This window comes from Aquibacillus saliphilus (assembly GCF_020404745.1).
In the GTDB taxonomy this organism is placed as follows: domain Bacteria; phylum Bacillota; class Bacilli; order Bacillales; family Amphibacillaceae; genus Aquibacillus; species Aquibacillus saliphilus.
In genome coordinates this window covers 57,672-115,342 of sequence record NZ_JAIZAP010000013.1, presented here as the reverse complement: position 1 = coordinate 115,342, position 57,671 = coordinate 57,672, and the positions used below count along the sequence as shown (strand labels likewise).

Below are 57,671 nucleotides of genomic sequence, written 5' to 3'. Positions count from 1 at the left end.
ATTCTGTCCATATACTTCTTAGTCAAATGAAGAGAAGTTTCTTCACCTTTTTCTAGAGCCTGCCTGATTTCTTCAAGCGTTCTATAATTTTCACTCAAACTTTTTCCTCCTCAAAGCGTTAAGCTATAACAATTAATTTGATTGTAAAAAGGTCATGAATAGAAATTAAATCTTTTTAATGCCTGTTAACGGGTACAAAAAATATGTCAACATTGTTATTGACAAAAGCACTTTTAGATAGTCTTGCTATAACAACTGGAAACGCTTTATTCTAAAGATAAGATATTTATTAATAGTACCATAAATTAAAAAGGAGGATTTACATGGCACAAAAAGGATTTCGTGCAAAAGTACAACAGTTTGGTAGTTACTTAAGTGGTATGATTATGCCTAATATTGCTGCATTTATCGCGTGGGGACTTATAACCGCATTATTTATTCCAACAGGCTGGTATCCTAATGAAGGTCTAGCAGAAATGGTCGATCCGATGATCATTTACCTGTTGCCATTATTAATTGGTTTTACAGGTGGTAGGTTAGTATATGATATTCGTGGTGGTGTCGTTGGTGCTACAGCCACAATGGGGGTTATCGTAGGCGCAGATATCCCAATGTTCCTTGGTGCAATGTTAATGGGACCCCTTGGTGGTTACCTCATTAAAAAGATTGATGATGCTTTGTTACCAAAGATTCGTTCTGGATTCGAAATGCTTTATAATAACTTCTCTGCAGGTATTTTAGGAGCAATTCTAGCAGGTATTGCTTACGGAGTTATTGGACCAATTGTTCAAGGTCTAAATAATGCTTTAGGAGCAGGGGTAGAAGTTATTGTAAATGCTGGATTATTACCATTAGCAAGTATATTTATTGAGCCAGCTAAGGTATTATTCTTAAACAATGTAATTAACCACGGGATTTTAAGCCCACTCGGCGTAGAACAGGCCGCTGAGGCAGGAAAGTCGATCTTATTCTTATTAGAAACTAACCCTGGACCAGGTCTAGGTATTTTACTAGCATTTATGGTATTTGGAAAAGGAATGTCAAAAAGCTCTGCATACGGTGCATCGATCATTCACTTTTTCGGCGGGATACATGAAATTTACTTCCCATACATTTTAATGAAGCCAGCACTAATTTTAGCTGCTATCGGTGGTGGTGCAAGTGGTGTACTAACTTTCACAATCTTTAATACAGGATTATCTGCTACACCATCACCAGGAAGTATCTTTGCTTTACTCGCGATGACACCAAAAGGGAATCATATTGGCATGTTACTAGGGGTTATTGTTGCAACAGCAGTATCTTTCCTAATTGCTTCGCTCATTTTAAAAACAAGCAAAGTAGAAGAGGAAGAAGAAGGTTTATCCGCAGCAACTGGTAAGATGGAAAACTTAAAAGGAAAGAAAAGCTCTGTCTCAGGTTCATTAAGCAACGCTGAAGTTGCTACACCAGAGGAAGTATCTGAGGATAATGTAGATAAAGTTGTCTTTGCATGTGATGCAGGAATGGGCTCGAGTGCAATGGGCGCATCATTATTACGAGATAAGTTTAAAAAAGCTGGTATTAACATTGATGTTACAAACACTGCAATTAATCAGCTTCCAAGTGATGCGGATATTATCATCACACATAAAGATTTAACGGATCGTGCCAAAGCAAAAGTACCAACTGCTCATCATATTTCAGTTGAAAATTTCTTGAACAGTCCAAGGTATCAAGAATTAGTAGAAAGATTAAAGAAATAGTATAAACAAACCCTCCAGTGACTAGTATGTACTGGAGGGTTTTATTTACTGTGTAGGAAATTATAAAATGATTGCCATGTGGAATCAATAATAGGATTGTCCACGTCCTGCTCCGGCACCTACACTTTTGTTCTTAAATAATGTCAACAAGTAATTGGACTAATTTAGTAGTGATACACATTGTTTTTATCGGTCATTAACAGTTATTATCAAAGTAGAAGTAATTAGATGTTGTCACCATCTATTAATCAGAGTCACTGTGGGAGGTGGGTTATCTGTACATTTCTGGTAGGGAACGAAAGATTCTAGAATTTTTATTAAGTCAACAAGGAGAGGCAACCATTAGGCAACTTGCGGACAATCTAGATGTTAGTTCTAGAACGGTACACCGAGATTTAAAAAGTGTTGAGGACCTTCTTAAACAATACAATTTAAGGATAAGCAAGAAATCTGGTGTCGGTATTCATATAACAGGTGACACGGCAGATAAAGAGTTGCTAGAAAGAGCGTTATTTAATGTTCAACACACAGACTACACCCCAGAAGAAAGACATGCGATTATTACTTCAACTTTATTAGAAAGTAATCAACCAATTAAATTATTTACACTTGCAAATGAGCTCCATGTGACAATTGCGACAATTAGTAATGACTTAGATAAAATTGGTGAGAAATTAACAGATTACCAATTAGAGCTTATCCGTAAAAGAGGTTATGGGGTTAAGGTCGAAGGAAAAGAAGAGAATAAACGAGCAGCATTAAGCTATCTAATATCACAGCATATGGACGAATTTGATTTCATTTCTCTTTTACGAGAAAATATCGAAAAAAAATCCAATCAACAGTTGGATACTATTTCTAATCGACTGCTTGGTCTGGTTGATCGAAGTAAATTGTTAACAATTGAGAAAAGTGTAGAGAGATTGAGGTCAGAACTACCATATGAATTAGCTGATAGTGGATATATTGGTCTTGTTGTCCATTTAGCTCTTGCAATTGAAAGGCTTCAACATGGAGAAAATATACAATTTGATTCGAATTATCTTCATGATATCGAGGATACAAACGAATACGAAATAGCTGAAAAAATGATTAAAGACTTAGAAAAAGCTTTTCAAATGAAAATCCCAGATGATGAAATTGGTTATATCACCATGCACTTAATGGGCGCAAAAATACGATATGATCATGATTACTTATTGGAAGAATCGTCATTAGATATAGCCTATAAGGCGAAAGAGTTAATAAGTTTTATAAGTAATCAATTTGATGAAGAATTAACGAATAATTCACGATTGTTAAGTGACTTAGTTGCTCATCTTAAACCGACTATTTATCGGTTAAAAAAACAGATGAATATTAAAAATCCGTTGTTAAAAGAAATCAAAGAAGATTATCAGGATCTGTTTACTATTATTGACTTAGGAGTAAAAGAAGTATTTACTGATACAGATTTTCCAGACGAAGAAATAGGTTATCTTGTCCTACATTTTGCATCAGCGCTACTTACTGTCGAGGACAATCTAGAGGTGAATGCGTTAGTTGTATGTTCAAGTGGAATAGGGACTTCAAAAATGTTAGCATCACGTTTAAACCATCAAATACCTGAAGTAACCCAAGTAACTACTAAATCACTTTTTGAACTAGAAAAAATGGATTTATCTGATTACAACCTAATTATTTCAACGATTCCATTAAGAGATATGACTAATGAATATATTCTAGCGTCTCCTATTCTTACCCAATCTGAAATTCATAAAATCAAACGGTATGTAAGGCGCTTGAAGGTTAGTAAAGGTGCTGGGCAAAAACCAGTAGCTAAAAAAGACGAAGTGAAATCGAGAGAAAATATTTTAAATAGGCTACAAATGATGCAACGCTATTCTAAAGTAACACTAGATTTATTACTTGGACTTCGGGTATACCAATTAAAAGGGAAGAAATCAATTGAACAAGTATTGGAAAGCGCTAGTGCTAAGCTGAAGGAAGAACAAGTGATTGAGGATAATGAGTCTGTTGTGGAAGATCTTATTAAGCGTCAACAATTAGGAGGTCTCGGTATTCCTAATACATCACTGGCACTATACCACACGCGTAATGAATCAATCAGAAGACCTATATTTTCTATCTATGCTCTAGATCACGCAATTACGGTAGGTTCAATGGATAATAATAAAAAGATAGATGTAGATAGTGTTCTACTTATGCTTGCGCCAAGTAGTGCTACAGAGGAGAGTTTAGATATCCTAAGTTATATCAGTGGACTGATTATCAGTGGCCAGGAAAGCATAAGTGTTTTTCAATCAAAAGATGAATCTAGAATTAATCAATTTTTATCACATCAATTAAATGAATATATTAATCAAAAGTTATAAGAAGGAGTGTTTTAGGGTTATGGCAAAACAAATTTTAACAAAAGAAAATATTAGTTTAGAAGTGTCGTTAGATAATAAAGAGGAAGCTATCCGTTACACTGGAGACATCCTTGTGAAAAATGGCTATGTGGAACGGTCTTATGTTGATAAAATGTTAGAACGTGAGCAAGTGACCTCTACTTTTATCGGTAATAATGTAGCCATTCCTCATGGTACTGAGGATGCGAAAATTGCTGTAAAGGAGACAGGGTTATCTGTGGTGACGGCTCCAGAGGGGATAGATTTTGGGAACGGCAATATTGTGAAAATTTTAATAGGTATTGCTGGTAAAGGAGACGAGCACTTAGAAATTTTGTCTAAAATTGCTCTAGTATGTGCTGATGAAGATAATATTGAAAAAATAGTAAATGCAAAGTCAGCGGAAGATATTATAGATATGTTTAATGAGGTGAATTAAATGTTTGCAGTTCATTTCGGGGCAGGCAATATTGGCAGAGGTTTTATTGGAGCCTTATTATATAAGTCAGGATATACTACCCAGTTTGTCGATGTAAATAAAAATATTATTGATGAGTTGAACGAAAAACGACAATATAAAGTCGTGTTAGCTGATCAGTTTAAAGAAGAATTCCTAGTTGAAAATGTATCTGGAATAAATAGTGTTGATAATCCTGAAAAAGTTATTGAGGCAATTGTTAAAGCCGATATTATTACCACCGCTGTAGGACCTAATATTTTACCAATTATAGCTGAGATAATAGCAAAGGGTTTAAGTCAAAGGAAATCAGTCACAGATCAACCATTAACTATTATTGCTTGCGAGAATATGATAGGGGGTAGCTCCCTTCTAAAAGAAAAGGTTTTAGAACATGTAACAGATCAAGAGAAAGCAGAATTTGTAAAGTTATACGGTTTTCCGGACTCAGCAGTCGATCGAATTGTTCCAAACCAAGTAAACGAGGATCCGTTAACTGTATCTGTTGAACCATATTATGAGTGGGTTGTAGAAGATACAGATGTAAAAGGAAGTAAACCACCAATTGATGGAATCACCTATGTAAATGATTTAGCGCCTTATATTGAACGAAAATTATTTACCGTGAACACAGGTCATGCAGTTGTAGCATATCTTGGACGTCACTTTGGTTACAAAACAATTAAGGAAGCGATGGATTCTGACCGAATAAAAGGATGGACTAAGGCTGCACTTAGTGAATCAGGTGAGGCTTTAATTCAGATGTATCATTTTGATAGGGAAAATCACGAGAATTATATAACTAAGATTCTTAATAGATTTGTAAACCCATATATCTCTGATGAGGTAACACGAGTTGGACGTGGACCGATCCGCAAACTTGGTGGAAATGATCGCTTAATTCGACCAGCAAGTCTTTATTTAGAAAAAGTAGATAAAGAGCCTATTTATTTAGCGAAAGCAATTGCTGCCGCACTTCTTTACCGGTTTGATGAAGACGAAGAAGCAGTTTCACTTCAACAAACAATTAAGAATAAGGGTTATCAACAAACACTGCAAACAATATCTGGATTGAGTTTGGATCATCCTTTAATGCCGATTATTATCAATCAATTAAAGGAATTAAAAAAGTAACAATTAAAACCGCCAAGTTACCGTAACAGGTACTTGGCGGTTTTAGGTTATTGGGTAGCTGTCACTTCTCGTTTTAAAACATACTTTTCTTTGTCAGGTTTGGCTACAATATTCTTTTCTACAATGCGGTTTTTAAAGTAACTTATCACCAACGATGTAATTGCAATTGAGAAAACTGAGGCTATTCCTTTAGTTAGTCCTACTGCGTATAAGCTTGTCAGTACTACTGAAAAGTCAAAGATGAACGTCGTTAAACCAGGATTAAAATTATATCTTTTGTGCAGAAATAATGCGAGTATATTTGCTCCCCCAAGTGAAGAGCCATTTGCAAAAAGAAAAGATAGTCCAATACCAATTAATAAACCGCTAATGATTGTACCAATCCAAATTGGAATCGAAAAAGTTGGTATCAGGTAGTTAAAACTAGTGAAAACAGATAATAAACTTACTGAGCAGGTAGTCGAAATCGTGAACTTCCAACCCATTCTGATAACTGAGAAGATATAAAATGGAATATTTATTAGGAAGAATATAATAGAAAAGGGTGATGAGAAAAGGTAGGAGAGGTTTAGAGCAAGTCCTGCTGTTCCTCCTGTAACTATTTGCGAGCGATTAAGGATTATTACTCCGATACTTACTAAGATAATTCCAAATAATATGGATACTATTTTCTTCATGGCAGACTCCTATAGACGTGACTTTTTTTAAAGCTTTTTTCTGAAAGATAGGGGATGTGGTCCAATAGTCCCGCCGAAATTGTTGTTGCTTCTGACACAAAATCTATAGACTCCGACGTAACTACTGAGTTGATTTCCATTTATATTCTTTATAAGATGAGTGCTATGTCAGCGCTGCGGCAATACACTTCGCTTTCCGCGGGTGGCTGATGAGCCTCCTCGTGCTGCGCACTCCGGGGTCTCATCTATGCCTTTCCTCCCGCAGGAGTCTTCGTGTATTGCCTCCGCTTAGGAAAGCTTTCTGTACAAATGGCAAGAGTCTCACGAAATGTTGATTTTACGGCATATAGATACTCATTAATCAGAAAACCACTACTCAGCGTAGGCAGAATACGAAGACTCCTCGAAAATTAAAATCGATTTTCTTCGTGCGAGGCAATGCTTTCGAAGTATCTCTTGTCCTGTGGGACTAGCGAAAGGTTTTCGATGGGACGAGTAATCGCAGTCCCACGTGGCCGAAGACCCCGGAAGAATCGTTCTTTGATTCTGAGGAGGCTAAGGCCGTGCCCACGGAAAGCGAAGTATTCTGCAGAAGCGACCGTATCGCACTCAATTTATTTAGAGTGGAAGAAAGCAAAAGTTGCGTCGCATTTTCTATCAACTACGAAGCTTTAAAAGCCAAAATACTTAGGAAAGAGTCTTTTTTTAAAAAAAAGTGTATGACATCCCTATTTTTATATCTATTTTCTATTTTAGAGGTAACTAACGGTGTTATATATGCAATAATGAATAAGTTAGCTGAAAAACAGGGTATAATTGAAGGTAATTTCAAATAATAATTAACAAAGTGAAAAGAGAGTGAATTCATGGATCAAATTGATATGAAATTGCTGAAAATATTACAAAAGGATGCACGAATGACGATTAGTGAACTTTCGAAGCAATTAGCTCTAAGCCGTCCAAGTGTGTCAGAGCGAATTCACCGGTTGGAAGATAAGGGAGTCATTGAAGAGTTTAGTGCGAGAATTTCCCTGCCTGCTGTTGGAAGAGAAATTCTGCTAATTATTCAAGTAAGTGGTTTAAAGGTTTCGCCACAGGAGTTTGAGAAAGTAATTAAACAAAAACAGGATATCATAGAGTGTCACCGTGTTACGGGTGATGTAAGTTATTTCTTAAAAGCAGCAGTTACCAGTATGAACAGTATGCGATTGCTAATTGATAACTTGATGCCTTATGGGACTATAAATACCTCTACAGTGTTAACATCTCCGGTCTCTTATCGTTATGTTTTTCCTGAGATTAACGATATTGAATGAAATCAAAATAAATGGCAAATATTACAATTTTATGTTAAACTATATAGTAATTAAATAATTATCTAGAGTGGACGAGAGCACTGGCTCATAGACTCCACAGCAACCTGTTTTTGATTGAACAAGGTGCTTCTACCAGCAAAGCATTTAGCTTTGAATGATAAGGAACGGAAAACGGGAATCCTTTTGCATTTAAAAGCAAAGGGATTTTTTGTGTTTTATATCCTTCTTTTAAACTATATTCATTCAAAGCAATAGAAATAAGAGGGAGTGTTTGTTAATGAATGCAAATGGAATGGCGAGAGGTTATATGGCTAAAAATATGAATGAGGAAAGATTCCTAAGCCATGTAACAGATTGTGTGAGACGAAAATTAATTGAATCAAATTTTAATCCTGAAATAATTGTAAATTGGGAAACACAATCTGGGTGTCTGATTGTGTTTCATGTAAGTTCGAAGATCTTTTCTTTAAAGTTAACTAGGGATCAGGTTAGTAATTTGAAAAATAATGGACCGTATTTGTTAGATCGGATGATATGGAACCAATTAATTGAACGCGGAATTAACATAGAACAGGATCATTATTTAACAAATGTGTTTATGTAATTTGTTTTTGTCTTAAACAAAGAATAAACTAATCCCGAATTGAAGAGCTTATAAACAAGAGATATGTTTTTGCCTAAGGGGGCCTCTTCAAATGTGGAATGCCATCTTATGGGGTACACTTGCTGCGTCAGCTACCTTACTCGGCGCGTTAATAGTTCTACAGTTTTCTATCCCAAAAAGAATAATCGGTTTTATTATGGCTCTTGGAACGGGTGCATTGATTGGAGCGACAACGTATGAGTTACTAGAAGGAGCCCTTGAAATTAGCGGGTTTTTAGAAATAGCAATTGGTTTCTTAGGAGGAGCTTTGGTATTTACTATCTTAGACATTTTAGTTTCACGTAAAGGTGGCCGCCAAAGAAAGAAATCTGAAAAAGATAATGATCAGAATTCTTCCGGTTCCGAGGAATCAAGCCTGGGGTTATTTATAGGCACTGTCATGGATACTTTACCCGAATCAGCTATGATTGGAATGAGTTTGATTGGTGGGGGATCAGTTAGTTTAGCTTTAGTCATTTCGATATTTATTAGTAATCTACCTGAAGGATTATCGAGCACAGTAGGACTGCAAAAACATGGATTTTCAAAAAAGAAAATAATCATACTGTGGTTATTTGTTGTGTTTTTCTCGGCACTATCGTCATTAGGTGGAGTCATGCTTGAATCAGCATCAGATAGTATAAAGGCAATAATGAGTGCTTTCGCTGGAGGTGCAATTATTTCAATGGTGGCTTCAACGATGATGCCAGAAGCATATAAGGAGGGTGGACCAAGTGTCGGTTTCATAACTGCAATTGGGATATTTATCTCTCTATGGCTTCATCACCTATAAGTAGTAAAGCTAACGGGTTACTCACATGTGGATAACCCGTTTTATTTTCTAGGAAGGTGAAAATCTATTTGACTGTGTATAACTCGTTATCAGTGATAGCCACAATTCCAGCGTCTTCCCCTCGAATTCAATTCTTTTTGTCTCAGTAGACAATCTAGATATGTAAAAATGGCAAGGAAATTAAAAATTTAATATAATTTATAAGGGAATTAGTCCTATTTTGTACTAGTCATAATGGAGAAGATTTTACAGACAGGCTGTCAAAAATGTCTTAGATAAAATGAACATTTACTTAAGCCAATAACAATGTGAATCCATCTGCCAAAAAGGTATCAATAGTTATGAACAATTTATCCACAGCGGAGGACAACTAACTCCAGTTTAGAATAAATGATAAGACTACAAATTAGTTTGATTTTGACTTGTAGTCTTTTTATGTGTTAATAAATTGACTTTTTTTGGTTTTACTTCAGTTAAATGCCTTCTTAAATTGTGAATATCTTTAACCTTTCAGCGGACATTAATAGTTATCAACAATAATAAAGAGGTGAAGGAAATGTTAAGATTAAGTTTTGCAATTTTGATTGCATCTATCCTATTTTTGTCCGCATGTAATACAACTAATCAGGGCATGAATGACCAACAAGATGAAGGTTTGACTGAACAAAATAGTAACGACTTTAATGCTGATCCAATAATCTTCAGCCCTAATTCTCCTGGTGGCCAACAAGATAATGTAACTAATAGAACAGAACAAAATAGGTTCAACTTTATGACAAGGTCTGAACAAGGTCAAATAAGCTTGCAAGGACCAAATAGAGGGCAACAAAACACACAACAAGATACAGAACAAAACAAGCAACAAAACACACAAGGAAATGACGGGATAAGGACATCGCCGCCAGAAGATAATACAGAAAACAACACCGGTGACACTAATGCAGCTGATAACAATGCTGGTGCAAATGATGGCGAAATAAGTGAAGTAGAAAAGGAAGTAGTTCGACTGACTAACGAACAACGTCAGCAAAACGGGTTATCAAATTTGTCTGCTGATACAGAACTAACCAATGTGGCGCAGAAAAAATCAGACGATATGGCTGCTAATAATTATTTTTCACATACCTCACCGACATATGGATCACCATTTGACATGTTAAAAGAGTTTGGTATTGATTATACAACTGCAGCAGAGAATATAGCCTCCGGGCAGCAATCGGCAGAAGAGGTTGTTAATGGCTGGATGAATAGTCCAGGGCACAAAAAGAATATTCTTAATAAAGATGTAACACATATTGGTGTCGGACATGCAACGAATGGTAATTACTGGACGCAGCTTTTTATAAAAAAATAACAGGATTTTCATTTCTTATTTACTAAATCCCGAATAAGTGACTCAGCCGCTTATTCGGGATTTTTAGGTGTGCCCCATCTGCGCCTCTATTCCTTTTTTTCTACCTCATGGTCACTTGTCTCATTTTCACTTACTTCTTTAATGTCAAAGTTACAGCAGTTATCGTCGTTTTTTTCATTTTTACTTGTTAATTTTTTTATAAATTCAATCATGCTATCACCTCCTTTTCTTTCTATTTACGGTAAATTAAATAAAGTAAAATAGAAATCCAGATATAGTAGACATTGCAATAACTGATATGACAAATAAAATGACTAATTCCGTTTTAAATAGTGATTTCAGCACCACTACCTCTGGTAAGCTTGCTCCGGCTGAACTTATCATCATAGCCATTACTGGCCCAAGTGCCATCCCTTTTAAGATGAGCATCTGTGAAATAGGAATCATGCTCGATAAGCGGATATATAGCGGAAGACCAACGATAGCAGCTAAAGGAATCAACCACCAGTCCTCTTTACCGAATGTAGTAGCTATCCAATCGGTTGGAACGAAGCCATAAATGACTGCGCCAATAGCTGATCCGATTAATAAGTATGGATAAACACTATTCATTAACTCAAGTGTTTCTTTCCAAGCAGACTTGAAGCTGAACTTCACCTTTTTTTCTTGGTATCCTTTCATTACTACGTGTTTTACTGCTCTTTCCATTTTTAATGATTCAAGAGTGAAGCCGATTATTACGGACAGGCTAGCAGTTACTAACGTATAGATAACGGTAACTTTAAAGCCCATGATGACAGCCATGATGGTTAGTATGGTAGGATCTAATACTGGTGAAGAAAAAAGAAATATCATCACAATTGAAAATGGGAGCTTTTTTTTCAGCATGTTTACGACAACGGGGATAGTTGAACATGAGCAAAATGGTGTAATAAAGGCAAATAGTAGTGTAAATAATGCAGCGATATACTTGTTTTTACCTGACAATTTCTTTTCCATTTTTTCGTAAGGTATATATTGTTGAAGTAAGCTAATTACGAATGTGATTACAACAAAAAGTAATGTTAATTCGACCGCGATCTTAATAAAACTTATAAAAGCTTGATTGATCATGTTAACCCTCCTTATATCAAAAAAAGTTGATATAAAATAAGTGCATATAAACAGACAAAGTCTAGATGGAAAGCATATATCAATTTTATTTGATTAAAGTATATTACCAATTAGTGGAATTGACAATAGGTAATATCAATATTTTTTGATTTAATAATTACAAGAGTGATGACATTATATATTTCGTATGCGAAGCATTCATGATATAATAATTCGCATACGAAATATTAGTTTTCAAAATATAATAATTATTTGGGTGATAAAAAGATGAAACAAGAAAGTGGTTCTGAAATTGCCTCATTGATAAGGGAGGTAAATGCAACCTTAAATGCTCAGCTAAGAGAAGCGTTTAAGGAAAATGATTTAACTCCACCTCAAATGATGGTTATTTTTATGTTGGCGGAGGAGAAAAAGCTGAAGGTTAGTGAAATTAGCACCAAAATGAACTTAGCCAATAGTACAGTATCTGGGATAATAGACCGACTAGAAAAATCAGGTTATGTGAAAAGAATGAGGAGTGAGGTGGATAGACGGGTTGTTCATGTTGTTTTGTCTGAACAAGTGGAAGAGCTGCATCATTCGTTCCATGAAACGGTAACACAGTTCTTAGGAACGATTGCTGCAGATGCTACAAACGAACAAATAGAGCAAGTATTGACAGGTCTAAATACACTTAGAACCCTGCTAAGTGGTAAAAAAACCAAGAATTTGAGGTGTGAATAAATGGCTGAGAATATTGTCGAAGTCAAGGGGCTGAAAAAACACTACAAAGATTTTGAAGCTGTTAAAGGTGTGGATCTAGTAATTAAAGAAGGAGAAATCTTTGGGTTTTTAGGTCCAAATGGTGCGGGTAAAAGTACTACGATAAATATGCTTTCAACAATCATCAAACCATCTAGTGGGACTGCCACTATTAATGGTTATGATACTGTTAAAAAGAAAAATGATGTAAGGGCAAGCATAGGTCTCATTTTCCAAGAACAAACCTTAGATGAGAAATTAACAGCAAATGAAAATCTAATGTTACATTGTAAGTTTTATAACATTGAAAAACACAAAAGGGAAGAACGGATTCAGGAAGTGCTTGAGATTGTGGACCTTACGGATAAACGTTCCAATATCGTTGAAACTTTTTCAGGTGGTATGAAGCGTCGCTTAGAAATTGCCAGAGGACTACTGCATTATCCCAAGGTGCTATTTCTTGATGAACCGACAGTCGGTCTTGATCCACAAACACGCAATCATATATGGGAATATATTTTAAAATTGAAGGAAAAAGCAGGCATTACTATATTCTTAACAACCCACTATATGGATGAATCTGAAATCTGTGACCGGGTTGCTGTCATGGACAATGGCAAATTAATTGCGTTAGATACACCAGAGGCACTGAAAAATAACGTAGGTGGAGATATCATTGAAATCTCAACTGAAGACAATGCAAAAGCAAAAAAGCGAATTGAAGAAACATACAATACAGAGGTATCTGAATCAGACAACAAAACACTCACGTTTCAAGTCAATAAGGGTAGTGAATTTTTAGTTAACTTTGTCAAAGAATTTGATATCTCAATAACGAGTGTGAATCTTAGAAGACCAACGCTAAATGATGTATTTCTAAATCTAACTGGACGAGAGATTAGAGAAGAAACAATGTCAAAACGAGATCTTGCGAAAAAGCAAATGAAAAGGGGGCCGCATTAGAATGGAAGGGGTCATTGCAATTTGGCAAAGAGATGTTATTAAATTTTTTAGAGACCGAGCAAGGCTGATTGGGTCTTTTGCGATGCCTTTTATGTTTTTAATTTTATTTGGTAGTGGAATGAGTGGAGCGATGTCATCAATGATTGGAGGCGCAGAATCAGCCGGACCACTCGCCGATTTTGATTTTGTTGAATTTATGTTTCCTGGAATTATTGGCATGACAGTTTTTAATACCGCCATCTTTTCGGCGATGTCAGTCGTTCAGGATAGAGAATTCGGATATATGCGTGAAATACTTGTTTCGCCCATGTCGAGAGTTTCAATTGCAATAGGCAAAGTATTAGGAGGAAGCACTGTAGCTCTTTTCCAAGGGCTAATGATGCTTATTTTTGTTCCTTTTATTGGAGTGACAATAACCTTCTCTATGGTTCTGCAACTTATACCAGTTATGTTCTTAGTGGCTTTTGCGCTGTCTGCAATTGGCTTATTAATAGCAACAACGCTAAAAACCTCTCAAGGATTTCAAATGGTAATCCAGATTTTGATCTTCCCGATGTTATTTTTATCGGGAGCTCTTTTCCCATTAAGTGGGATGCCTACTTGGATGAACTTTTTGGTTAAAATTAATCCGTTGACCTATTCTGTAGATATGTTTAAAAAAATCATCCTTCAGCCTGAGCAAATGGCACCAGCTCTAAGAGAAGCGATGGGACTAAATTTATCTGTTTTTAATCATGTCATTACATTTTCTGAGGAAGTTATCGTTGTTAGCTTATTAAGTGTAATCTTTATTGTTTTAGCAACGGTACGATTTTCTAAGTCTGAAGCTTAATTTAGGATAGATAAGAGATAAAATAAACCAGCCTAACTAGGTTGGTTTATTTATTCTTCACGCTTTGTAGAGTAGGAGTGTTGTTGCTTTCATTGAGGTCAGTTTAACCGTATAATATGTAGCGTAAAGATAACTATAAATGTTCGATGATTGATATAGTTGTCAAAAGGCATCAAACTGAGGAGAATGCTAACTATGATTATAAATGAGCAACAATTTAAAAATCACGATATGAGTAAGTTAGTTAAAGGTGCTGTAGTTCCTAGACCAATAGCATGGGTCTCAACCGTTGATGACCAGGGAAATGACAATATTGCACCTTTCAGCTTTTTCACTGTAGCTTCTATGAATCCGATTACATTATGTTTTTCAATTGGCTCTGGAAAAGAACGAGCGTCAGGTGAGAAGGATACTTTATCAAATATTAAAAAGACTGGTAGCTTTGTAATAAATATTGTTTCTGAGGCATTAGCAAATCAAATGTTTGAGAGCAGTCAAGTCTATCAACCAACTGAAGATGAATTTGAGAAAGCTAAACTTTCCAAAGTAGCTAGCGATTTAATCAGTCCAAAAAGAGTAGCCGAGGCTCCAGTGTCGATGGAGTGTAAGTTAGATCAAATTGTTACAGTGGGTGAAGGGAACCTCGTTCTTGGTCGACTGGTTTGTTACCATATAAAAGATGATGTTCATATGACTAATGATAAAGTTGATCCCAAAAAACTAAATGTAATAGGACGAATGGCTGGAGACTATACTTACATTAATGATTTTTTTGGATTGCCAAATAAAGATTTGGATAAAAATTAACAGACATTCCTAAGATGGCATCATGATAGGGAGAGATTGTACAGTGTTAAATAGAGATAAAGATACGTTGGTACCATTAAAAATGCTGTTATTTAGTTTTCATGCAGCAAATACTGTAATCGTTAGCTTTCTCCCATTGTTTCTTCAATACAAAGGCTTCGATGGGAAACAAATTGGTTGGATTTTAGCAATTGGTCCGATGGCAGCTATTATATCTCAGCCGTTCTGGGGTTATATGAGCGATAAGTACCAAACAGTAAAGCGAATAATAATCCTTTGTTTGGTTGGAGTATTATTGTTTAGTACTATATTCTTTCAAATGGATAGTTTGGTAACTGTCTTAATTATGGGAGCAGCAATGTTCTTTTTTGCTTCGCCGATTGGTGCATTAGGTGATAGTTTATCTCAGCGCAGGGCGCAAGCGCTAGGCAAATCATTTGGCGCTATTCGGACGTGGGGTTCGATTGGTTTCGCAACGTCTTCTTTACTTGTAGGTGAGTTTCTATCAATGGTCGGGATTCAGTATATCGTCTGGCCTTATTTATTTTTTGCCGCAGCAGCGTTAGTTGTTGCTTTTATCCTAAAGGATGTGAAAGTAGAAACACAACCAATTCAATTAAGTGATGTAAAAGTATTGCTTAAAAACCGTCCTTTTCTAATCTTTTTATTTTTAATCATGTTTCTTACAATTACACACCGTGCAAATGATAGTTTTATGGGTATATATATAGCAAGTCTTGGTGGAACAGAAAGTATAATTGGGCTGTCATGGTTTATTGGAGTAGCCAGTGAGGCGTTAGTGTTTGCTTTAGCAGCTTTTTGGTTCCGTAAATTTCACCCGCTACTATTTATTATTGCAGCAGGATTGTTATACAGTTTCCGGTGGTTTAGCTATTCTATCATTGATGATCCAGTTCTAATTGTATTACTCCAAGTATTGCATGGTTTAACCTTTGGTATTTTTTACTTATCTGCTTTTCAATATGTAGCAAGGTTAATACCGAAAAACTTACAATCAACTGGGCACCTTTTATTCGTATCTGTATTCTTCGGTCTGTCTGGTATTATTGGATCTTTAATTGGAGGAGCGTTAATTGATACTGCAGGTGGTGGAACGCTTTACTTTACAATGGGAGTCTTATCACTCATAGGAAGCATACTGCTTACGTTATATCATGCATTTCCGTTTGGAAAACCGTAAGATTATTAAATTGGGGGAAATTGAGGTAGCGAAGGCGCTGCCTCAATCTTTAATTTGTTTGGAAAATTATAAAATAAGCAGGTGACTATATCCTGCAAGTACAGATAGCGAAAAGACTTTTATTTGAATCTAAAAGGATATTACTACTATATTTAAAGGTAGAAACCCATTATAATAGCGAATATAACTCTAGTTTGAAGTCGGAGAGATTTTATGAAAAACAATCAAAATACGAATCAAATAATTAAAATATGTTTATTAGCTGGTAAAGTCATGCTTCAAAGTGGAGGAGAAACATATCGCGTGGAAGATACGATGATGAGAATGGCTGCTTCTTTTGGTATTAAAGATTCTCAAAGTTATGTAACTCCTACAGGTATTATGTTTTCAATTGAAGGGACAAAAGCAACTAACTTTGTCAGAATTACAGAACGTTCAACAGATTTACATAAAGTAACAGTAGTAAATAGTATCTCAAGGCGAATCAGTAGTGGAGAGCTTACTTTATCTGAGGCAAGTGAATTATTGAAAGAGGTTGAAGCCCAAAATCACGCCTACTCACTTGTTATCCAGATCCTGGCTGCTGCTTTGGTTAGCGGTTGTTTTACGATAATGTTTAAAGGACAATGGGATGACTTCATGCCGGCAATTATTGCCGGAGGAATTGGCTTTTCATCGATGGTTTACTTTAATCATATTGTTGAAATTCGCTTTTTTGCAGAATTTTTAGCCTCGCTTATTATCGGGTGTCTCGCATTATTGTTTATCTATTTAGGTGTCGGCCATGAGTTAGATAAGATTATAATCGGGTCAGTTATGCCTCTTGTTCCAGGCTTATTAATAACAAATGCTGTTCGGGATTTAATGGCAGGTCATCTTGTATCTGGTCTCTCCAAGGGTGCGGAAGCCTTTCTAACAGCATTCGCAATTGGTGCGGGGATTGCAGTTGCTTTTTCATTTGTTTAGGAAGGGATTTTAACTATGATAGTAGAACAGCTTATTACTAGTTTTTTTGCGGCTGCTGGCTTTGGAGTAATCTTTAATGCGCCCAAAAAATCGTTAATACAATGTGGATTAGTTGGCATGTTTGGTTGGCTAACTTATGTGCTATTAATAAATCAAGCAGTGGATGCAGTGCCTGCAACTGTAGCTGCAGCAGTTGTGGTAGCAATCCTGAGTCAATTGTGTGCAAAATTATACAAAACACCGATCATAATATTTAATGTATCTGGAATTATTCCGTTAGTACCTGGTGGTTTGGCATATGATGCAATGCGTAATTTTGTGGAAAACGATTATAATGCCGCGCTTCAGCTTGCTGCAAAAGCTTTTCTTATATCAGGCGCAATTGCGATGGGCTTAGTCTTATCAGAAGTTATTAACCAGCTGATTAGAAAGTCGCGTTGGACTAAGTAGTTATTATAGTAATTTGTGTTAACTTATAATTGATAAAGGTGATGTGATTTGAATTTTATAACTGTCCTTATTCCTATTTTTGGGGTCTTTGCTATTGGTTTTGTCGGATATAAGTTTCTGAAAATGGATAGTAAACCCATTTCAACAATGGCAATCTATTTAATGTCTCCATTTTTAGCATTTCGAACATTTTATCAAAATGCTTTAAATATGGATTACTTTTACCTAGGATTTTTCTTAGTTTCGCTCATGCTGTTGTCGATACTTATTTGTTACATTGTTGGGTTGTCAAAGAAATGGGACAATGCAACTACCAGTAGCTTAATATTATCATCATCATTTATGAATAATGGCAATTACGGAACACCGCTAGTGTTAATTGTATTTGGTGAAACGGGTCTTCATTACGCAATAATTCTAATGGTATTACAGCAGTTAATTATGTCTACAATTGGGATTTATGTTGCCGCCAAAGGTGGATCGAATGGAAAAGGGATGAACTTTTCCCCATTAAAAGAAGTGATTAAGGTTCCAATTGTATATGGAGCAGTACTCGGAATCTGTTTGAAAATCACTGATGTAAGTATAGGAAGCGAGTTAATGACAGCAGTAAATATGGTGTCGGATGCTACAATACCAACAATCATGATTGTGTTAGGAATGCAACTGGCCAAGATTACATTGAAGAAGTTGGAATTTGGAAAATTAACTTTTTCTTTAATGATTAAGCTAGTTATTGCTCCGATAATTGCTTACCTTATTACGATTTTGTTACCAGTTGATGAAGTGGTTAAAGATATTTTGATTCTGATGGCGGCAATGCCAACTGCTGCAAACACAACAATGTATGCTCTTCAATTTGATGTGAAGCCTGAATTTGTTTCAAGTGTGACTTTAATAAGTACACTTCTTAGTATTGTTACGATACCAATAATCTTAGCAATAATACTCTAAAAAAATCACCCTGACTAAACTAGTCGGGGTGATTTTTTTACTGTCTCGTAATTATAAAAAGGACTGCTGTGGAAAATTAATTACTAAGTTAGCCACGTTCAGCTCCGGCGTTTACACTTTTGTTCCTTTTGCTTTTAAAAATGACTAGGATAGTTCTTCAAAAAAAAGTCTAGTAACGCCTGTCTGTTCTTTTGTAAGTAAAAACACAATTGCTGGCCTACTGGGACTGCATTGATTTTTTTATTACATAGCGAGCATGTGTCTTTTTTTGAAAATGTATGTTTTATTCCCAGTGGGATTGGAGATTGGCTATTCCCCACTAGAAATTGGAACCTTTGATTGTTTACTAGAAAATGGATATGAACTCCGGTAAATTCTGCAGCGTTCATTATCGATACATTTTGGATAGTTAAATCCTCTATTTGTAATACTTTGCACACTTTATAGCAACTCCTTCATATGTAAAATCGTAGCTTGAGTATTTATTAATCTATATTACATCACTATACCTTTATTCTATTTGATAGTGTAACGAAAGATTAAAAAGTTAAGTATAGGTTCACTTTCCTTACAAACAATAAGTTTGATTTATAAATGGAAGGTGTTGGTAAAATGTATGATTGCATAATAGTTGGTGGTGGGATAGCAGGGATTCAAGCGGCTATCCAGTTAGGTAGATATCAACATCAGGTGTTAGTTATTGACTCTAGTGATGGACGTTCAAATCTATGTAGGTGTTATCACAACATTATCGGTTGGCCTGACGGTGTGAGCGGTCAATATTTACGTGATATAGGTAAGCAACAGGCAGAAGGTTATGGCGTGATATTCTTAAATGAAATAGTAAGGACAGTGAAAAAAGATTTTGACGAGTTTGTTGTTATGGATCAATCAGAGAAATTCCATCAGGCCAAAACAATCCTATTCGCAACTGGAGTGAAAGATCGCTTGCCTAATTTCGCCAATTTGTCCCCTTGTTTAGGAATAAGTGTTTATATTTGTCCTGATTGTGACGGTTACGAAGTTAAGGATAAACGGACTTTAGTATTAGGGTCAGGAAATTCTGGGGCAAGTATGGCTTTATCGTTAAGCTACTTTACAAACCGGTTGATCTATATTAATCATGAACAAAAAGATATAGATCAGAAAAACAAAGAGAAATTGAAAGACAAACAGATACCTATCTACAATAAATCAATTGCAGAAGTATTTACAGAAGGCTCTCTGATACAAGGCGTTAAGTTAACGGATGGACAAGTAATAGAAGCAAGTCATGCATTCGTCTCTTTTGGTGGCAATATAGTCAGGTCAGACTTAGCAAAATCTCTTGGAACAAAGTTACATAAAAATAACCATATCCTTGTAAACCCGAGAACGATGATGACAAGTATTAACCGGGTATGGGCCGCAGGTGACGTCGTGCCACATTCCGAACAAGTGACGATTGCAATGGGAGATGGTCTACAAGCAGCTATTTGGATCCACAAAAAACTTAGATCGATATAGAAATTGCTTCAAATTAGTAGTTTACAATAAATAAAATGTGGAGAATTGACATGATTCTATCTTCACTCAATCATTTCCGTTACGCAACGGAAAAACAATGAGTGTTCATGAAAACGCTTTTAACCTACAATGAAATTAGCTTCAAAAAAGATATTACCTACTCAAGGAGGAATTATAAATGAAACGTATATTATTAGCTTGTTCAGCAGGTATGTCAACTAGTTTGTTAGTGACAAAAATGAAGGAAGCAGCCGAAGCAAAAGGCATCGATGTTGAAATATGGGCCGTTGCTCAAGACAAGGCACCAAAAGATATGGAGCGTGCGGATGTTCTATTGATTGGTCCACAAATGAGATTTATGAAGAAAAAATTCGGTGTAACTGCTGCAGAAGTTGGAATACCGCTTGATGTTATTGATCCAATGGCTTATGGCCGCGTTGACGGGGAAGCAGTTCTAAATAAAGCTATAGAATTAATAGACGGAAAATAATCACATCTAAATAGAGATAGAAAAAGGGGAGGCAATACAGATGAATAGGTTCATGGAAATATTAGAGAATATTCTAATGCCGATAGCGGATAAATTAAACAACAACCGCTATCTAACGGCATTACGTAATGGTTTCATGGTAGCATTACCATTAATCATTTTTGGTTCGATTTTTGTTGTAATTGCGAACTTACCGTTCTTAGACAAAGTCATTAGTGAGGAAGCCTGGGCTGCCTATCAAAGTGCTTTAGGGCCAGCGTCAGCAGCAACCTTGAGTATTATGGGACTGTTTGTAATCATTGGTATTGGTTATAAAATGGTTGAGGTAAATGAAGGTGAATCAATTTATGGTGGGGTTGTAGCACTTGGTTCTTTCTTAATTTTAACTCCACAAGTATTGGATGGAACTTCAGGTGTTATTCCAACTTCTAGCTTAGGTGCAGAAGGTATGTTCCTTGGAATTTTCACAGCATTTATTTCAGCAGAACTATATCACCTATTTGTAAGAAAGAATTTAACAATCAAAATGCCAGCAGGTGTTCCAGATGCTGTAGCAAGATCTTTTAGTGCATTAATTCCAATTACATTAACTCTTTCACTATTTTTGATTGTACGTATTATCTTTAGCTACACACCGTTTGATACAGTTCAAAACTTTATTTACACATTAATTCAAGAGCCATTAACTGCTCTAGGTAGTGGATTACCTGCAACAATTCTCGCGGTGCTTTTAATCCAATTGTTCTGGTTCTTTGGATTACACGGACAAATTATTGTCAACTCAGTATTTGACCCGATTTGGTATGCATTAAACGACCAAAACTATCAAGCTTTTATCAATGGTACAGAGCTTCCGAATATTGTAACAAAACAATTTATCGATACCTTTATCGTTGGTATTGGTGGTTCAGGTATGACACTTGCGGTTGTTATTGGTATCTTCCTAATCGGTAGAAGTCGTCAGTTAAAGGAACTTGGTAAATTAGGTGGACCAGCAGGAATTTTTAATGTAAACGAACCTATTATCTTTGGCCTACCTATTATCATGAACCCATTAGTTCTTATTCCATGGTTAGTTGCACCAGTAGTAGTTGCATTAGTAACTTACTTCTCAATGGCAACAGGAATAGTTCCAAAACCGGCCGGTATTATTGTACCCTGGACAACACCAGCAGTCCTAAGTGGATTCCTCGCAACAGGTAACCATATTATGGGTGCTGTGCTACAAATAGTTAACATTGTTATCGTATTTGTTATCTGGTGGCCATTCCTGAAAATCATGGATAATCAGTATTACAAAAATGAACAAGGTAGCGAGTCTAAATAAGCAAAAAATTATAACGTAGTAGATAGTTCGTATCTCCCACTCGTTGGGAGATACGTATTCATTTAAACTTGAATAGATAATAATATTTTTGATTAAAAGTTAGTTAAATAATAAAAAACATCAGAGGTGAATCGTCTTGGATAATATTACAGAAATAGCATTTCAAATAATCCTTTATGCTGGTAACGGAAAATCAAGCGCAATGGAAGCAATACAAGAGGCAAAAGAGGGCAACTTTGAAGAAGCAGATAAGAAGATTGTTGAAGCAGGAGAAGAGTTGGGTAAAGCCCATGAATTCCAAACAAAACTATTACAACAAGAAGCAAGTGGAGAAGGTCAGTCAGTAAATGTTATCCTTGTCCATTCTCAGGATCACCTTATGACTGCTATGACAGTTCGGGACCTAGCTATCGAAATCATCGAGATACACCGTATTAAATAAAGGAGGCAATCCATTTATGTCTATACAGAAAAAATTTCCTGAAGGTTTTTGGTGGGGAAGTGCAGCTTCGGCAACACAAATGGAAGGTGCCGCATCAGAAGGTGGAAAAGGGTTAAACATTTGGGATCACTGGTATGCGACAGAGCCTAATCGTTTTTTTGAAGGAGTAGGACCAGAATCAACTTCTGATTTCTATCATAAATACAAACAAGATATTAAATTAATGAAAGAGATTGGTCACAATTCATTTCGTCCTTCCATTTCTTGGTCAAGATTAATTCCAGGAGGAACTGGAGAGGTTAATCAAGAAGCGGTTGATTTTTATAACAATGTGTTTGATGAAATGATTGCTAACGATATCGAACCATTTGTTAACTTGTTTCACTTTGATATGCCACTTGAACTACAAAATGCTGGTGGCTGGGAAAATCGTGACGTAGTTGATGCTTATGTGGAATATGCCAGTAAATGCTTTGAACTATTTGGGGACCGGGTTAAAAAGTGGTTTACGTTTAATGAACCTATTGTGCCGGTTGAAGGTGGATACTTGTATGACTTCCATTATCCCAATGTTGTTGATGCCAAACGTGCATTTCAAGTTGCATACAACACGATGATTGCACATGCAAAAGCAGTTGAAGAATATCATAAGCTTAATATAAAAGACGGTAAGATTGGAATTATTCTTAATCTTACTCCATCATATCCAAGAAGTCAGAATCCAGCTGACTTAAAGGCTTCTAACATTTGTGATTTATTCTTCAATAGAAGTTTCTTAGATCCGGCTGTTTTAGGGGAGTACCCGCAAGAACTTATTGAACTACTAAGGGAGCATGGGCAATTACCTGAAACAAAAGATGGCGACAAGGAATTACTTAAAAATAACAAGGTTGATCTATTAGGTGTAAATTACTATCAGCCTCGTCGAGTAAAAGCGAAAGAAAATTTACCTAATCCTTATAGTCCGTTTATGCCTGATTGGTTCTTTGATAACTATGAGATGCCAGGTAGAAAAATGAATCCTTATAGAGGATGGGAAATTTACGAAAAAGGTATTTATGACATCATGATTAATTTAAAAGAAAACTACGGTAATATTGAATCATTTATTTCCGAAAATGGAATGGGTGTACAAAATGAAGGTCGTTTTCTTAAAGATGGTCGGATAGAGGATGATTATCGAATTGAATTCATTCAAGATCATCTTGAGTGGTTACACAAAGCAATTGAAGAAGGTTGTAATGCTAAAGGTTATCACCTATGGACATTCCTAGATAACTGGTCTTGGATGAACGCCTATAAAAATCGATATGGCTTCTTCTCTGTAGATATAGAAACAAAAGAAAGAACAGCGAAGAAAAGCGCTTCATGGTTTGCTGAAGTTTCTAGAAATAACGGTTTTTGATATAATAAGTAGGCGTAGCGACAGAATTCGCTACGCCTACTTAGCGTTTTCGTAATGAGATAAAGAATTGACGAAGTTTATCAAACAGGTTCCTAAGAGTGCAGGAACCTGTTTGAAGTATATAATTGAACTAATGATAAATCTTTGGACGCTAAAACAAAACTTTTTTCGTAAGTGTAGTTGCTTTTAAATCTTCATAGTTGATAGAAAATGCGACGTAACTGCTATGTTGATCTCCGCTCCGGACAGTCGCTTTCCGCGGGCAACGCTTCAACTTCCTCGGAAGAAAACCGCTTCCTGCGGGATTTTCAGCTGCTCCTGCGGTTACTCGTCGCACGAAGAGCTTTGTTGCTTTTCCCGCAGGAGTCGACTGCCCTCTGCTCCAAACAACTAGTTATTGTGTAAATCAATCAAGAGATTTCAATTGACAAACCACATTAAAAGCGGAGGAAATACACGAAGACTCCTGCGGGAGGAAAGGCATAGATGAGACCCCGCAGTGCGAAGCACGAGGAGGCTCAGCAGCCACCCGCGGAAAGCGAAGTGTATTGCCGCAGCGCTGACATAGCACTCATCTTATAAAGAATATAAATGGAAATCTACTCAGTAGTTACGTCGGAGTTTATAGATTTTGTGTCTTAGAAAACAGTTGAAATAACTTAGGCAGCAAGTATAAAAAGGTGAAAAAAATTAAACTGAGAGGAGGGAATATGTTGAACTCCCGAATGATACAAGTTTTACGTGAATTAATGGCATCTGAAGCTGCCTTAACAAGTGAATATTTAGCGAATATTGTTCAAGTTACCTCAAGGACTATTCGAGACGATATAAAATCGTTGGATCGATTACTATCAACAAACGGGGCTATTATTCATTCAATTAGAGGTAAAGGCTACGAGCTTCAAATTAACGATGACCAACTTTTTAGACAATATTTACATCAATTTATTCAAGAAGATTCAAATGCGAATGAAGTCGCACCTGATTTACCGGAAGAGAGAACGAAATATCTAATAAAACGTCTATTATTAGCTGAAGGTTACTTAAAGCTAGATGGCTTATCAGATGAAATGCATATTAGTAAATCAACGATCCAAAACGATTTGAAAAATGCGAAAAAAATATTACTCACATATGGAATTACATTGGAAACAAGGCCAAACTATGGTATGAAAGTAAAAGGCAGTGAAGTGAAACTTCGGTTTGCAATGTCAGAATACGTATTTAATAGAAGTGAGAAGGTTGCCAGTTCGTTGTTAAATGACCAATTATCTTTGTTAACGAAAGAAGAAAACCTAAATGAAATCTGGACAATCATTTTTGATCAAATCAATGAAAATGGGATTACACTATCCGATATTGCCGTCAATAATTTATTTATTCATATTGCTATTGCCTATAACAGAATTAAAAGTGGGCATCATGTGTCTTTATTTAAGAAAGAATTGAATGAAATAATCGATAAGAAAGAATATGATGTTGCTAAGAAAATAGTATCAAAAGCAGAAGAAGTATTAAAAGTTACATTTCCACAAGTTGAGATTGCCTATATAGCTATTCATTTACTTGGTACAAAAATGATTAATCAGACAAATATGAGCGAGCAAGAGATTGGTAACATGATGGAAAGTGATGTCTATCAACTTACAACAAAAGTCCTAGAAACGATTGAAACAAAGCTAAATTTAAAGGTAAGGCATGATCGCGAGTTAATTATTGGTCTTGGTCTTCACTTTAAACCAGCTATTAACCGTTATCGTTATGGAATGAATATTAGAAACCCAATGCTTAATGATATTAAGGCGAATTATCCGTTAGCTTTCGAAGCTGGAATTGTTGCGGGATTAGTATTAGAGGAGCATATGGGAGTTAAAATTGATGAAAACGAAATCGGTTACCTTGCTCTCCATATAGGTGCTGCAATGGAAAGGCATAAATTAGAATCTGGGCCGAAACGGTGTATGATTGTTTGTGCTTCAGGCTTAGGCAGTGCGCAGTTAATAAAATATAAACTGCAATCAAGGTTTGGCTCAAAATTGGAAGTTCTCGGTACAACGGAGTATTACAAATTAGATCAAATTCCTTTCGAGGAAACAGACTTCATTATTAGCTCTGTACCAATAACGCAACATTTATCCGTTCCGGTAATCGAAGTTAATACAATATTAGGAGAGAAAGATTTAGGAAAGATTGAGGAATTTGTACTTGATCGAGCGAGTAGTGTATATCATTATATAAAAAGAGATTTGGTGTACCTTAATAAATCATTTCATACGAAAGAAGAGGTGCTAACTTTTCTTGTTGAAAAACTAAAAGAAAAAGAGTTAGTATATGAAGGTTTTTTAGAAGCTGTCTATCAAAGAGAGGCTGTAGCACCAACATCATTCGGAAACTTAGTTGCTATCCCACATCCGATTACACCGCAATCAGATGAAACGTTCGTAGCTATTTGTACATTAGATAGACCAATTATCTGGGAGGAAAAACGAGTTCAGTTTGTGTGCTTGCTAAGTGTCGAGAAGGACAGTAGTGAAGATTTACAAAACATGTATGAAATGCTAGGAAAGATAGTTGAAAATACAACTATTATCCAACAAATTTTAAAAAGTAAAACTTATAATGAGTTTATCAAGGTCTTGTTAAGGTAAAATTAATAGAGGGAACACCATATGATAGCTACTACGATTAGTATCTATCATATGGTGTTCCCTCTATTCTACCTGAAGTCGATCTTCTATCTGCTGCTTTATGCCACATGGAAGCTTGACTTATTTCTTTAGGATGATCACTAGGAAAGGTAACTTAGAAGAATCTACGCGTTTCTTAGGGTTTTATTTAAGAATTATCTATTAATAAACAAGCCATCTATCTACTTTTTTCCTGTTTTTTGAAATTTACTTAAAAACAAATACATTTTTATGCATAATAATTCAAAAGTATGAATATTTCGTGTTTTATTTATTGGTTGAAAACTATTGAAAAATAAGAGGATACGAGTTATTATTTTGTTACTGAATATTTAACAAACAAACAGGAGTGAATAAATATGAAAAAGAACTTATCTTTAGTTTATCTAATAGTAATCGGTTTACTAGTATTGTCTGCATGTGGTACAAGCAATGATGAAGGTACTAATACAGATGAGGGTGCGACAGACGATAAACCAGTACTTCAGGTTGGAACCGACGCAGCATTTGCTCCATTTGAATATATGGAAACTGGTGAAATAGTAGGGTTTGACGTTGACTTACTAGAAGCTGTGATGAATGAAGCTGGATATGAATATGAATTAAAAAATGTGGGTTGGGATCCTATGCTTGCATCGGTCCAAGGTGGCAATATAGATTTAGCTATTGCGGGTATTACCATTAATGATGATCGTAAAGAGACATTTGATTTCTCTGTACCTTACTTCGAATCAACACATATGATTGTTTTTAATGAAGGTGCTGATATTAATAGCGCAAAAGATTTAATAGGTTTAAAAGTAGGAGTTCAAACCGGTACAACTGGGGCGGAAGCTGCAGAAAAAATTATGGGCAAAAATCACGAAGATATTGCTAAATATGAGACAACAGCACTAGCATTCATGTCATTGACCAACGAAGACGTAGACGCTGTTGTGACTGATAACGTGGTTGCTGCTGAATATGTTAAGAATAATCCGGATGCTACTGTAGAAGCTATTACTGATAAAGAAAACTTTGAATCTGAGTATTATGGCTTAATGTTTCCAAAAGATAGTGAACTAGAAGAAGAGCTTAGTGCAGCATTGACTTCCATTATTGAAAGTGGTAAATATGAAAAAATTTACAATGAATGGTTTGGTACGGATCCGGATGTAGATATGTTATTAAAAGCTGCTAATCAATAGTAATCGAATAGAAGAATAGCGTAACGCTTAATCGTTACGCTATTTTTACGGCAGTGTCCAAATTGTGTATAATGTAATTTGTTATAAATAAGAAGTTCTTGGTTAACTAATCCCAAGTATTCTTAAGAGGAGTAGTAGTATGAGTGATTTTGTTATGATAATTCAAGAAATGTTAGACACCATAGGTATTGATTTTCGGATGGATATAGTAATTGATTACCTACCTTTCTTTCTGAAGGGAACACTGATAACTATCGCTGTATCAGCAGCTGGTGTGATTATGGGTATGATATTGGGTCTTTTGGTTGGAATGGGTAAAGTCGCAAAACTATGGATAATAAGGTTTCCCTTTATTTGCTACATCAACTTTTTTAGGGGAACACCATTATTAGTTCAGCTTTTTTTAATACACTTTGCTGTAATGCCATTGATTCTTTCGGAAACAAACACGATAGCATCTCTAGTCGTTACGTTATCGCTTAATTCGGCGGCGTATGTTGCAGAGATTTTTCGCGCTGGTATCAAATCAATTGATAAAGGTCAGGCTGAGGCTGCGCATTCTCTAGGGATGAATAAAATTCAAGTTATGAGATATGTCGTATTACCCCAAGCATTTAAACGAATGATTCCACCACTTGGCAATGAGTTTATTGTTTTATTAAAAGATTCATCACTCGGAGCAATTATTGCGGCACCTGAGCTTCTTTATTGGGGAAGAGCTGCTACAGGGCAGTATTATCGTGTGTGGGAACCATATTTAACTGTTGCATTAATTTATTTACTATTAACATTAACATTGACTTACTTGCTAAATTACGTTGAAAGAAGGTTGGATACAGAATGATTTCTGTTAAGAATCTCAAAAAATCATTTGGCTCACTTGAGGTGCTGAAGGATATAACAATAGATATATTACCTCAAGAAGTTGTTGTTGTAATTGGACCATCTGGATCTGGAAAGTCGACCTTTCTTCGATGTTTAAATTTAATTGAATCGATCACGGATGGCCAAGTATTGATTGAGGACGTTAATATTACCGATAAACAAACCGATATTAACAAAATTCGAACCGAAGTCGGAATGGTGTTTCAACAATTCAATTTATTTCCACATAAAACCGTATTAGAAAACATTACTTTACCAATGATTACGGTAAGAAAGTGGAAAAGGAATGCCGCTGAATCAAAGGCACTTACATTGCTTGAGAAGGTAGGTTTGTCGGACAAAGCGGATGTCTACCCCGATTCTCTATCCGGCGGACAAAAGCAGCGCGTAGCAATTGCTAGGGCACTCGGAATGGAACCAAAGGTAATGTTGTTTGATGAGCCAACATCAGCGCTTGATCCAGAGATGGTGGGAGAAGTGTTGGAGGTTATGAAACAACTAGCACAAGAAGGAATGACTATGGTTGTTGTTACACATGAAATGGGCTTTGCCAAAGAGGTTGGTGACCGGGTCGTCTTTATGGATGAAGGTTACGTTGTTGAAGAAAACAAGCCAGCTGAATTATTCGGAAATCCCCAGCACGAACGAACGCAGGCATTTTTGAGTAAAATTTTATAAATGATCTTATTACTTTAAAAAGCAGACTGTCCCTTGTAAGGGGATAGTCTGCTTTTGTTCTTGTCTAGGAAATTAGAATTGTCTGCTGTTCATTCCTAAGTTAGCCATGTCCAGATCCGGTGCCTACGCTTTTTTAAAATTTTCATCTGCATATGAGTTAAATTATCAGTAAATTCTAAAAATATATACCTAGGGATACATTACACGAGGAGATCGTTATGCTACTATTTAGATAATTAAGTAATCAATAAAGCTTAGGTTTTTGGTATCACTACCAAGGGAGCGGTATTTGAGCAAGTTGTGAACGAATACTATTATGTAGGGAGGTGTTAACATTGACAGAAAATGTGAATGAAGAAAATAATCAAGAGAAAAAAGAGGAAGAAAAAGTAGAGCCTGAAGTCACTGAAGAAATGAAGGATGCTGAAGACAATAAGGCTATGGGTATTTTAGCTTACCTTATATTCTTCATCCCACTTTTAGCAGCTAAGGAATCAAAATTTGCTATGTACCATGCAAATCAAGGGTTAACTCTATTTTTACTATTTGTAGCAGTTAATGTGGTGGGTACAATTATTCCGTTACTTGGTTGGTTACTTATCATCCCGTTGGGCAATTTATTAGTTTTCGTTTTAGCTATTATAGGAATTATTAACGCCGCTAAGGGCGAAGTGAAACAGCTGCCGATGATAGGGAAAATACAACTAATTAAATCAATGTCATAATACTGATTTTTTGCAAGTTGTCATCTACATATAGTTGGGATAGATCGTTCCCAAACTATATGTGATTGACAATTTCTGTGATGAAATTGACTCAATAAGAAATAAAATTAAGGTAGAGTGATTAAATGCCATCTCTACCTTAACACCACTACATATAATTAATCTCCATAAGTCTCTTTATTAGTTGAGCTCTATTTTTTACATTTACCTTTTTCAAAATTCTACTCATATGTTTCTTTACTGTTACCTCAGCCACAAATAAACGTTCAGCAATCTGGGCGTTACTATATTCATCTAGAATAAGAAGAACAATATCCTGTTCACGTTCTGTAAAAGAGTATCTGTCGTTAATATCGTTAATACGATTATTTTTGTTTCCTTTTCTTGTGAATGCCTCTAGGTATTTTGATAGACGTTGACCTCGAACATCCAAAATATAGGAAGGTGATGGATATCTATTTCCAAAATCATAATTGGTAGCTCCTGGTACTTCTTTGAACCCAAAGCTTTCTAATAGTTGCTGATAAAAGGGTAACGGTGTAGATGTAATAATTCTACCTCCAGAAAGAAGTAAAGGGAATAAGTTAAATAAAAGAAAAGAGCGTCCAGACGTATCTGTAGGATCTAAGCAATCTAGCATCCGGATAAACCACCCAGAATTTGTGTGACTTGCTACCGCATAGTCGTTATATTCTGAGTTGCTTAGACTTTGAAAATAAGAAGCAGAAACAGGTTGCGTTGTTAGTGGTTCTATAGTAGCTTCATTGATTGGAATGACAACAGACATCCCAATACTTTCTTGCTGATCATTTTTTAGTAAGCTTGCTACATTATGGCCCATTAAATTTATATAGTTTATGTCAATGAACTCTGTTTCTTTCTTGTTATGATACATCGATACATAAAAATCGTAACCACTACTCGTATCGTAATTTAGATAATGCACGGTATTTTCAGTGATAGTCTGTTTGCGATTTTGAAAATACTGATCTACTTCGTAAATATTGTGTTCACCAACATGTTCAAGATATAAGTTAGTATCTATACCATTCTGGAAAAAGGTAGATTTAATGAGTTCATCGCCAAGATGGTAAAAGAATTCAGCAATATCACTGACAGTTTTTGTATGACTTATTCTATTATGATAGAAATAGGCACAACGTTGATTTAGTCGTTCAAATGTTCGATAATCCCTAGCTTTTAGATCGACTCTGATAGCATCACGAATTAAATCGTGAATTGCCCAACCATTTTTTCGTTTTCTTACAAATGATAACGAGGTGAGTTTTGTGAACAGAGATATAGGGATAGTTTGTTTTAATGTATAAGATAGACTAACTTGATCAAAATGGCGCAGCATAGCAGCAGCTTCAAGTAGAGTGCTTAACTTTTCATCACGAACTTCGTGTAACCATATTGTCGTAAGTTCCATTAATATAGTTGAAACCTCATCATTAAAATTAATTTTGCTAGGAAGTTCCTCTGTTTGCTCAACAGTTAGGGCGGCCAAAGAAATTGTTAATGGATGTCCTTTTGTAAATTGCCATATCGTGTTTATTAAAAAGTCATCATGTATTTGATAGTTGGCTAAATACGCTTTTGTCTGGTTGTAGTTAAGGTCATCTAGTTTGTATTGTTTCACTATCTTCCGCCATGCAGGTGACTGTTTCCATTCACCTTTTAGTTCTTTGCGACCAGATAGGACAACTACTATGCTCTTTGGGAGTTGACTAAGGAATACATTGCGAAACCACCTGTCGAGATCTCCCATATGCTCATAAGAGTCGATAGCAATGATAACCTTGGTGTCTATTGATAAATGCCTCAATACCTGAAAACAATTTTGTAGTGTTAACGATTCTGTATTAGTTGTAGTTTCTTGATTGGAGTATAGTTGAATTAGAAGATTTTCTACTAGAGTTAGGGGTGTGTGTATAAAATCTCGGCTATCTAATTGTAAAAACAAACAATTTTCATGCTCGGCTATTCTGCTAAATTCAGATAATAAAAAAGTTTTCCCAATACCGCCAGTTCCATAAATGTTTAGAATCTTCATTGTCCCTTCCGTATTACGAATAGTCTTACGAAAGACGGCTAGTTCCTTCTCCCTGCCAACAAAGGCATCGTGCTCCACTTGAGTGACAATTGCTTGGTAACTTTCATTTAGTTTCTCCGATTTTGTGTCTTCTTTTTTTTGCAAAGTACCCCCCCTAAATTAATGTTAGAAAATTCAAATTATTATCATGTATAATACAACTATAGTTATTCTCCTGAACAATGTCAATTGCTTCCAAAAACAATTCTGTTATATTTACTATCAAAAAAATAAAGTATTAAACAGTATTAAATTTAAGTAGGAAGGATAAATATATAGTTGTGCAAACAGTTAGTTTTTTAAGCAACTAAAAGAAAGGAAAATCATTTTTCGGAAAAATACCATTGTATAAATATACGTAATGAAGTATAATAATAAACCAACGAATCGTATTGTTAGGAGTGGAATATAAAGTGAAAGTAGCTATCATTGGTGGAACCGGCTATGGTGCAGTAGAACTTATTAGATTTATAAATAATCATCCATATGCAGAACTTGAAGCAATTGTTTCACACTCTCAAAGTGGTGAGGAATTGTCATCTGTATATCCACATACAACAGATTTAATTACCTTTACAATGGAAGAGCTCGATATTAACGTGCTTAGCGATAAAATTGATTTAGTATTCTTTGCAACACCATCAAATATCAGTAAGAATCTCATACCTAGTTTCATAGAAAAAGGTGTGAAATGTATAGATTTATCTGGAGATTTCAGGATTAAATCACCAGATGTCTACAGTAAGTGGTACCAGTCATCTCCGGCTGAGCAACAATACATTGATAAAGCGGTGTATGGATTATCTGAAATATATGGGGAAAAGGTAAAGGATGCATCATTAGTAGCAAACCCTGGTTGTTACCCAACAGCCACTTTATTAGCTTTAATACCAGTAATGAAGCAAAAATACTCCGATAATAATTCAATTATTATTGATGCTAAGTCAGGAGTAACGGGAGCAGGTAGGGGATTATCATTAAATGTTCATTACGCAGAAATGAATGATAATTTGAAAGCGTACAAATTAGGTCAGCACAAGCACATACCAGAAATTGAACAGGTGCTAGAGACCGAGAGTAATCAGGAAATACAAGTTACTTTCTCCACACACCTTGTGCCAATGACCAGAGGTATTATGAGTACTATATATATTGACTTAAACGAACAAATCAGCACAAGTGAAATTATTAATCTATATAATGACTACTATAAAAATGACCCGTTTGTCCGAATTCGACCTGAAGGAACGCTCCCGTCGACAAAAGAAGTCTATGGAAGTAATTTTTGTGATATCGGATTTCATTCTGACCTACGAACTGGTAAGTTAACAATTATTTCTGTAATTGATAACTTAGTAAAAGGCGCATCAGGGCAAGCAATTCAAAATATGAATCTATTATATGGTTGGGACGAAACAACTGGTTTGAATTATTTACCGATTTATCCCTAAGGAGGATGCCGAAATGGAACATGTAAATCAATTAGCAACAAAAGATAAGGTACATATCGTACCTGATGGAACTGTAGCTACACCTAAAGGCTTTTCTGCAGGCGGCCTTCATTGTGGCATTCGGAAGAAGAAACTCGATTTGGGATGGATTTATTCGGAAGTGCCAGCCGTTGCCACGGGGGTATATACAACGAATCTGTTTCAAGCACCACCACTAAAGGTAACACAAGAGAGTATTGCTAAGGAAAATAAAATACAAGCACTTCTGGTGAACTCTGGTGTTGCCAATGCATGCACGGGTAAGCAGGGCTTAGAAGATGCATATCAGATGAGACACTTGTTTGCCAAAACAATGAATATTTCCGAACATCATACAGCAGTTGCTTCAACAGGATTAATCGGGGAACTGTTACCCATGGATAAAATCAGTGACGGAATTAACCAAATTCATGCGGAGGAAAACAACCACGTATCAAGGTTTGAAACGGCAATTTTAACAACAGATACACGTGAAAAAGGTGTTGCAGTAGAATTTGAGATTGATGGAAAATTAGTTTCAATTGGAGGAGCCGCCAAAGGATCGGGAATGATTAACCCAAATATGGCGACAATGTTAAGTTTTATTACTACAGATGCTAACATCGGTAATCAAGAACTTTCAGTTGCTCTTAAAGAAATTACCAATAAATCATTTAATATGATTACTGTTGACGGAGATACGAGCACGAACGACATGGTGTTAGTTCTGGCAAACGGGAAAGCAGATAATGAAATGCTTTCCAAGGAACACGCTGAGTGGATTACCTTTTTTGAAGCATTAAAACTTGTATGTGAGCTGCTTGCAAAAGAAATAGCGCGTGATGGAGAAGGGGCCACTAAATTAGTTGAAGTTCAGGTAAATGGGGCTGTTAATGATGAAGCGGCACAAGCAATCAGTAAGTCAATTATTTCTTCAAACCTTGTAAAAACAGCGATTCACGGTGCAGATGCAAACTGGGGAAGAATAATTACTGCCATTGGATATAGCGGGCAACAGCTCGATCCAGATAAAGTAAATGTATCGTTAGGTCAAATCAAGGTAGTAGAGGATGGGATGCCATTCGCTTTTGATGAGATTTCTGCCAAAAACTATTTACTTAAAGATACGATTACCATCTTCGTCGGATTAGGAGATGGCGAAGGTAGTGGTACAGCATGGGGCTGTGACTTATCCTATGAGTATGTCAGAATAAATGCTTCGTATCGTACTTAGGGAGGTCAAATTAGGTGAAGTATGTAGTAATTAAATGTGGGGGGAGTGTTTTTGATGCATTACCACCATCATTTTACAAAAATATAGTTGAATTGCATCAAAGTGGCGAGTGGCAACCAGTTATCGTTCATGGTGGCGGCCCGTTAATCTCATCTTTATTAGATAGGTTAGGTGTAGAGACTACCTTTGTCAATGGCCTTAGAGTTACTACCAATGAGGTGTTGGATGTTGTGGAGATGGCTTTGAGCGGACTAATGAATAAGCAAATTATCCGGAAGCTAATGGAAGCTGATGGTAATGCTTATGGGGTTAGTGGAGTTGACGGATCATTACTTCGAGCAGTCCCAACTGAAGAAGCAGATTCGCTCGGGTTTGTCGGTGAAGTTGACAAGGTTAATACCGAAATCATTGAACAGATTGTAAAGCAAGGATTTATTCCGGTTATCTCTCCGCTAGGTATCGATCAATATGGACAAAGATTTAATATAAATGCTGATATGGCTGCTTCTTCAATCGCTCAGAGCTTAGCGGCAAAATTGTGCTTTATTAGCGATATACCAGGAATCTATGTAGATGAAGATGGAAAGAAAGTCACCTTACACCAAGTTGGTAGCAAAAAAATAGAGCAATTAATTGAAGATAAGGTTATACAAGGTGGAATGATTCCAAAAGTTAGGTCTGCTTTATCTGCATTAGCACAAGATGTACCAGAAGTTTCTATTGTTAATGGCTTAGCAGTTAATAGTCTGATTGACTTTATGAACGGAAATCAAATTGGAACAAGAATTATCTTAGATAAGGAGATGCCACATGTCTGAAACTAAATTCCAAACTACAATTGATCCGGTGATGCATACGTACAATCGTTTTCCTTTAACACTTGTTAAAGGAAAAGGGAGTTTTGTCTTTGACGATAAGAATCAAAAATTCTTAGATTTCACTTCAGGAATTGCCACATGCAATTTGGGTCATACGCCTGAATTCGTAAAACAACAGGTTGAAAATCAATTGCAAGAGCTCTGGCATTGCTCCAATTTATATGAAATCCCTTCACAGAAAAAATTAGCCGAACAGCTTGTCCAAAATAGCTGTGGTGATCAAGTATTTTTTTGCAATAGTGGTGCTGAGGCAAACGAAGCAGCGATTAAACTAGCTAGAAAGTATGCACAACAGGTTAAAGGAACAGAGCGGCACGAAATCGTCACCTTTAGTAATTCATTTCACGGTAGAACATTAGCTACACTGGCGGCCACTGCCCAGGAAAAGATTCAACAAGGATTTGCGCCGCTAATGCCAGGGTTTCGCTATTTACCCTTTAATGACAAAGAGGCGCTTCATTCATTGGTTGAAACGAATACATGTGCTGTCTTACTAGAGCTTGTTCAAGGTGAAGGTGGAGTTATTCCTGCTGATCAAGAATGGATAAATCAGTTAGCGGCTCTGTGTAAAGAGCGAGACATTCTTTTAATGGTAGATGAAATCCAAACAGGTGTTGGACGAACAGGGACATTGTTTGCTTACCAACAATATGGGATTGAGCCAGATGTGATTAGTTTAGCAAAAGGCTTAGGCAGTGGTATTCCAATCGGTGCTGTGATTGCCAAAGAAAAAGTAGCGGCAGCATTTGGCCCTGGATCACATGGTAGTACATTTGGTGGCAATCCGGTCGCAACTACAGCTGGTTCAGCGACAATATCGTATATATTGGAGCAGGATATTTTATCTAATGCAAAGAAAATGGGCGAATATCTTTTCCAAAAACTAGAGTCACTAAAAGAAAAATACGAACAAATTGATGACGTCCGAGGTAAGGGACTACTTGTAGGTATAGTTGTTAAGGGAAAGGCAATTGACTACGTAACAAAAGCAAGAGAAAAATACAATTTGTTAATTCTTGTTGCTGGACCTAATGTAGTAAGAATTCTTCCTCCACTAACGACTACAAAAGATGAAGTAGATCAGTTTTTACTAGCATTCGAAGCGATAATTAATCAATCGTAGTAAAGCTAAATTCGAGCGACAGTGCTCGAATTTTTGCGTGTTAAACGAGAATTATGATAATGCTTAACTTGAATATCGTCGAAAAATAGCATAAGGTAGATAGACTTACTAATTAAATAAAGAGGGATTAAGATGAAGGCATATATACAAGAAAAAATTAATAATTTTAAAGAACGGAATAAGAATAGGGCTAGGTTATTAATTAATTGCCCTGACCAACCGGGAATTGTCTCAACTGTATCAAAGTTTCTATATGATCACGATGCTAATATTATTGAGTCAAGCCAATATACTACAGACCCAGCAGGTGGCGAATTCTTCATTCGAATTGAATTTGAGTGCCCGGATTTGAAGGATAAGGTTGATCAAATCGAAACAGATTTTCAATTAATTGCTAACGAATTTGATATGGATTGGAAATTCACATATGTATTTGAAGTGAAGAAGATGGCGATTTTTGTTTCTAAAGAACCTCACTGTTTATTAGAGTTGTTGTGGGAGTGGCAAAGTGGAGATTTAATGGCTGATATTTCCCTGGTAATAAGTAATCATGAAACTTCTAAAGAAATGGTTGAATCTTTAGGAATTCCTTATTATTATATTCCGGCAAATAAAGACATTAGAGAAGAAGTAGAACAAAAGCAATTGCAGTTGTTAGAACAATACGATGTTGACGTGATTGTGTTGGCTAGATACATGCAAATTCTAACGCCAAATTTTGTCGCTAAACATGAGAATTATATTATCAATATCCATCATTCATTTTTACCAGCATTTATCGGTGCAAAACCATATGAGCGTGCATATAACAGAGGTGTTAAACTAATTGGAGCTACATCTCACTATGTAACGAACGATTTAGATGAAGGTCCTATTATTGAACAGGATATAAGTCGGGTCAATCATAAGGATAATGCTGCTGATATGAAGAAAATTGGTCAATCAATTGAACGTAGTGTGTTAGCAAGAGCGCTTAAATGGCATCTTGAGGATCGAATTATTGTTGATCGAAATAAAACGATTGTATTTTAAATAAGGCTGTTTTCTAACCTGATCGGGACTGCGGTTACTCGTCTCACCAAAAATAGTTGCTGCTTTTTGACTCAAAACTATAGACTCCGACGTAACTACTGAGTAGATTTCCATTTATATTCTTTATAAGATGAGTGCTATGTCAGCGCTGCGGCAATACACTTCGCTTTCCGCGGGTGGCTGCTGAGCCTCCTCGCGCTTCGCACTGCGGGGTCTCATCTATGCCTTTCCTCCCGCAGGAGTCTTCGTGTATTTCCTCCGCTTTTAATGTGGTTTGTCAATTGAAATCTCTTGATTGATTTACACAATAACTAGTTGTTTGGAGCAGAGGGCAGTCGACTCCTGCGGGAAAAGCAACAAAGCTCTTCGTGCGACGAGTAACCGCAGGAGCAGCTGAAAATCCCGCAGGAAGCGGTTTTCTTCCGAGGAAGTTGAAGCGTTGCCCGCGGAAAGCGACTGTCCGGAGCGGAAATCAACATAGCAGTTACGTCGCAGTTTCTATCAACTGCGACAAGAAAGTGAGTCAGTACAATTTCTGTATTGGCTCACTTTTATTTATTAATAACGAATGATTTCAATTAATCTCAATTGCTGTAGGTTTCCTTTTGTCATAAATATATAAATGAGTGAAACCAGCTTGTTTTGCTAATAGGATAGCGTCATCCATGTATGAACCAACCGTGTTCGCTCGGTGTGAGTCGGATCCAATAGTAAGCAATTCACCACCAAGATCCTTATAGAGTTTGAGTACTTCAAGTGAAGGTAAGGTTTCTCCTAGCAGTCTACTGTTTAAACCAGAGGTGTTGATTTCAATTCCAATCCCTCTCTCAATTCCTTTTTCTAGGATAGCTGCAATTAAGTCTTTGAAACTAGTAAATGGGTAATTGCCGATAGTTTTAACGGCATACCGTTTCATTAAATCAAAATGTGCAAGAATATCTATATCTGCATGAGATACTAATTGATACAATTCATTAAAATAACCAGAATAAGCATCATATGCTGATTTATCTTTCAAGTAAATCCGTAATTTTTGATTGTCGACGTTGTGTACTGAACCAAGAACAAAGTCAAATTCTTTATTTAATAGAGCCTCGTTATATTCATCCTTCATTAAATGTGGCTCACATAATTCGATACCAGCTTTAATTATAAGCGAGTTTTGATATTTTTCTCGGCAATCATTTATGTGTCCGAAATATCTATTGAAATCCATGTGCCCATAAGTTGGGGCTAAGGGATTGACGGAGTAATGCTCGGTGAAACAAATCTCTTTAATCCCTTTCCAGGCAGCATGCTGGCAAACATCCTCCATTCTTGCTCTTGAGTCAAATGAATTATCAGTATGATGGTGGTAATCAATCATATACATAGAATGCACCCTCCTTTACCTTTAGAGTTGTTATTACTATTCTAACATTTTATGAAATGTGATGGTGTCACTAGAAAATTGATTGACATCTAGATTGACCATCTATATAATAAATCGAGTATTATAAATTACACATATGTAGCAGAGGTTCTTAGCTTAAACCCTCTATAAAAAACTAAGGACATATTATGTGATCTATAGACTATGTCCCTTAGGGGGCGTGGTCTTTTTGTTTGTCTATCGTAAATAGTAACTATATAAAGGGAGGTAAAATACCATGCCAGGAAGAAAAGATGAAGATCTTAAAGACCTCTCGCTACTAGGTAGTCAAGGAACAACATATTCTTTTGACTATGCACCAGAGGTTTTAGAAGCATTTGATAACAAACATCCGAACAGGGATTACTTTGTAAAATTTAATTGCCCTGAATTCACAACACTATGCCCAAAAACAGGCCAGCCTGATTTTGGAGTTGTATATATAAGCTATATCCCGGATCAAAAGATGGTGGAAAGTAAAGCATTGAAACTATATTTATTTAGCTTCAGAAATCATGGTGATTTTCATGAAGACAGCATGAATATAATAATGAATGATTTAATCGAGTTAATGGACCCGCGCTATATTGAGGTATGGGGCAAATTCACTCCTCGTGGTGGAATATCTATTGATCCTTACTGTAATTATGGTAAACCAGGTACGAAATTTGAACAAATGGCAGATCACCGAATGATGAATCACGATATGTATCCTGAAAAAATTGATAATAGGTAGAGGGTTAGCAGAGGATTTCTCCGAAAGGGATGGGGAGGAAAATAAATGTTTATTTATTTAAATGCGTTATTTGTAGGTTTATTGATTGTATCAAATATTTTAGGTGTGAAACTATTTAGTATTGGTGAGTTTATGTTACCTGCTGCTGCAGTTGTTTACGTCATTACCTATTTAGTTTCTGATGTTATTGGTGAAGTTTACGGAAAAGAAGCTGCCAGAAAAACTGTGCAAGCAGGATTCATTACTCAAGTTGTTGCGCTGTTATTTGTATTTATTGCTATACAACTACCGGCAGCACCAGTATTTGGCTTGCAAGCCGAGTTTGAAACTATTCTTGGTGGTAGCTTCCGTGTCATGCTTGCTAGTTTAGCGGCATACGTCGTTAGTCAAAACTTAGATGTCTCTATATTTCATCGCCTAAAAGAAAAACACGGCGAAAAGAAACTATGGTTAAGGAACAATCTGTCTACGATGACTAGCCAATTGATTGATACAAGTATTTTTATAACAATTGCCTTTTTGGGAACAGTACCGACATCAGTATTACTTGGAATGATTGCGACTCAGTACGTTTTCAAATTCATCGTAGCTGTTGTCGACACGCCAATCACTTACTTGTTAGTTAAGCTGGCTAAGCGTGAAAAAGGTAGTCAACTGTATACTTCTGAAATGAACGTATCTTAATAAAAGTAGTGCTTCTAAATATTTAGGAGCACTACTTTTTTAGGTGATTGAAAGACTATTACTACTAATCATACTGATTGAAATGATAGGAATGTTTAGTAGACTAGATAAACAAACAATTTTTGGATTGTTGAATCGTTATATTCCATTGTAGTTCATAGATAATTCCATAATGATAAATATCTTAACTGTTAATACTGCGGATACTTATTTATAATGGAACCATATTATATTTGTGTAAAGAGATGCATAAGAAGTGTAATCTGTTGGAGAGGGTATATATGAAATTTTCAGTTAATAAGCAAACAATTTATGAACTATTCATGATTCTGTTGGCTGCCCTATCAGTCGCAACATTATGGAATAATACAGGCTACGATAGTTATATAGTCTGGTTTACCTGGGGTATCTTTTTTATCGATTTTATCTATCGCCTATACCGAAGTGAAAATAAGTGGAAATTTATTAAAAGCAATCCATTGTTAGTAATTGCTGTAATTCCTTTGGATGCTCTGTTCCAAATGGCTAGAATTGCCCGGCTATTACACTTGTTGAGATTAAAAACAATCACTAAGTATTATACGATGCCATTCATTAAAGTTCTAAAAAAACGGCATATCCGGTTAGTTCTAGTAGTAACTGGTGTTATCGTATTTATTTTAATCTTTCCACTGTACTTAGTCGAACCATCTCTGACCAGTTATTGGCAGGCATTACTTAGTAGTCTAATGTCATTAATATTCTTCGGTCAAAGTGACTTTGATCCAACGACAACGTTTGGCCATATAATCATCGTAATTTTAACTATTTTAGGAGTTGTCCTCCATGGAATAATTATAAGTACAGCGTTTGATTTAATATACAAAGCAAAGTGGTTTGTAGCAATTAAAGAAAAGGTGACTCGTAAAAAAGTAAGTTAAAACTTTTTAACAATTTTCACTGCCTATGAATATATTGATGATGGGCGGTGGTAATCATGGTGAGGCATTTTTCGGTCGAACAACAGCGGGAATTGGTCAAAATAAGGACACTGACCAATTTGCCGTATGATTATTTAGGAATTTATTTGGATCACAAATTAGCAGCAACTTTTACAACAGGTGATACATTCTACTTGCAGACAAACAAGCGGTCTTCACCTAATAGATTAATGATAGTAGCTTATTTGATGGATAGAAATGGTCCAACTGCAATCGGCGAACAATACTATTTTAATTCGGTTAATCGGGAACGGAAATTTAAACCAGGAGATATATTGGTTGCTAGTGACAACCTTAACCAACTAATGACAGGTTATATGGGCCATTCTGCACTCGTTGTTGATAAGGAACACTTAATTGAATCACCCGGAGGACATCCTGCAATTCGAAAGGATACAATCCAACAATTTCTGGATAAACATCCTGTTCATGCACAATTTAGACCTAGATCAACTAAAAAAGGGAAAGCGGCTGTACAATATGCAGTGGATTATTTAGCGAAATATAACGATAATTTAGAGCAAGGACTGAAAGAGCCTGTTTTTTCAATGAACTTATCACAATCATTAGAAGAACCATGGGAATATATCTATTGCTCTAAATTAATCTGGATAAGCTACTTTCATGGTGCAGGCTACAAGCTAGAGAACGATTATCTTTGGTACTCGCCAGAAGATCTATACACAAATCTAGTAGATAATATTGACTTTGAATTAATTTATCAGCATGAGGATGTTAAGTTTGTTATTAATACGTAGTGCATGAATTTGCACTACGTAATTACCTGAAAGGAGTACATAAAATGAAAGAATCTTTTAAAGCATTCCGTTTAGATAAACACGGAGAGAGGTTTTCTGCTCAAGTAGAAAAGCTTTCGTTGGAAGAATTGCCAGATTCAGAAGTATTGATTGAAGTTCACTATTCAAGTGTTAATTACAAAGATGCATTAGCAAGTGTAGCAAACAGCACAATTGTAAAAGAGTATCCATTTATTCCGGGAATTGATTTGGCTGGTGTGGTTGTTAAATCCAAGGATAAAAGATTTAAACCTGGTGACGAAGTAATTGCTACCAGTTTCCAGATTGGAGTATCACATTTTGGAGGTTATAGTGAATATGCCTCTATTCCTGCAGACTGGATTGTGCCTTTACCAAAAGGGATGACACTACAGGAATCAATGATATTTGGAACTGCGGGATTTACTGCTGCACTCTCCATCCATCGCTTAGAAGAAGTTGGCTTAACAACTGAAAAGGGAAAAGTATTAGTAACTGGTGCAACGGGTGGAGTTGGCAGTATGGCGGTAGCTATGCTAAATAAATTAGGTTATCATGTTGTGGCAAGTACAGGTAAAGAAAGCGCACATGACTTTTTATATAAACTTGGTGCAAAAGAAGTTGTCTCGCGTGAATATGTCTATCAAGAAAAGATTAGGGCACTGGATAAACAAGAATGGGTTGCAGCTGTTGATTCAGTTGGTGGGCACCCATTAGCGTCAATTCTTAGTAAAATTGATTATGGTGGAGCTGTTGCGGTCAGTGGTCTAACTGGTGGAACCGACGTCCCTACTGCAGTTTTTCCATTTATTCTACGAGGAGTTTCTCTACTTGGAGTTGATTCTGCTTACTGTCCATTGCCACTTCGACAACAATTATGGCAGAGGATGGCAACGGAATTAAAGCCTCTATATTTACAAGAATATCTCTCAACGGAAATTACTCTAGAACAATTACCAGATACGTTAGCTAATCTATTACAAGCGAAGGCGCAAGGTAGGACGATAGTAAATGTTCGAAAATAATAGCATAAATGAAATAACTTTCATATGAATAGAACTCTTTCCAGTTGTAAAAATTAAGGATAGAAAATTGGAAAGGGTGAAAGTATGAAAACATTTATTGTTAAATTATTATCCCTAGTGCTTTTGATCGGGATACTTACAGCAGAATCTTCACAGATTCAAGCTGAGGAAGAAGCCGTTCATAAATCGAAAATGGAGTTTAATGAGGTTGAGCTAACAAAGCAGCAATTAGCTGAACTAAAAACACTTCATGAAGACTTAATGAACCAAAGGATTGGTGTCATCAATAAATATGTCGAGTTAGGCGTGTTAAGTGAAGCGGATGGGAAGGAAATGAAAGACCATTTAGATAAGTATCACAAAAAACTCGAAGAAGATGGATTTATACCAAAATGGGATAAGCATCATGGAATGCACAAACATAAGGATGAATAAAAATAAGAAAAAGGTAGCACTTCCTGAAAGCAATTCCGTTTCGGTGGAGAAAATTTAAAATATCACTCCAAATGGATGACCAAACCGCATAGTAATTAGGTCACCTTTAAATACTGTTATAACAATGTTTATGTATAGTTAACATATGTAATCGCATTAAAATAACATACTAAAAAACCGATTGACAACAGCTATTGTCAATCGGTTTTTTAGTATGTTAATTAGGGTGCTAATTGGGTTGTTATTCGGGGTGTTAATTTAGAAAGAACAAATTTGGCAATGCTGTTTATCAAACCAGAGAATAAAACGGCAGAAAAGGTTGTACAATTATTAAAGAATGATGCTGAATACTCTTCTGTCTTCCGTATAAATCCCTAACGGAAAAATTAACAGACGCATAAAGAATAGGTAACACAGATAAAAGTTTAACTTACTTTAAAGGATATAATCTTTCTAAGATAGCTCGCTAAACTAAGCGAGTAACCCCTTTAGCAGGATAGTGAAAAATGTATATTCCAAACTGTACCGAATGGAGATGGTACAGTTTTTTTGAGGGAATTCTAAGGTTCACCAAAAAATAAAAGTAAAGTTTACTAGACAAAATGACAAGTCAACTTTACACTAGGAGTAGGGAAAAGTTGGGGAGTGATTTAATTGCTTGTTAACCGTGTAAGAGAATTACGCGCTAAATTCAATCTAACACAAGGAGAACTGGCTAAAAAGATTGGCGTAACCAGGCAAACGATTGTTTCATTGGAAAAAGGGAGCTACGTTCCCTCGTTACTGCTCGCTATGAATATTGCGGAAGTCTTTAATGAACCAATAGAAAAAATCTTTTATAAAAGGGAGTAAGAAAAATGAAATTATATTTTACAGTTATATTAAGGTCTTTGCTTTATGTTTCACTAGCTGTTATGGTTTATGAATTTGTTAGAGTAGAGCAGTATTTTGAGTTATTGGGAAGGGGATATATTGATGGATTTTCCGTAAATATTGGTAATCAGGCGGGACAAATATTTGTTGTCATAACGATAATATTAGTCATTCTTAATGTGCTTCAGCTACTTGTTATGAAAAAAAATAAACAAGCAAAAGTGGAGGACTATATCCTCCCTGAATATGATGCCTCAGATGAACGGTCGGTGGAAATAACTGGAAAATCAGTACGTTTTGCATTCGTTTTTGTATTATTGTATTCGTTTCTAATTCTCGGTTCATATATGTTCGTTCCAAATTATTTCCTTGATTATGTTTGGTATCCTATGTTTACAACGGCTTCGATACCAGTAGTTGGTCTAATCGTTTATTTAATATCTTTTAAGGTTCTTTATTCTCGTTAACGGTTATTTACTTCTTAAAATAGATGGCATTTAGTTGAACTAGACAATATAAAAACGAAACGCTTGGACATTTTAATCTCCAAGCGTTTTTGGCTACTATTTAAACTGATTTTTTGGTGTAATTATCACACTGTTTTTTCTCATTTTCTCCACAGTATCGGAACTACTTACACTTCCTGCGATCCTCTTTCTTACTTGATTATAATACAACACCCAAAATGAAAGCGTTGACATTTTAGGTTACCTTTGCTAAATTAATGTAACTGCTAGCATAGAATAACACTAAAATAGTGCCCAAATTAAAATTTGTTACTATCAGTAAACTTGTATGGAATTTTTTCAAATACAATATAAAACCAACGAATTAATTGCTAGTGAATGATTAAAATAAATAGGTAGAATTAGACTTAAATAGGGGTTAACTAGGTATTTAATGATTGTTTTTGAAATGAATATATAAAAAAGCATACTTACTTATTGAATGTACGTACAAATTGTATTAATATAAAATTAAATAAAATTAATATACGTACAAGAATAAATAGAAAAAAAGAAAGGTGTGATTACTTAATGTTGGAAGAATTAAAAAAACAAGTTCTAGAAGCCAACTTAGCTCTTCCGAATCATGGTTTAGTAACTTTCACTTGGGGAAATGTAAGCGGTTTTGACAAGGAATCAGGTTTAGTGGTTATCAAGCCGAGTGGCGTTAATTATGAAGAATTAACAGTAGATAAGTTAGTGGTGCTAGATTTAAATGGGAATATTGTTGAGGGGAAGTTAAAGCCTTCATCTGACACGGCAACGCATCTAGTGCTATATAAAAAATTTCCTGGTATAGGGGGGATTGTACATACACATTCACCGTGGGCAACAAGTTGGGCGCAGGCAGGTAAACCAATACCTGCACTAGGCACGACACAAGCAGATTACTTTTATGGTGAAGTACCTTGTACTAGAAGAATGACAGAATTAGAGATTCAAGGTGAGTATGAATTAGAAACTGGAAATGTAATTGTTGAGACATTCAATAATATTAATCCTCATGAAATCCCTAGTGTGCTTGTTCATAGTCACGCTCCGTTTAATTGGGGAAAGAATGCTAGTGAAGCGGTTCATAATGCTGTTGTGTTAGAAGAAGTAGCGAAGATGGCTTTACGCACGTACCAAATAAATCCGGAAGCTCCGCCAATGGATCAAGCGTTATTGGATAAACACTACTTGAGAAAACATGGCTCAAATGCTTATTATGGACAAAAATAAATTGAATTAGATTAATTATGGAACAAAATTAGGCCAAACTGTTGTGGTTTCACTCGCGTAATGAAGCCTCGAAAAAAATCTGAAGTGAATTAATTGATCTTAACTATCAGTCTAAAAAACTAGTCTAATATCATAGGAGGAAAATATATGTTATCGATAAAGCCTTATGAATTTTGGTTTGTAACTGGAAGTCAGCACTTGTATGGTGATGATACTTTAAAAGAGGTTGAAGACCACTCAAGAGAAATTGTTGAAGGGTTGAACCAAGCTGGAGATTATTCTTATAAGATAGTGTTTAAGTCGGTTTTAACAACAGCGAAAGACATTAGAAAGCTTAGCTTACAGGCGAACTTGGATGACAATTGTGCAGGATTAATCACTTGGATGCACACATTCTCTCCTTCAAAAATGTGGATATCAGGACTTGGCTCACTCCAAAAGCCGTTAATGCATTTGCATACCCAATATAACCGTGACATTCCTTGGGGAGAAATAGATATGGACTTTATGAACCTGAATCAATCAGCTCATGGAGACCGTGAATATGGATTTATTGGTACGCGTATGAATATCCCGCGTAGAGTAATCGTTGGTCATTGGCAAAATCAAGATGTGTTAACCAAGGTTGGAAACTGGATGAGCACAGCTGTAGCATTCACAGAAGGCACGAACATCCGTGTTGCGCGCTTCGGTGACAACATGAGAAATGTTGCTGTAACAGATGGAGATAAAGTAGAAGCTCAAATCAAACTAGGTTGGACAGTAGACTACTATGGTATTGGTGACTTAGTTGAAGAGATGAATAAACTCAAAGACAAAGAAGTTGAAGACTTATTTGAGGAATACACTAGCTTATACGATTTACCGGCTGAGGCATCTGAAGCTGGACCTGTACGAGACTCGATTCTCGAACAAGCTCGTATTGAACTAGGTTTAAAATCCTTTTTATCAGAACGAGGCTATAATGCCTTTACAACAAATTTTGAAGACCTACACGGAATGAAACAGCTACCTGGTCTTGCTGCACAACGTTTGATGGCAGAGGGCTATGGTTTTGCTGGTGAAGGTGATTGGCGAACTGCGGCATTGCTTCGCATGATGAAGGTGATTGCTAAAAACGAAGGTACTTCATTTATGGAAGATTATACGTATCATTTGGAGCCAGGCAATGAAATGGTACTTGGTTCACATATGCTTGAAATTTGTCCAACAGTTTCAGCGACCAAGCCTAAAATTGTTGTGAATCCGCTTGGTATCGGTGGGAAAGAAGATCCAGCTCGTTTAGTGTTTGATGGTAGAGGTGGAGATGCACTTAATGCTTCATTGGTCGAAATGGGTGGTAGATTCCGTCTTGTAATAAACGAAGTGAAGGCAGAACAACCAAAAATCGAAACGCCAAATCTACCTGTAGCCAAAGTTTTGTGGAAACCAGAGCCATCATTAAGTGAGGCTACTGAGTCATGGATTTATGCTGGTGGAGCACACCATACCGTCTTCTCTTTTTCGGTAACTACAGAACAACTTAGCGATTTTGCCGAGATGGCTCAGATTGAATGTGTTGTTATTGATAAGGATACAAACACAAGACAGTTCAGGAATGAATTGAAATGGAATGAAGCTGTTTGGAGATAGGTTAATAAAAATAACACAGAGAATTACAAAACGTAAAACTCTGTGTTATTTTTTTAACATAAATAGTGAAGTTACAGGTAAGAGTGATATAATTAAGGATGAAAAATGATACGAACAAATCCATCAAGTCAAGAGATTATAGTTGAGGTGTTAACATGCAAACAAAATATAATATTGTGAAACAAGCAATTAAATCTAAAATTTTAGATGGAACTTTCCAACCACATCAAAAAATTAATTCCGAAAGTCAATTAATGAAACAATTTGAAGTTAGTAGGCATACTGTCCGACTTGCTATAGGTGATCTTGTTAATCAAGGGTGGTTATACCGGGAACAAGGTGCCGGTACCTTTTGTGCTGACAGGACAAAAGAAGAAGGGAGTTTAACCGGAGTCAACCAAAAAAACATTGCAATCATTACTACTTATATTTCTGATTATATCTTTCCTTCGATTATTCGAGGGGCAGAGTCTTACCTGAGTGAACATGGATACAATGTAAGTTTGTTTAGTACTAATAATGATCACGAAAATGAAAAACGGTTCCTAGAGACGATTTTAACACAACACTTTGATGGTGTGATTATTGAACCTACAAAGAGCGCACTGTCAAATCCAAATATAAATTATTATTTGAATTTGGAGCGCCATAATATTCCTTATATTATGATTAACTCCTATTACGATGAATTAGAACCGTTAAGTATTGTGCTAGATGATGAAAAGGGAGGATTCACTCAGACAGAACACCTTATTAATCTTGGACACAAAAATATACTTGGATTTTTTAAAACGGATGACATACAAGGAACTAGACGAATGAAAGGATATATTAAAGCTCATCGTTCACACGGACTTTCAATTAATCCAACTAATATAGTGACATATAATACTAGCGAAAAACACATAAAACCTGTACAAGAATTAAGAAAGATGATCGAGCTTTTTAATGGTGACAAGCCAACAGCAATCGTGTGCTATAATGATGAACTTGCCATTAAGCTACTTGATGTGTTACGTGAAAAAAACTTAAAAATTCCAAACGATATTTCTGTAGTCGGATTTGATAATTCATTTTTAGCTAAAGTATCAGAAGTTAAGCTAACTACTGTCGAGCATCCACAAAGCGAAATGGGTAAAACCGCAGCGCAAATGATCCTTAATTTGATTAAAGACCAGAATGGTAATACGAGGAAGACAAATGAAAAAGTAGAGTCGGTAGTATTCGATCCTGAATTAATTACCAGAAGTTCCACCAAAAAGTTAAACGAATAATGAGAATATAATTAATTTAAGTTGAACTCCAAAGAAATCATTAAACAGGATGCGAGCAGTTACTGGCATCCTTTCGTAAATAACTCATTAAATTAGCTATAACACCAAAGTGAAAATATAGGTTCAAAAAATGACAGCGTTAACAAAAAACATATTGAAAAAGTCTTCAATGTTATATATAATCGAATTATTAATACTTATACGTACGATTGATTAATTCAACATGTATTACCATCATATGTTCGTACAATGCATTTTTCTTAGTTAGTGTAATTTTGAATTTCACAAAATTAGGAGAATTATAGCTAGCTTCAAGCTATGGTCAATGTGAAATTATTTTTTTAAATCAATTTGAAAGCGGATACAAAAAGGTGCTTGCAGTAGAAAATCCTAAGTTCAAAGTTCAATCTGCAGAAAACTAAGTCTAATTTTTATAATTTTCAATAATTAAAAGGAGTGTTTTTGAAATGGCAAAATTAGAAGGAAAAATGGTATTGGACAAAAGCTATCAAATTGCTAAAGTGGATGAGAGGATTTATGGATCCTTTATTGAGCACTTAGGTCGTGCTGTTTATGGAGGTTTATATGAGCCGGGCCATCCCGAAGCTGATGAACAAGGTTTTCGTAAGGATGTTATCGAGTTAGTTAAAGAACTTCAAGTGCCGATCGTAAGGTACCCTGGTGGAAATATGGTTTCTGCTTACAACTGGGAAGATGGAGTGGGTCCAAAAAAGGATCGTCCGAAACGGTTAGAACTTGCGTGGAGAACGATAGAAACAAATGAAATAGGTACAAATGAATTTGCTGATTGGGCCAAAAAAGTAGGTTCTGAAGTGATGATGGCAGTAAATCTAGGAACTAGAGGAATTGATGCTGCAAGAAATTTATTGGAATATACGAATCACCCAAGTGGAACTTATTGGAGTGACCTAAGAAGATCACATGGTTATGAAACTCCTCATAATATTAAAACGTGGTGTCTTGGTAACGAAATGGACGGACCGTGGCAAGTTGGTCACAAGACACCCTATGAATATGGAAGAATAGCAAAGGAAACTGGAAAAGCTATGAAATTAGTAGATCCAACGATAGAATTAGTAGCTTGCGGTAGTTCGAACACAGCGATGCCGACTTTCCCTGAATACGAAGCAACTACATTAGATATTGCATATGAGGAAGTCGATTACATCTCGCTTCATCAGTATTATGGTAATTATACAAATGACTCGGCTAACTATTTGGCTAACAACATGGATATGGATCACTTTATTAAAACAGTCATTTCGACTTGTGATTATATTAAGGCGAAACACCGCAGTAAAAAGTCTATTAACCTTAGTTTTGATGAATGGAACGTCTGGTATCATTCAAAAGATTCCGATAAGAAAATCGAGCCTTGGACTGTAGCACCTCCTCAATTAGAGGATCAATACAACTTTGAGGATGCACTTTTGGTTGGTAGTATGCTAATTACTTTCTTGCAGCACGCCGATCGAGTGAAGATGGCTTGTCTTGCTCAACTAGTTAACGTAATTGCCCCAATTATGACTGAAAATAATGGTCGTTCTTGGAAACAAACAATTTTCTACCCATACATGCATACTTCTGTATATGGAAGAGGCATATCACTTAAAACAGTTCTTTCTTCTCCAAAGTATGACAGTAAGGATTTCACTGACGTTCCATACATTGACAGCGCTGCTGTTTACAATGAAGAAAAAGAAGAGGTTACCATCTTCATGGTTAACAAAAACTTAGAAGAGGCTATTACGGTATCAACTGATGCGAGAAGCTTTGAAGGTTATCGTTTAGTAGAACATATTGTGCTTGAAAATGATAATCTAAAAGCAGTTAACACAGCTACCAGTCAAGCGGTGGCCCCACATGGTAACGGTGAATCGACTTTCGACAATGGAATATTAGAGGCGAGACTAACAAAAACCTCTTGGAATGTGATTCGCTTGAAAAAATCATGAACTTAGAAGTGCTTAATAATAACTTGTAACAATATATTGTACATAAGGGTAGGTGAATCTCCTGCCCCTTATGTTAAAAAGCAATTCCTAAGGAGGGGTTTTTATGTTAGAAACATCCAAAGAAACAGGACGAGCGCTTTCGCCTGCTAAAGGTCCTAATAAGTTCATGAAATTTCTAAACTCTAGGAGTGTAGCGCCATATGTGTTCATCTCACCGTTTATCATTTCATTTTTAGTTCTCTCTTTTTATCCAACAATTAGAGCAATAATAATGAGTTTCCAGAGTATTTTACCCGGTCAAATCGAGTTTATCGGAATGAGCAACTATTCAAGAATTTCAAATCCAACTTTTTATAAAGCGCTATCAAATACGACGATTTATGTTATTTTAACTGTAGTTATTTTGGTAGTAGTTCCTATTATATTATCGGTTCTTTTAGATTCTAAATTTGTAAAATTTAAAACGATATTCCGAGCTTCACTGTTTGTTCCTGCGTTAGCTTCAACAATCGTTGCAGGTATGGTTTTCCGATTAATGTTCGGGGAAACGGATACAGCAGCTGCTAACCAGATTCTCAATTGGTTAGGATTACAATCTGTGGAGTGGAGATATAATGCATGGTCAGGAATGTTTTTAATGGTTTTACTTGCTTGTTGGAAATGGATGGGTGTAAATATATTATATTTCCTTGCAGCATTACAAAATGTTCCAAAGGAACTATATGAAGCAGCCGAAATTGACGGGGCAACTATGTTTAAAAAATTCTTATTTGTTACACTTCCATTTCTTAAACCGGTTACGATTTTTGTTGTTACGATTTCAATTATTAATGGTTTTAGGATGTTTGAGGAAAGTTTCGTATTTTGGGAAGCGGGCTCACCAGGTAATATTGGTTTAACTGTAGTTGGTTATATTTATCAACAAGGTATTCAACAAAATGACATGGGATTTGGTGCAGCAATAGGTGTTGTTTTAATGTTAATTATTTTTGTGGTTAGTTTTATTCAGTTGATTCTGACCGGAGCCTTCAAAAAGGGGGACGAATAGATGAAGAAAAACACGAATCGAAATCCTGTATTAAGATGGATAGCCAATATAAGTTTTACAATTATTTGTTTGATAGCTCTATTCCCGATTTTAAGTTTGCTGCTTTCGTCTTTTAGGCCGTCATCAGAGTTAATGCGTAATGGGATTAGTTTAGTCTTTGATCCGAGCACACTTAACCTTGATAACTACACGTATATATTTACACAGGCAGAACAATATTGGGGTTGGTATGGCAATAGTTTAGTAATAACGGCAGTTACGATAGTTCTATCGCTGTTTTTCTCATCGATGGTTGGTTATGCATTAGCAGTATATGATTTTAGAGGAAGAAACTTTTTCTTCCTTCTAGTATTATTTATATTAATGGTTCCGTTTGAAATTTTAATGCTACCATTATACCAATTAATGATAAGCTTGCAATTAATTAATACTTATACGGCTGTTGTTCTACCAATGGTTGTAGCACCAATTGCTGTCTTTTTCTTTAGACAGTATGCAATAGGTCTGCCTAAAGAACTGATGGATGCAGCTAGAATTGATGGTTCTACTGAATACGGTATATTCTTCAAGATAATGTTACCACTTATGGCTCCGTCGCTTGCGGCGATGGCGATTTTACAAGGATTAGGAGCATGGAATAACTTCCTGTGGCCATTACTGGTTTTAAGATCCAATGATATGTTTACATTGCCAATTGGTTTAGCTACATTATTAACACCTTATGGTAATAACTATGATGTGTTAATTGCCGGATCTGTAATGACAATCATCCCTGTAATTATTTTGTTCATCTTTTTCCAGCGGTTCTTTGTTGCTGGACTAACAGTAGGTGGTGTAAAAGGTTAATAGAAAACTAGCTAGTAGATAACCGTGATTTACAAGTTAGGGGTATTTAAAATGAGTTACTAACCCCTGCCTAATTAGATGAGGGCGGGGGATTACTTGTCTTCAATGGAAGTAAAGAGGTGTTTGGCATCATGAAAGGTAAACAGATAGTAACATCACTTGATCTTATTTTACAGTGGATAATGCGATTGGCGTTTGTTAATGTACTCTGGATTTTATTTTCTTTAATGGGTTTTGTAATAGGGGGCGTCTTTCCAGCTACAGTGGCAGCTCTTGGTGTGTCCAGAAAATGGATTATGGGTCAACACGATATTAAGATATGGAGGACTTTCAAACAGATATACCGTCAAGAATTCATTGGTGCGAATAAACTAGGTTGGCTCTTATCTGTAATTGGAGGCTTGCTTTATCTGAACTATCGGGTAATTATAAATTCGGCGGAGGATATATTTTTTATTATTCCATTTGCTTTTTATCTGCTACTCTTTTTCTATATCATTGTGGTCATTTGGTCATTTCCATTACTTACGCATTATCAGGCTTCAATAGTTCAACATATTAAAAACGCAATAATTATTGGATTAACTAAGATTCACTATACTATTGTTAGTGGCTTTGTTATTGTTCTGACAATGTATCTTTCGTTAAGTTATCCAGGAATTATTCCGTTTTTTTCGTTTAGTATTGTTTCTCTTTTGTGTATGTGGTTCTCTATGCAAATATTCTCCAAAGTGGATAACACCTCGGCTGGATAGAGTAAGACCTTAATACACCACATTTGGGACATAATCTTCACTTTTTATGTCCATTTTGGTTGCCTTTTAGTACTTTCTATTTCAAGGAAGATTACTTGACGAACATGTTTGTGATTTTAAATATTAATAATATACGTATGAATTTTAAAAATATGGTAAAAACACGTCCGTATAAGTTTGGTGTATAAGATTTTTTTGAAGCGTTTTAAATTTTGGTAATAGTTGTAAACGCTTTATTTTTTTCGCCAAGGCAAATTAATTCAATAGGATACAGTTGGATTCGAGTAGATGAAAATAAGACAAGCTTGATTTCTGTGATCTTGAACTAACAAGATGAAAGTCTATACCAGAACTTTTATTTTTAGACTACTTTCTAAAGGGATGAGACTGCGGCTACTCGTCTCACCTAAAATATTTGTTGCTATTTTGAATATTGATTCTTAACCAGTGATTTTCGATAGACTACGACGTAACTGCTGAGTTAATTTCCATTTATATTCTTTATAAGATGAGTGCTATGTCAGCGCTGCGGCAATACACTTCGCTTTCCGCGGGTGGCTGCTGAGCCTCCTCGTGCTTCGCACTGCGGGGTCTCATCTATGCCTTTCCTCCCGCAGGAGTCTTCGTGTATTTCCTCCGCTTTTAAAGTGGTTTGTCAATTGAAATCTCTTGATTGATTTACACAATAACTAGTTGTTTGGAGCAGAGGGCAGTCGACTCCTGCGGGAAAAGCAACAAAGCTCTTCGTGCGACGAGTAACCGCAGGAGCAGCTGAAAATCCCACAGGAAGCGGTTTTCTTCCGAGGAAGTTGAAGCGTTGCCCGCGGAAAGCGACTGTCCGGAGCGGAAATCAACATAGCAGTTACGTCGCATTTTCTATCAACTCCGAAGATTTAAAAGTAAAGAACCTATATTTGTAAATGCCAGAGGAGGAATTGAAATGGGAAACAAAGTAATTATTAATGGAGATGTAACACAAGGAATAATTAATAAAAATATATATGGTCATTTCGCAGAGCACTTAGGTAGATGTATCTACGAAGGAATCTGGGTTGGAGAAGATTCACCAATTCCAAATACAAAAGGAATCAGAAATGATGTACTAAAAGCCTTAAAGGAAGTTAATATTCCAGTTCTTCGATGGCCGGGTGGTTGTTTTGCTGATGAATACCATTGGAAAGATGGTGTTGGCCCTCACGAAGATAGGAAGCGTATGGTAAATACACACTGGGGTGGCGTTGTAGAGAATAATCACTTTGGCACACATGAGTTTATGTTGTTGTGTGAATTGTTAGAAACTGAGCCATATATTTGCGGAAATGTTGGTAGTGGCACTGTCCAAGAAATGTCAGAATGGGTTGAATACATGACATTTAACGGAGAATCACCTATGGCTAAGTGGAGAGAAGAAAATGGCCAAGAAGAATCATGGGCCCTTAAGTATTTTGGTGTTGGTAATGAGAACTGGGGTTGTGGTGGTAACATGCGCCCAGAGTACTATGCAGATTTATATCGTCGCTTTCAAACATACGTCCGCAACTATGGCGATAACAAGATTTATAAAATTGCCGGTGGTGCTAATGTTGATGACTATAATTGGACTGAAGTTTTAATGCGTGAAGCGGCCCCTCTAATGGATGGTTTAAGTTTACACTATTATACAGTTCCGGGTGACTTCTGGTTAGGTAAAGGGTCTGCGACGAATTTCACAGAGGATGAATGGGCAATTACGATGCAGAAGGCACTTCATATTGATACGTTAATAACCAAACACGGTACGATTATGGATAACTATGATCCAGAAAAACGTGTAGGTATGATTGTAGATGAGTGGGGTACTTGGTTTGATGTAGAGCCTGGAACAAACCCAGGATTCCTTTATCAACAAAATACGATAAGAGATGCTTTAGTTGCAGGTATTTCTCTTAATATCTTTAATGATCATTGTGATCGAGTTCAAATGGCTAACATTGCTCAAACAGTTAACGTATTACAAGCGATGGTTCTTACAGACAATGATAAAATGATTTTAACTCCTACTTATCATGTATTTGAAATGTACAAAGTACACCAAGATGCAGAAAAATTAGCAATTGACATAGATGTTGATTCAATCCAAAGTGGCGATTATTCATTCCCGCAAGTTAGTGCATCTGCTTCAAAAGCGAAGGATGGGTCAATCAATATCAGTCTATGTAATCTGGACAAAGATAAAGAAGCGGCGTTTGATATGGATTTACGTGGCATTAATCTAAAAGAAGTATCGGGACGAATTCTTTCAGCTAATGAAATGAATGCACGTAATACCTTTGAAGAACCTGAAAATGTAAAACCTGGTGAATTTACAGGTTTTGAGGCTAAAAGAAACGTACTTGATATTAAACTTCCACCAATGTCTGTAGTGGTGTTAAATATAACAGAGTAATAGATTTGTGTGGAGGTTTTGTCGGGAGATTGCTATCTCCCGATATTTTTAATATTTCTAAGTCCCTAAAATGTACTGAATTTCCTTTGGAGGGATGGGGTTATATGAATATCGAAAAAGAGATTGCGACATTAGCAAAACAGGTTGAGGCAAAAGACGTCAGTTTTCCAGATATAACAGTTAAAAACGGAGCATTAAAATTAGTTCCTTCTTACTTAAATTCTAAAAAAATAAAAAAAGCAATCCTAGTTGTCGATGATAATACAAATGAAGTTGCGGGAAAACAACTGGATACAATGCTGAGTGAAACGAATATTGAAACAAAACTTATAAAGTTAAAACCAAATAAACACGGTCAAGTGATTGCAGATGAGCAGATACTTGTTCAACTATTAGTGGCAACACCGGAAGATGCGGATATACTGATTGCGGTTGGCTCTGGCACTATTCATGATGTTGTTCGATTTGTTGGTCATAAAATGGGAAAACCTTTTGTATCTGTTCCAACCGCCGCTTCTGTAGATGGCTTTACTTCAAAAGGAGCTCCATTAATCCTTGGAGGAATGAAGCAAACAATCCAAACAGCATCCCCAATAGCTGTATTTGCTGACATAGATATTTTAAAAGCTGCTCCTAGAGAAATGACTGCCGCTGGATTTGGTGACATATTAGGAAAATACACATCCTTGCTTGATTGGAATATTTCCAACTTAGTTGGAAATGAACCATACAATCGATTGGCGGAAGCGATGACAAGAGAATGCTTGGAAGAATGTGTGAAGAATGTAGATAGCATCTCAAATGGCGACGATGAAGGAATCAAGATATTAATACGGGCTTTAATTGATTCTGGATTAATAATGCTAGTGCTTGATTTTTCAAGGCCAGCATCGGGTGCAGAACACCATTTGTCTCATTTTTGGGAAATGGATCTTTTAAAAAGTGATTCAAAGCAACTACTACATGGCGCGAAGGTTGGTGTGACAACCGCGATTATAGTGGAATTATATAAAAAACTACAGCAGCAATTGGATATTAACACACTAGATGATGATTCGTTGCATAAAGAACAGTTAATTAAACATTGGGATAAAATAACTGGTTTTATTGAAGAACTTCCAAGTCCAGACGAAATAAAAGCGCTGTTAAAAAAAGTTGGGGGACCGCAAACTCATGATGATTTAGGCATTCCTATTTCCTTAGTAGAAGAAAGTTTAAATGAAGCTTTTAAATTAAGAGATCGTTGCACAGGCTTGTTGCTAATTAATGAATTGAAAAAAAATCTATTAACGTATCCTTTAGAAACATTAGCGATTAATGGTAAGTAAGTTGTATGTTCGATGAAACTACTTATCAGCTCGCTTCT

Annotated in this window: 56 protein-coding genes and 2 riboswitches (2 of these 58 cut by a window edge); of the genes, 49 read left to right on the top strand and 7 right to left on the bottom strand. The window is 36.0% G+C overall.

Annotated elements, in window-relative coordinates; translation table 11 throughout:
• Positions 1-98 carry the 5' end (the start) of an amidase family protein gene (locus LD272_RS14135; RefSeq protein ID WP_226037260.1) on the bottom strand. It extends 1,333 nt beyond the left edge of the window, so the window shows 98 of its 1,431 coding nt (coding positions 1-98); its start codon is at positions 96-98; its stop codon lies beyond the left edge, outside the window.
• A gap of 225 nt (positions 99-323) precedes the next feature.
• Between LD272_RS14135 and LD272_RS14130 the strand changes: the two genes are divergently transcribed.
• The 4 genes from LD272_RS14130 (at position 324) to LD272_RS14115 (ending at position 5,729) form a co-directional block, all read left to right on the top strand.
• The gene (locus LD272_RS14130; protein WP_226037259.1) at positions 324-1,745 is read left to right on the top strand and encodes a PTS mannitol transporter subunit IIBC; all 1,422 of its coding nucleotides are present in this window, start codon (positions 324-326) and stop codon (positions 1,743-1,745) included.
• Positions 1,746-2,011: 266 nt separating this feature from the next.
• Positions 2,012-4,120, top strand: a complete 2,109-nt coding sequence (locus LD272_RS14125) for a BglG family transcription antiterminator (RefSeq protein WP_226037258.1) — start codon at positions 2,012-2,014, stop codon at positions 4,118-4,120.
• Between the two features lie 19 nt (positions 4,121-4,139).
• Positions 4,140-4,577 (top strand): PTS mannitol transporter subunit IIA, encoded by a 438-nt coding sequence (locus tag LD272_RS14120; RefSeq protein ID WP_226037257.1) that lies wholly within the window; start codon positions 4,140-4,142, stop codon positions 4,575-4,577.
• On the top strand, positions 4,578-5,729 hold the full coding sequence (locus LD272_RS14115; protein WP_226037256.1) for a mannitol-1-phosphate 5-dehydrogenase: 1,152 nt from the start codon (positions 4,578-4,580) through the stop codon (positions 5,727-5,729).
• Positions 5,730-5,776: 47 nt separating this feature from the next.
• On the opposite strand, the gene LD272_RS14110 is transcribed toward LD272_RS14115, so the two are convergent.
• Positions 5,777-6,406 carry a YitT family protein gene (locus LD272_RS14110; protein ID WP_226037255.1) on the bottom strand — a complete coding sequence of 210 codons (630 nt, stop codon included), beginning with the start codon at positions 6,404-6,406 and terminating at the stop codon, positions 5,777-5,779.
• An 866-nt stretch (positions 6,407-7,272) separates the two neighbouring features.
• Here LD272_RS14110 and LD272_RS14105 point away from each other — a divergent pair.
• The 4 genes from LD272_RS14105 to LD272_RS14090 all read left to right on the top strand — a co-directional run bounded on the left by LD272_RS14105 (position 7,273) and on the right by LD272_RS14090 (position 10,512).
• Positions 7,273-7,722 (top strand): Lrp/AsnC family transcriptional regulator, encoded by a 450-nt coding sequence (locus tag LD272_RS14105; protein WP_226037254.1) that lies wholly within the window; start codon positions 7,273-7,275, stop codon positions 7,720-7,722.
• 55 nt (positions 7,723-7,777) lie between these two features.
• Positions 7,778-7,886: riboswitch (SAM riboswitch) on the top strand.
• Between the two features lie 113 nt (positions 7,887-7,999).
• Positions 8,000-8,326 carry a hypothetical protein gene (locus LD272_RS14100; protein ID WP_226037253.1) on the top strand — a complete coding sequence of 109 codons (327 nt, stop codon included), beginning with the start codon at positions 8,000-8,002 and terminating at the stop codon, positions 8,324-8,326.
• Between the two features lie 91 nt (positions 8,327-8,417).
• Positions 8,418-9,158, top strand: a complete 741-nt coding sequence (locus tag LD272_RS14095; protein ID WP_226037252.1) for a ZIP family metal transporter — start codon at positions 8,418-8,420, stop codon at positions 9,156-9,158.
• Positions 9,159-9,714: 556 nt separating this feature from the next.
• Positions 9,715-10,512, top strand: a complete 798-nt coding sequence (locus LD272_RS14090) for a CAP domain-containing protein (protein WP_226037251.1) — start codon at positions 9,715-9,717, stop codon at positions 10,510-10,512.
• Between the two features lie 86 nt (positions 10,513-10,598).
• Here the strand turns inward: LD272_RS14090 and LD272_RS21480 are convergent, their stop codons facing one another.
• Together LD272_RS21480 and LD272_RS14085 are read right to left on the bottom strand one after the other, a co-directional pair.
• Positions 10,599-10,724, bottom strand: coding sequence for a hypothetical protein (locus LD272_RS21480; protein ID WP_255639761.1), 126 nt, complete (start codon positions 10,722-10,724; stop codon positions 10,599-10,601).
• A gap of 34 nt (positions 10,725-10,758) precedes the next feature.
• Complete coding sequence (locus LD272_RS14085) at positions 10,759-11,625, bottom strand: permease (RefSeq protein ID WP_226037250.1); 867 nt, start codon at positions 11,623-11,625, stop codon at positions 10,759-10,761.
• A gap of 267 nt (positions 11,626-11,892) precedes the next feature.
• Between LD272_RS14085 and LD272_RS14080 the strand changes: the two genes are divergently transcribed.
• The 8 genes from LD272_RS14080 to LD272_RS14045 all read left to right on the top strand — a co-directional run bounded on the left by LD272_RS14080 (position 11,893) and on the right by LD272_RS14045 (position 18,539).
• On the top strand, positions 11,893-12,348 hold the full coding sequence (locus tag LD272_RS14080) for a MarR family winged helix-turn-helix transcriptional regulator (protein WP_226037249.1): 456 nt from the start codon (positions 11,893-11,895) through the stop codon (positions 12,346-12,348).
• Entirely contained in the window at positions 12,349-13,329 is a 981-nt protein-coding gene (locus LD272_RS14075) for an ATP-binding cassette domain-containing protein (RefSeq protein ID WP_226037248.1), read from the top strand. It begins immediately after the preceding gene.
• Position 13,330: 1 nt separating this feature from the next.
• Positions 13,331-14,161: an ABC transporter permease gene (locus LD272_RS14070; protein WP_226037247.1), complete on the top strand. Its 831-nt coding sequence runs from the start codon at positions 13,331-13,333 to the stop codon at positions 14,159-14,161.
• A gap of 195 nt (positions 14,162-14,356) precedes the next feature.
• The gene (locus LD272_RS14065; protein ID WP_226037246.1) at positions 14,357-14,968 is read left to right on the top strand and encodes a flavin reductase family protein; all 612 of its coding nucleotides are present in this window, start codon (positions 14,357-14,359) and stop codon (positions 14,966-14,968) included.
• Between the two features lie 43 nt (positions 14,969-15,011).
• On the top strand, positions 15,012-16,169 hold the full coding sequence (locus LD272_RS14060; protein ID WP_369413985.1) for an MFS transporter: 1,158 nt from the start codon (positions 15,012-15,014) through the stop codon (positions 16,167-16,169).
• Positions 16,170-16,382: 213 nt separating this feature from the next.
• The gene (locus LD272_RS14055) at positions 16,383-17,135 is read left to right on the top strand and encodes a threonine/serine exporter family protein (protein ID WP_226037245.1); all 753 of its coding nucleotides are present in this window, start codon (positions 16,383-16,385) and stop codon (positions 17,133-17,135) included.
• A gap of 15 nt (positions 17,136-17,150) precedes the next feature.
• Positions 17,151-17,585 (top strand): threonine/serine exporter family protein, encoded by a 435-nt coding sequence (locus LD272_RS14050; RefSeq protein WP_226037244.1) that lies wholly within the window; start codon positions 17,151-17,153, stop codon positions 17,583-17,585.
• Between the two features lie 48 nt (positions 17,586-17,633).
• A complete protein-coding gene (locus LD272_RS14045; protein ID WP_226037243.1) occupies positions 17,634-18,539 on the top strand; it encodes an AEC family transporter in 906 nt (301 codons plus the stop codon).
• 134 nt (positions 18,540-18,673) lie between these two features.
• On the opposite strand, the gene LD272_RS14040 is transcribed toward LD272_RS14045, so the two are convergent.
• A complete protein-coding gene (locus LD272_RS14040; protein WP_226037242.1) occupies positions 18,674-18,979 on the bottom strand; it encodes a hypothetical protein in 306 nt (101 codons plus the stop codon).
• Positions 18,980-19,151: 172 nt separating this feature from the next.
• Between LD272_RS14040 and LD272_RS14035 the strand changes: the two genes are divergently transcribed.
• From LD272_RS14035 to LD272_RS13990, 10 genes are all read left to right on the top strand, one after another.
• Entirely contained in the window at positions 19,152-20,045 is an 894-nt protein-coding gene (locus LD272_RS14035; protein ID WP_226037241.1) for an NAD(P)/FAD-dependent oxidoreductase, read from the top strand.
• Positions 20,046-20,223: 178 nt separating this feature from the next.
• Positions 20,224-20,535, top strand: coding sequence for a PTS sugar transporter subunit IIB (locus LD272_RS14030; protein WP_226037240.1), 312 nt, complete (start codon positions 20,224-20,226; stop codon positions 20,533-20,535).
• A gap of 40 nt (positions 20,536-20,575) precedes the next feature.
• Entirely contained in the window at positions 20,576-21,862 is a 1,287-nt protein-coding gene (gene celB / locus LD272_RS14025) for a PTS cellobiose transporter subunit IIC (RefSeq protein WP_226037239.1), read from the top strand.
• Between the two features lie 136 nt (positions 21,863-21,998).
• Positions 21,999-22,304, top strand: coding sequence for a PTS sugar transporter subunit IIA (locus LD272_RS14020; protein ID WP_226037238.1), 306 nt, complete (start codon positions 21,999-22,001; stop codon positions 22,302-22,304).
• 16 nt (positions 22,305-22,320) lie between these two features.
• Positions 22,321-23,709: a glycoside hydrolase family 1 protein gene (locus LD272_RS14015; RefSeq protein ID WP_226037237.1), complete on the top strand. Its 1,389-nt coding sequence runs from the start codon at positions 22,321-22,323 to the stop codon at positions 23,707-23,709.
• A 710-nt stretch (positions 23,710-24,419) separates the two neighbouring features.
• The gene (locus LD272_RS14010; protein ID WP_226037236.1) at positions 24,420-26,357 is read left to right on the top strand and encodes a BglG family transcription antiterminator; all 1,938 of its coding nucleotides are present in this window, start codon (positions 24,420-24,422) and stop codon (positions 26,355-26,357) included.
• A 398-nt stretch (positions 26,358-26,755) separates the two neighbouring features.
• Complete coding sequence (locus LD272_RS14005) at positions 26,756-27,583, top strand: basic amino acid ABC transporter substrate-binding protein (protein ID WP_226037235.1); 828 nt, start codon at positions 26,756-26,758, stop codon at positions 27,581-27,583.
• A gap of 187 nt (positions 27,584-27,770) precedes the next feature.
• Entirely contained in the window at positions 27,771-28,427 is a 657-nt protein-coding gene (locus tag LD272_RS14000) for an amino acid ABC transporter permease (protein WP_226037275.1), read from the top strand.
• Positions 28,424-29,146 carry an amino acid ABC transporter ATP-binding protein gene (locus LD272_RS13995; RefSeq protein ID WP_226037234.1) on the top strand — a complete coding sequence of 241 codons (723 nt, stop codon included), beginning with the start codon at positions 28,424-28,426 and terminating at the stop codon, positions 29,144-29,146. The genes LD272_RS14000 and LD272_RS13995 overlap by 4 nt, the downstream gene beginning before the upstream one ends.
• A 335-nt stretch (positions 29,147-29,481) precedes the next feature.
• Positions 29,482-29,871 carry a DUF4870 domain-containing protein gene (locus tag LD272_RS13990; RefSeq protein WP_369413984.1) on the top strand — a complete coding sequence of 130 codons (390 nt, stop codon included), beginning with the start codon at positions 29,482-29,484 and terminating at the stop codon, positions 29,869-29,871.
• 148 nt (positions 29,872-30,019) lie between these two features.
• Here LD272_RS13990 and LD272_RS13985 read toward each other — a convergent pair whose 3' ends face one another.
• On the bottom strand, positions 30,020-32,071 hold the full coding sequence (locus LD272_RS13985) for a LuxR C-terminal-related transcriptional regulator (RefSeq protein WP_226037233.1): 2,052 nt from the start codon (positions 32,069-32,071) through the stop codon (positions 30,020-30,022).
• Positions 32,072-32,367: 296 nt separating this feature from the next.
• Between LD272_RS13985 and argC the strand changes: the two genes are divergently transcribed.
• The 5 genes from argC to purU all read left to right on the top strand — a co-directional run bounded on the left by argC (position 32,368) and on the right by purU (position 37,702).
• Positions 32,368-33,417 carry an N-acetyl-gamma-glutamyl-phosphate reductase gene (gene argC / locus LD272_RS13980; protein ID WP_226037232.1) on the top strand — a complete coding sequence of 350 codons (1,050 nt, stop codon included), beginning with the start codon at positions 32,368-32,370 and terminating at the stop codon, positions 33,415-33,417.
• A gap of 13 nt (positions 33,418-33,430) precedes the next feature.
• Positions 33,431-34,669 (top strand): bifunctional ornithine acetyltransferase/N-acetylglutamate synthase, encoded by a 1,239-nt coding sequence (gene argJ, locus LD272_RS13975; RefSeq protein ID WP_226037231.1) that lies wholly within the window; start codon positions 33,431-33,433, stop codon positions 34,667-34,669.
• A 14-nt stretch (positions 34,670-34,683) separates the two neighbouring features.
• Positions 34,684-35,487, top strand: coding sequence for an acetylglutamate kinase (argB, locus tag LD272_RS13970; protein WP_226037230.1), 804 nt, complete (start codon positions 34,684-34,686; stop codon positions 35,485-35,487).
• Positions 35,480-36,670, top strand: coding sequence for an acetylornithine transaminase (gene argD, locus LD272_RS13965; RefSeq protein ID WP_226037229.1), 1,191 nt, complete (start codon positions 35,480-35,482; stop codon positions 36,668-36,670). The genes argB and argD overlap by 8 nt, the downstream gene beginning before the upstream one ends.
• A gap of 132 nt (positions 36,671-36,802) precedes the next feature.
• Positions 36,803-37,702: a formyltetrahydrofolate deformylase gene (gene purU, locus LD272_RS13960; RefSeq protein WP_226037228.1), complete on the top strand. Its 900-nt coding sequence runs from the start codon at positions 36,803-36,805 to the stop codon at positions 37,700-37,702.
• Between the two features lie 574 nt (positions 37,703-38,276).
• Here purU and LD272_RS13955 read toward each other — a convergent pair.
• A complete protein-coding gene (locus tag LD272_RS13955) occupies positions 38,277-39,074 on the bottom strand; it encodes a histidinol-phosphatase HisJ family protein (RefSeq protein ID WP_226037227.1) in 798 nt (265 codons plus the stop codon).
• A 138-nt stretch (positions 39,075-39,212) separates the two neighbouring features.
• Positions 39,213-39,259, top strand: a riboswitch (PreQ1 riboswitch).
• A gap of 92 nt (positions 39,260-39,351) precedes the next feature.
• Between LD272_RS13955 and queF the strand changes: the two genes are divergently transcribed.
• The 18 genes from queF to LD272_RS13865 form a co-directional block, all read left to right on the top strand.
• Positions 39,352-39,849 (top strand): preQ(1) synthase, encoded by a 498-nt coding sequence (gene queF, locus LD272_RS13950; protein ID WP_226037226.1) that lies wholly within the window; start codon positions 39,352-39,354, stop codon positions 39,847-39,849.
• A 45-nt stretch (positions 39,850-39,894) separates the two neighbouring features.
• Positions 39,895-40,533: a queuosine precursor transporter gene (locus LD272_RS13945; protein ID WP_226037225.1), complete on the top strand. Its 639-nt coding sequence runs from the start codon at positions 39,895-39,897 to the stop codon at positions 40,531-40,533.
• A gap of 281 nt (positions 40,534-40,814) precedes the next feature.
• A complete protein-coding gene (locus LD272_RS13940) occupies positions 40,815-41,453 on the top strand; it encodes a hypothetical protein (RefSeq protein ID WP_226037224.1) in 639 nt (212 codons plus the stop codon).
• A 59-nt stretch (positions 41,454-41,512) separates the two neighbouring features.
• On the top strand, positions 41,513-42,271 hold the full coding sequence (locus tag LD272_RS13935) for a hypothetical protein (RefSeq protein WP_226037223.1): 759 nt from the start codon (positions 41,513-41,515) through the stop codon (positions 42,269-42,271).
• 44 nt (positions 42,272-42,315) lie between these two features.
• Positions 42,316-43,314, top strand: coding sequence for an acrylyl-CoA reductase family protein (locus tag LD272_RS13930; RefSeq protein WP_226037222.1), 999 nt, complete (start codon positions 42,316-42,318; stop codon positions 43,312-43,314).
• 84 nt (positions 43,315-43,398) lie between these two features.
• Positions 43,399-43,749 carry a DUF2680 domain-containing protein gene (locus tag LD272_RS13925; protein ID WP_226037221.1) on the top strand — a complete coding sequence of 117 codons (351 nt, stop codon included), beginning with the start codon at positions 43,399-43,401 and terminating at the stop codon, positions 43,747-43,749.
• A 654-nt stretch (positions 43,750-44,403) separates the two neighbouring features.
• Positions 44,404-44,601: a helix-turn-helix transcriptional regulator gene (locus LD272_RS13920; RefSeq protein WP_226037220.1), complete on the top strand. Its 198-nt coding sequence runs from the start codon at positions 44,404-44,406 to the stop codon at positions 44,599-44,601.
• A gap of 5 nt (positions 44,602-44,606) precedes the next feature.
• Positions 44,607-45,089, top strand: a complete 483-nt coding sequence (locus tag LD272_RS21770; protein WP_255639758.1) for a hypothetical protein — start codon at positions 44,607-44,609, stop codon at positions 45,087-45,089.
• Between the two features lie 570 nt (positions 45,090-45,659).
• Positions 45,660-46,349, top strand: a complete 690-nt coding sequence (gene araD, locus LD272_RS13910; RefSeq protein ID WP_226037219.1) for an L-ribulose-5-phosphate 4-epimerase — start codon at positions 45,660-45,662, stop codon at positions 46,347-46,349.
• 147 nt (positions 46,350-46,496) lie between these two features.
• A complete protein-coding gene (araA, locus tag LD272_RS13905; RefSeq protein WP_226037218.1) occupies positions 46,497-47,981 on the top strand; it encodes an L-arabinose isomerase in 1,485 nt (494 codons plus the stop codon).
• Between the two features lie 155 nt (positions 47,982-48,136).
• Positions 48,137-49,255 carry a GntR family transcriptional regulator gene (locus LD272_RS13900; RefSeq protein ID WP_226037217.1) on the top strand — a complete coding sequence of 373 codons (1,119 nt, stop codon included), beginning with the start codon at positions 48,137-48,139 and terminating at the stop codon, positions 49,253-49,255.
• A gap of 467 nt (positions 49,256-49,722) precedes the next feature.
• Positions 49,723-51,231, top strand: coding sequence for an arabinosylfuranosidase ArfA (arfA, locus tag LD272_RS13895; protein ID WP_226037216.1), 1,509 nt, complete (start codon positions 49,723-49,725; stop codon positions 51,229-51,231).
• Between the two features lie 103 nt (positions 51,232-51,334).
• Positions 51,335-52,279 carry a carbohydrate ABC transporter permease gene (locus LD272_RS13890; RefSeq protein WP_226037215.1) on the top strand — a complete coding sequence of 315 codons (945 nt, stop codon included), beginning with the start codon at positions 51,335-51,337 and terminating at the stop codon, positions 52,277-52,279.
• Positions 52,280-53,125, top strand: a complete 846-nt coding sequence (locus LD272_RS13885; protein ID WP_226037214.1) for a carbohydrate ABC transporter permease — start codon at positions 52,280-52,282, stop codon at positions 53,123-53,125. It abuts the gene before it with no gap.
• 131 nt (positions 53,126-53,256) lie between these two features.
• The gene (locus tag LD272_RS13880) at positions 53,257-53,880 is read left to right on the top strand and encodes a YesL family protein (RefSeq protein WP_226037213.1); all 624 of its coding nucleotides are present in this window, start codon (positions 53,257-53,259) and stop codon (positions 53,878-53,880) included.
• 940 nt (positions 53,881-54,820) lie between these two features.
• The gene (locus LD272_RS13875) at positions 54,821-56,305 is read left to right on the top strand and encodes an alpha-N-arabinofuranosidase (protein ID WP_226037212.1); all 1,485 of its coding nucleotides are present in this window, start codon (positions 54,821-54,823) and stop codon (positions 56,303-56,305) included.
• A gap of 104 nt (positions 56,306-56,409) precedes the next feature.
• Positions 56,410-57,633: a sn-glycerol-1-phosphate dehydrogenase gene (locus tag LD272_RS13870; RefSeq protein WP_226037211.1), complete on the top strand. Its 1,224-nt coding sequence runs from the start codon at positions 56,410-56,412 to the stop codon at positions 57,631-57,633.
• A gap of 12 nt (positions 57,634-57,645) precedes the next feature.
• Positions 57,646-57,671 carry the beginning of a family 43 glycosylhydrolase gene (locus LD272_RS13865; RefSeq protein ID WP_369413983.1) on the top strand. 1,228 nt of this gene lie beyond the right edge of the window, so 26 of the gene's 1,254 nt are visible here — the first part of the coding sequence; the start codon lies at positions 57,646-57,648; its stop codon lies off the right edge, out of view.

Coding starts and splice junctions, on each gene's coding strand:
- araA (WP_226037218.1), top strand. CDS start 46,497: ATGTTATCGATAAAGCCTTATGAATTTTGGTTTGTAACTGGAAGTCAG.
- LD272_RS13945 (WP_226037225.1), top strand. CDS start 39,895: ATGTTTATTTATTTAAATGCGTTATTTGTAGGTTTATTGATTGTATCA.
- LD272_RS14005 (WP_226037235.1), top strand. CDS start 26,756: ATGAAAAAGAACTTATCTTTAGTTTATCTAATAGTAATCGGTTTACTA.
- LD272_RS14110 (WP_226037255.1), bottom strand. CDS start 6,406: ATGAAGAAAATAGTATCCATATTATTTGGAATTATCTTAGTAAGTATC.
- celB (WP_226037239.1), top strand. CDS start 20,576: ATGAATAGGTTCATGGAAATATTAGAGAATATTCTAATGCCGATAGCG.
- LD272_RS14015 (WP_226037237.1), top strand. CDS start 22,321: ATGTCTATACAGAAAAAATTTCCTGAAGGTTTTTGGTGGGGAAGTGCA.
- argJ (WP_226037231.1), top strand. CDS start 33,431: ATGGAACATGTAAATCAATTAGCAACAAAAGATAAGGTACATATCGTA.
- LD272_RS14090 (WP_226037251.1), top strand. CDS start 9,715: ATGTTAAGATTAAGTTTTGCAATTTTGATTGCATCTATCCTATTTTTG.
- LD272_RS13930 (WP_226037222.1), top strand. CDS start 42,316: ATGAAAGAATCTTTTAAAGCATTCCGTTTAGATAAACACGGAGAGAGG.
- LD272_RS13940 (WP_226037224.1), top strand. CDS start 40,815: ATGAAATTTTCAGTTAATAAGCAAACAATTTATGAACTATTCATGATT.
- LD272_RS14130 (WP_226037259.1), top strand. CDS start 324: ATGGCACAAAAAGGATTTCGTGCAAAAGTACAACAGTTTGGTAGTTAC.
- LD272_RS13890 (WP_226037215.1), top strand. CDS start 51,335: ATGTTAGAAACATCCAAAGAAACAGGACGAGCGCTTTCGCCTGCTAAA.
- LD272_RS14120 (WP_226037257.1), top strand. CDS start 4,140: ATGGCAAAACAAATTTTAACAAAAGAAAATATTAGTTTAGAAGTGTCG.
- LD272_RS14070 (WP_226037247.1), top strand. CDS start 13,331: ATGGAAGGGGTCATTGCAATTTGGCAAAGAGATGTTATTAAATTTTTT.
- LD272_RS14100 (WP_226037253.1), top strand. CDS start 8,000: ATGAATGCAAATGGAATGGCGAGAGGTTATATGGCTAAAAATATGAAT.
- LD272_RS14080 (WP_226037249.1), top strand. CDS start 11,893: ATGAAACAAGAAAGTGGTTCTGAAATTGCCTCATTGATAAGGGAGGTA.
- LD272_RS13875 (WP_226037212.1), top strand. CDS start 54,821: ATGGGAAACAAAGTAATTATTAATGGAGATGTAACACAAGGAATAATT.
- LD272_RS14065 (WP_226037246.1), top strand. CDS start 14,357: ATGATTATAAATGAGCAACAATTTAAAAATCACGATATGAGTAAGTTA.
- LD272_RS14035 (WP_226037241.1), top strand. CDS start 19,152: ATGTATGATTGCATAATAGTTGGTGGTGGGATAGCAGGGATTCAAGCG.
- purU (WP_226037228.1), top strand. CDS start 36,803: ATGAAGGCATATATACAAGAAAAAATTAATAATTTTAAAGAACGGAAT.
- LD272_RS13955 (WP_226037227.1), bottom strand. CDS start 39,074: ATGTATATGATTGATTACCACCATCATACTGATAATTCATTTGACTCA.
- arfA (WP_226037216.1), top strand. CDS start 49,723: ATGGCAAAATTAGAAGGAAAAATGGTATTGGACAAAAGCTATCAAATT.
- LD272_RS14085 (WP_226037250.1), bottom strand. CDS start 11,625: ATGATCAATCAAGCTTTTATAAGTTTTATTAAGATCGCGGTCGAATTA.
- LD272_RS14105 (WP_226037254.1), top strand. CDS start 7,273: ATGGATCAAATTGATATGAAATTGCTGAAAATATTACAAAAGGATGCA.
- LD272_RS14010 (WP_226037236.1), top strand. CDS start 24,420: ATGTTGAACTCCCGAATGATACAAGTTTTACGTGAATTAATGGCATCT.
- LD272_RS13995 (WP_226037234.1), top strand. CDS start 28,424: ATGATTTCTGTTAAGAATCTCAAAAAATCATTTGGCTCACTTGAGGTG.
- LD272_RS14115 (WP_226037256.1), top strand. CDS start 4,578: ATGTTTGCAGTTCATTTCGGGGCAGGCAATATTGGCAGAGGTTTTATT.
- argD (WP_226037229.1), top strand. CDS start 35,480: ATGTCTGAAACTAAATTCCAAACTACAATTGATCCGGTGATGCATACG.
- LD272_RS13885 (WP_226037214.1), top strand. CDS start 52,280: ATGAAGAAAAACACGAATCGAAATCCTGTATTAAGATGGATAGCCAAT.
- LD272_RS13880 (WP_226037213.1), top strand. CDS start 53,257: ATGAAAGGTAAACAGATAGTAACATCACTTGATCTTATTTTACAGTGG.
- LD272_RS14050 (WP_226037244.1), top strand. CDS start 17,151: ATGATAGTAGAACAGCTTATTACTAGTTTTTTTGCGGCTGCTGGCTTT.
- LD272_RS13925 (WP_226037221.1), top strand. CDS start 43,399: ATGAAAACATTTATTGTTAAATTATTATCCCTAGTGCTTTTGATCGGG.
- LD272_RS14030 (WP_226037240.1), top strand. CDS start 20,224: ATGAAACGTATATTATTAGCTTGTTCAGCAGGTATGTCAACTAGTTTG.
- LD272_RS14095 (WP_226037252.1), top strand. CDS start 8,418: ATGTGGAATGCCATCTTATGGGGTACACTTGCTGCGTCAGCTACCTTA.
- queF (WP_226037226.1), top strand. CDS start 39,352: ATGCCAGGAAGAAAAGATGAAGATCTTAAAGACCTCTCGCTACTAGGT.
- LD272_RS13900 (WP_226037217.1), top strand. CDS start 48,137: ATGCAAACAAAATATAATATTGTGAAACAAGCAATTAAATCTAAAATT.
- LD272_RS21480 (WP_255639761.1), bottom strand. CDS start 10,724: ATGATTGAATTTATAAAAAAATTAACAAGTAAAAATGAAAAAAACGAC.
- LD272_RS14055 (WP_226037245.1), top strand. CDS start 16,383: ATGAAAAACAATCAAAATACGAATCAAATAATTAAAATATGTTTATTA.
- LD272_RS21770 (WP_255639758.1), top strand. CDS start 44,607: ATGAAATTATATTTTACAGTTATATTAAGGTCTTTGCTTTATGTTTCA.
- araD (WP_226037219.1), top strand. CDS start 45,660: ATGTTGGAAGAATTAAAAAAACAAGTTCTAGAAGCCAACTTAGCTCTT.
- LD272_RS13870 (WP_226037211.1), top strand. CDS start 56,410: ATGAATATCGAAAAAGAGATTGCGACATTAGCAAAACAGGTTGAGGCA.
- LD272_RS14075 (WP_226037248.1), top strand. CDS start 12,349: ATGGCTGAGAATATTGTCGAAGTCAAGGGGCTGAAAAAACACTACAAA.